Here is a 56,331-nt window from a genome sequence, read left to right on the forward strand (position 1 = left end):
CCAGCACGTCCGCGGCCTGGTCCTCGATCTGCTGGTTCTGGTGGATGAACGACAATCCCCCGACCTGTGCCAGTGCCACCGCCAGCGCCGGTGACGAGACCGCCTGCATGATGGCGCTCACCAGGGGTGTGGCGACCCGGATTCCCGGTTCCTCGCCGACCCGGTGACGCACCACCGGCGCCCCGAGATCCACGGTGTCCGGTGTGCAGTCTTCTGTGGTCAGGCCCGGGATGAGGAGGTATTCGCTGAGGGTACGAGAAATCTCGGGGAGGATTTTCACATGGTCTCCAGCAAGGAGCCTGCACCGGTCGACGACGGATCGGCGAGGCTCGTAAGGGCGGTTACGGGCAGTGCGGATCGATGCCGGCCGGTGGCGCGCTGGCGGAAGAATGCGCTCTGGAGATCCTCAGAGCGGGCGCGACCGGCGGAGCAGTGCTCGCACGCGCGGCCGAACCGGCGGCGAAGGCAGGGCGTACCCCCGGTCCTCCGCGCGGTGCTGCACAGGCGCTGAACTTCCATTGCGCCATGGGTGATCTTAACCCACGGCCGCTGCGCGCCCGTCGGCACACAGCGGCGGGCGCGGCAGCGACAGCCCCGAACTCGACTACCACTGACTGCACTTGGCCGTGGCTAGACCCGCTGGGCCAGCACCTGGCCCGGCCAGCTGCCGGAGAGGAACGGGTCGGTGCGGGTGAAGCCGTTCCGCTCGTAGTACGCGACCAGCTCGCCCGTGCCGCCCGCCCAGCAGTCGACCCGCAGCAGCTCCACGCCGGCCCGCCTGGTCTCCTCCACGGCCCGGGCCAGCAGCGCGGCACCGACGCCCAGGCCGGCGTACCGCCGGTCGGAGACCAGCAGCCGGACGTACCGTTCGGGTTCCCCGGCGGGTGCGATCATCGGCATCTTCGGGCTCGGCCCGGAGTCCAGCACCAGGGCTCCGACGGGCACCCCGGCCAACTCCGCGACGTACGGGGAGTTCTCGGTCGTGTACCGCTGGACCCGCTCCACCCCGCCGGGAATCAGCGAGTACGGGGTCGTGCCCCACTGCTCGGTGTTCCCGCGGGCGTTCATCCAGGCCACGGCCCCGTCGAGCATGTCCAGAATGGCCGGGACGTCCGCCGGGCCGCCCGGGCGGATCCGTATGCCGTGTGTCGTGTCGTTCATGGGACGAGCCTAGACTCCGTCCCCGTGCGGACCCCCGGCGCTCAGCGCACGGTACTCCGTGGGCGTGAGTCCGTACGCCTCGCGGAACGCCCTGCTGAAGACCACGGGTCCGCCGAAGCCCCAGCGGGCGGCGATGGACTGCACCCGGTGCGCGGCGAGTTCGGGACGACCCAGGTCGGTGCGGCAGCGTTCCAGGCGGCGCCTGCGGATCCTGGCCTGGACGGTCTCCCCCTGCCCCCGGAAGAGCTGGTGGAGGCCGCGCACCGAGATGTTGTGGCGGGCCGCGATCGCGGGCGGCCCCAGTTCCGGGTCGCCGAGGTTGTGCTCGATGAAGGCGTCGATCCGCCGCAGGAGGACTTCCGCCCGGGCTTCGGAGGGGATCCGGTCCTCGGCGTCCAGGTGCTGGGCCAGACATGCCGTGGCGAGGTCGACGGCGACCGTGCCCAGCCGGGCCAGTTCCTCGGGCTCGCATTCGGCGGCGTGGTCCTCCAGGGCGGCCATGAAGGAGGCCAGGATCGCCGCGACTCCGCGGTCGCCCGGTATCCGGCGGGCCAGCAGCCGTTCCAGCCGTTCGGGACGCAGCGGCAGGACGTCCCGGGGAAGCATCAGGATCGTCGCCCGTACCTGGCCGCCGTCCGCGTGCATCGTGTTGTCGGAGGGGAGCGAGGTGTCCCACAGCATGAGGTCCCCGGCCCCGACCGTGCACGTGTTGCGGTGCTGGGACATCGACGTGACGCCCGTGCGCAGCAGGGCCAGCTGGTACTGCTCCGGATCACCGCGCCGGATCAGTGCGGGCGTGCGCCGCGAACGCAGGGGCGACAGGGTGAACTTGGACGCGCGCAGGGACCCCAGGTCCACCACGGCGGCCTCGCCCTGGAAGTCGGCCGGCCGTTCGCTGCTGAGGGCGGCCGGCATCACCTCGCGCGAGATGATGTCGGCGTACCAGTCGAACCGCTCCCCCGCCGGGACCCCGCCCGACGACACCATTGACCACATCCCGCGCTCCCCCGTTCGCATGCTTCCGCAGGATCCAAGGATGCGGCCAACTGATCACCATCGGCGCATGGTTCGGGCATGTGTGCCGTCCCGTCCGCTCAGCGGCGGCCCGGTGAAGCCGTGGACGGCGGGGACGAGGGCGAGGCCGAGGGGGCGGAAGGGGTGGAACTCGGCTGCGGCGCCCCCGTACCGGACCGCGGAGCCCGCGAGGGGTTCGGGGTGGGCACGTACGAGTTCGAGGGCGCGGCCGAAGGCAGACGCGGCGGGGACGAAGACGACGGCGACGCAGACGGGGCGACGGACGGGGACGGGTGCGGGGACGGGCCGTCCTGAACCGGCCCCGGTGTCGAGCCGGTCGGCGAGGCCGACGGCGGCGCGGCGGGGGGTACGGGCGCCGGGCCGGGGCGGACCGGGGCGTCCGGCGCCAGTACGGCGTACCCCACCACCACCGCGGCGGCGGCCGCCAGCCCCGCCAGGGGCAGCGTGAACCCGCGCGGCCAGGCCCACGGCAGGCGCAGCCCGCCGGGCGCCGGCGGCTGCGCGGGGCGCAGGTCGCGCACGGTGATCCCGGCCGCGCGGGCGTCGAGGGCCTGGCGCAGCCGGCGCTCCACCGGCCGCTCGGCCTGCGCCCCGGAGGAGAAGTGTGCCCCGGAGGGAGTGTGCGCCCCGGAGGACCCGTACACGCCCGACGGCTCGCGGCCCGGTCCCGTGGGCGGCTCCTGTCCACGCGTCATGTCCGACCCTCCAGAATCCGTTCCATCGCGTCCAGCCCGCGGCTCGCGTTCGATTTGACCGCCCCCCGGCTGATTCCCAGCGTCTCGGCGATCTCCGCCTCGCTGAGGTCGGCCCAGTAGCGCAGCACCAGGACCTGCCGCCGCCTCGGCGTCAGCCGCCCCAGCGCGGCGAGGACCTCGCGGTGCGCCTCGTCGAGGACCACGGACGCTTCGGCGGAGGGTACGTCGGCGGGTGCCTGCGGGATCCACGCGCGGGCGGTCCGGCGGCGGCGGAGCACGGAGCGGGCCGTGTTGACGACGGCCGTGCGCAGGTAGCCCAGGGCGTTGTCCACTTCCGTGATCCGCTCGCCGTGGCGCCGGTACAGCGCCGTGAAGGCGTCCTGCACCACGTCCTCGGCGGTACCGAGGTCGTCGACCAGCAGCACCGCCAGCCGGACCATCGGCAGCCGGTGGGCGTGGTAGAGCTCGGTCACGGTGGGCGGCGGGCCGCCCGCCTCGGAAGGGTGGCCGTACGTGTACGCGTGCCGGTACGGCTCCGACGGCGCGGGCGGGGCCTGCGGTGGGGCGGAGCGCTCACGGCGCAGCAGGAACGACCACAAGCCCCGCCGCGGCCGGTCGGAACCGGACGCGACGGGGCCCGCGGGGAATGCGAGGTGGAGCACGGGGGTCCTCAGCCGTTGGCGCGGCGCCGCACGGTGTACAGGGTCGCGGCCCCGGCGGTGATCAGCACGGCGGCCCCGGCGCCGAGTGCGGCCGTGGTGGCGGAGGAGCCAGTATGCGCGAGCTCGGGCTCCGAGGTCGACGTCGGGGCGGCGCTCGGAACGGCACTCGGCATCCCGCCCGGGGCGGTGGTCGGCGGCTTGCTCGGGGCGGCGCTCGGGCTCGCGCTCGGCCGGGTACCCGGGGGCAGGCTCACCGAGGGCTGCGGCTTGGGCGCCGAGGGGACCACGCTCGGTGCGCTGGTCGGCGCGGTCGTCGCCGGGGCGGGGGCGGGTGCGGTCGGCAAGGCGGACGCCCCCTGTGCGGCGGAGGCCGGACCGGCCAGCGCGAGGGCCGCGCCGGCGGCGGCGACGGCGAGGGCCGCCGTCCTGCGGGCGGACAGCGGGGCGCGCTTCAGGTTCTTCACGGTGGTTCTCCACGGTCGGCTGCGGGGCGCGTGATCACGCCCTTCACCCCCGCACGACGCGCGAGTCCCCGGGAGGTTGCCGCCGTTCCCGAAAAACTTTTCGCAGCCGCGGAACGGTGTGGCCCCGCCACCCCGACCCGCTACCCCCGGAGCGCTCGCAGGGCCGTGCCGAGGGTGGCCACGCCCTCCTCGATCTCCCCCACCGGGCCCGCGGCGTAGCCGAGGACCAGGCCCGCGGGGCCCGGGGTCATCCGGTGCCAGGACAGGGGGTGGGCCTTGACCCCGAGGTCCAGGGCCGCGGCGGCGAGGGCGGTGTCGTCGAGGGCGGTGTCGTCGGGGCCCTCGGCGTCCTCCCCGTCGAAGGTGACCATCAGGTGCAGCCCGGCCGCCGCCCCGTGCACCCGGGCGCCGGGCAGTTCGGCGGCGATCGCGCGGAGCATCGCGTCCCGGCGGGCCCGGTGGCGCCTGCGGACGAAGCGCAGGTGGCGCTCCAGTTCCCCCGAGGCCATCAGCCTGGCCAGCACCAGCTGGGCGAGGACGGGATTGCCGAGGTCGGCGTAGCGCTTGGCCTCGATCACGGCGTCCAGCCTGCGCGGCGGGACCAGCAGCCAGCCCAGGCGCAGGGCCGGGGCGAGGAGTTTGGAGACGCTTCCGGTGTAGCAGACGGCCTCCGGGAGCAGGGCTCGCAGGGCGGGTACGGGGGCGCGGTCGTAGCGGTGTTCGGCGTCGTAGTCGTCCTCGATGACGACTCCCCCGGCCGCCGCCCAGCCGAGCAGCTCGCGTCGGCGTTCTCCGTCGAGGACGACCCCGGTCGGGAACTGGTGCGCCGGTGTCAGCACCACCGCCTGGGCCGGGCCGGCCGCCAGGGCGGCGGTGTCGATGCCGCCGCCGTCCACCGGTACGGGCAGGATCTCCATGCCGCCGTGCTCCAGCTGCTGCCGCGCCCCCAGCGAACCGGGGTCCTCGACGGCGACGCGCCGTACGCCTTCGGCGCGCAGCACCTGGGCCAGCAGCCCGAGCGCCTGGGCCACGCCCGCCACCACGACCACCTCGTCGGGGGTGGCCCGGATCCCGCGGTTCAGGGCGAGCCAGCCGACGACGGCCTCGCGCAGCGCGGGCGCGCCTTGCGGGTTCCCGTAGCCGAAGTCGGCGGGGGTGAGCCCGGCCAGGACCCGGCGCTCCGCCTGGAGCCAGGCCGTACGCGGGAACGCGGTCAGGTCGGGTGCCCCGGGTGAGAGGTCGATCCGGCAGGGGGCCGCGCGCAGTGCGTCGACGGGTCCGCCGCGGGGCCCGGGGGTGAAGGGGCCGGTCCGATCCGGAGCTGCTGACGGGGCGGGCCGGGCCGGGGGCTGCCGCTCGGTCACCGGGGCGGCCACCACGACGGTCCCCGCCCGGCCGCGGCCGGCCACCTGGCCGGTCTCCGCCAGCCGCTGGTACGCCTCGGTGACCAGTCCCCGGGAGACCCGGAGCTCGGCGGCGAGGACGCGGCTGGCCGGGAGCCGGCTGCCGACGGCGAGCGTGCCGTCGGCGATGGCGGCGCGCAGCCGGTCGGCGAGCCAGTCGGTACGGCCGCCGGCCGGGGCCCGGCCGATGTCGAGCTGGAGGAAGTCCGATCCGGCTGTTTCGGACCCCTGGATGGCGCTCTCTTTGGACCTGTCCACGGGTCCATTGTGGGTCCAGGCTCGACGGTATGAGCACCTCTCGCCCTTCTCCTTCTCGCCCTTCTCGCCCTTCTCCCCCGCACCCTTCGCCCCGGCAGGTGCGCGACCTCGTCCCCGGCATCGCGGGCATGGTCCTCGTCGGCAGCAGCGTCACCCTCTCCCGGTCCCTCGTGGACGCCCCGCTCTTCGGGGTGCAGGCCGTCCGTTACGCGGTGGCCGCGCTGCTCCTGTTCGCCCTGGCCCGCATCGCCCGGGTGCCGATCAGGGCGCCGCGCGGCCGGGAGTGGCTGTGGCTGGCCGGGGTCGCCGCGACCGGGCTGGTGCTGTTCAACGTGGCCGTCGTACGGGGCGTCGCGCACGCGGAGCCGGCCGTCATCGCCGTCGCCGTGGCCTGCGCACCGGTCCTGCTCGGGGTGATCGGGCCGCTCCTGGAGGGGCGCGGGCCCAGCCGCCGGGTGCTGCTGGCCGCGCCGGTGGTCGTCGCCGGGGCGGTGCTGGTGGAGGGAACGGGCCGGACGGACGCGGCCGGGGTCGGGTGGGCCGCGCTCGCGCTGGGCTGCGAGGCCGGTTTCACCCTGCTCGCGGTGCCGGTGCTGCGGCGCCACGGGGCGTGGGGGGTGTCGCTGCACGCGGTGTGGATGGGTGCGGTGATGCTGGCGGTGCTCACGGTGTGCGTCGAGGGGCCCGCGGAGCTCGTGTCCGTGAGCCCGCGCCAGTGGGCCGCCGCGGGGTACCTCGCGGTGATGGTGACGGCGGTGGCCTTCCTCCTCTGGTACCGCACGGTGGCCGCGGTGGGCTCCGGCCGGGCCGGGCTGCTGACCGGGGTGGCCCCGCTCGCTGCGGCGGGTGCGGGAGCCTTCACGGGCGGCGGGGTCCCGGGGCCGGCGGTGTGGCTGGGCCTGGCCGTGGTGGTCGCCGGCCTGGCGGCGGGGCTCCGGCCGGAGCGGGCATCCGGCACGGCGCCCGCAGGCGCGCGGCCCGCGCCGGTCGCGCCGGTCGCGCCGGTCGCGCCGGTCGCGCCGGTCGCGCCGGTCGCGCCGGTCGCGCGAAAGCCTCGTAACGCCCAGGAGTCCGCGGCCCCTTGAGCACGCCCCGCCTTGTGGATCACAATCCGCAGATGGCAACGCCTCCGTACAGCAGTTGGATGCGGTACTTCTCGCCGACCGCCAACCACCGCCGGCTCGGGCTGGTGTGCCTCGGAGTGGGGGTGCAGCAGGGCGAGCTGCCGGTGGTCGGGCCGCGCGTGCTCGACCACCACGTCGCGGTGGTGGTGTGCGCCGGCCGGGGCTGGTTCAGCCACGGCGGGCGGGCCCCGCAGCCGGTGACGGCCCCGGCGCTGCTGTGGCTCGTGCCCGGGGTGGAGCACCACTACGGCCCCGATCCGCAGACCGGGTGGGACGAGTGCTTCGTGGATTTCGCCGGCCACAGCGTGGAGGCGTACACCGACCTCGGGTACGTCACCCCCGACCGGCCGCTGGTCCCGCTCACCGGCACGGCCGGGGTGCGGCACGTGGTCGACGGGATCGTCCGGGCGGCCCGCCTCGGCGGCCCCCTGCTGGAGGTGGAGGCCGCCGCGGCCGTGCACGGGCTGCTCGTCGCGCTGCGCTACGCCCGGGCCGGGGTGTCGCGGCACGGGGACACCGTGATGGACACCCTGGCCCGGGACGCGCTGCTGCCGATCTCGGTGGCCGAGCACGCGGCCCGGCTCGGGATGAGCCTCCCGGAACTGCGCGGGGCGGTGCGGGGAAGTACCGGGGAGGGGGTCAAGGAGTACCTCCTCGGCATCCGCCTGAGCCGGGCGAAGGAGCTGCTGGCCCGGACCGACCTGCCGGTCGCCGGGGTCGCCCGGCGGGTCGGTTACGAGGACGCCGCCTACTTCAGCAGGCTGTTCAGCCGCCGGGTGGGCGTGGCGCCCGTCCGGTTCCGCCAACAGCAGTCGACACAGCAGCAGTCGGTGCAGCAGCAGTCGGCGCGATGGCTCCTCGCTCCCCCGGAGCCGTCACCGCGGGAAGGCCCCGTCACGGCAGGTAGCCGATGTTGAGTTCCGCGACCGCCGTCCACGGGTTACCCGAAACCTCCCTCGTGGCCTTGAGCTTGACGTAGCGGGCGGTGCGCGCCGTGAAGGTGACGTCCTGCTGGGCCGTGGCGTTGGGAAACGTACCGGAGGCTGCCGCCGTTCCCCAGGTGACTCCGTCCGCGGACGTGAGGACCTGGTAGTCGGCGATGCGTCCGTTGCTCTGCGTCTGCCGCGGCAGGTAGTGCAGGGCGGAGACGTTGTACGAGGCTCCGAGGTCGAGGGTGATCTCGTGCGGCATCGGCGCGGTGGCCTGGTACCACTGGGTGTGCCAGATGGTGGCACTATCGCCGTCGAGCACGTTGGCCGCGGCGCCGTTCTCGCCGGCGGTCTCCTGGCTGTCGACCGCCTTGACGCTCATCTGTGCCTGCGGGACGAGGAGTTCGCCGCCGCTCCCGGAGCCCAGGTCGTCGACGGCGAGGTCGTCGAGGATGAAGTCGGCCTCGTTGTGGGAGCCTTCGCCGGTGACCTTCCGTACGCCGATCCAGGCGTCGGTCCCCGCGGTGAAGGTCTTGGTGAAGGTGGTGGCGGTCCGGGCCTGGTCCAGCGCGGTGGCCGTCTCGGTGCTGCCGGAGCCGGTGATGAACTGGTAGTCGCCGCTGAAGCCGTTCTCGTAGCTGAAGGTGACCTTGTACGAGCGGCCGGGCGTCAGCCGCAGGGTCTGCGGGAGGGTGCGGTAGACCAGGCCCTGGCGTTCCTCGTGCGATTTGAGCGAGTTCTGCCCGCTGATCACGTCGTCGACCAGCTTCCCGTTCCAGCCTGCCTGGGTGTACGGGGCGTTGCGCTGGGCGATGTGGGTGCGCGGGTCGGTGGCGGAGCCGCCGGCGCCGCCGAAGGCGAAGGGGCCCCAGCCCGCGTCGACGTTCTCGAAGTCCTCGGTGAACCAGTGGCCGTTCAGCGGGGTGCGGGCCGAGCGGACGACCCGTACGTCGTCGAGGTAGACGGTGCCGGAGCCGGAGGCCGCGGACAGTTTGAGGGTGGCCGCCGACTGCCCCGCGGGGACGTCGAAGAGCACCTTCATGCGCTGCATCCTGGTGCCGTTCTTCTCGCTGCCGCCGAGGTTGTTGGTCAGCGTCGAGGAGTCGGCGTGGACGGAGGCGGCCGTGCCTCCGGCCGGGGTCACGGTGAGGGTGGTGGCGCGTCCGGCCGGGGTGGAGACCCAGACGGAGGCGGCGTAGGTGCCGGGGGTGAGTCCGGTGAGCTGCTGGGACACGGCGGGGGCGGTGCTCGGGGCCATCGTGAGCTCGTTCTGCCCCTGGGCGTTGCGGGTGACGGCGGCGCCGGAGCCGGCGACCGTCCAGGCGTTCAGGTTGCCGGAGAAGAAGGAGGGGTCCTTGACCGGGGTGGCCTCGCCCCAGTTCGGGTCGGCCTGGGCGGGGGCGGCGCCGTTGGTGACCACGTAGGCGGTCTTCGCGGCGGCGTTGATGGTGACCTGCCCGCCGGTGACGGCCAGGTCGCCGACCAGTTGGCGGCCGGTGTCGGTCAGCTTGTACAGCTTGGGCGAGGACCAGCCGGCCGGCAGGGTCCAGGTTGTGGAGGCCGCCTTGTCGTTCCAGTGGTAGAGCTTGCCGTCGCGCGGGAGCAGGTAGGCGGAGCCGTCGAGGACGGTGCGGCCGGCCGTGGTGATCTTGCGGGTGTTCCCGGAGGTGGTGACGGTGGTGCCGTTGGCGAGGGTGACCGTGTTGGCGGTCCACTTCACGATCGGTGATTCCTGGAGGTACTTGGTCGGCAGGTTGGTCGCGAAGGTGGTGGTGAGGAAGGCGGTGTAGTCCCGCTTGCCCTGCCAGCCTTCGTAGGCGGTGATCTCCGCGCCGCCGAGCAGCGGGTTGGCGGCGATCCAGTCGTCCTTGGTGTGGTTGGCGATGAAGCGGGCGATGGTGGAGTTGATGCCCTTGAGGTCAGTGCCGCCGTAGTTGACGTCGGTGGCCCAGTGGTGCCAGAGGGACTGTCCGGTCATGGAGTTGGGGAACTCCGTGGCGAGCTGGTAGCCGAGGCCGCCGATCTCGCGTTCGAGCCTGCGCGAGAGGTAGCCGTCGCCGTACCAGACGTCCACGTAGAGGAAGTCCAGGCCGGGGGCGGCCGCCTTGAGGTCCTGGAGCCGCTTCAGCCGCCCGCCGGACTGTCCGTCCTTTCGCGTGTCCACGTAGTACGACTGGTCGAGCCAGTCCCAGCCGAGGCCGCCGGTCTGGTGCGCCGGGTCGAAGGTGGCCGAGACCGGGTACTCCTCGGTGGCGTTGATGTGGACGCCGAAGTCGGCGTTGTAGGTGTGGCCGACGGTGGTGAGGGTGTTCAGGTCGGTGGCGCCGCCGAGCTTGGAGCCGATGTTCTTGTAGTCCATGTGCGCCGAGTCGTGGCCCTCGGAGGCGTACCCCTTGAGCAGGACGAACTGGCCGAGGCCGTCGGTGGCGAGGTTGACCCGCTTGGTCTCGTCGAGGGTCTCGGCGAAGGGGTGGGTGGCCGCGGAGGCGAAGTTGAAGGGGATGCGCTGCACGACCCGGTCGGCGGTCTGCTGCCAGCCGGTGGGAGCGGTCCAGATGTCCCGGTACGCGACCGCCGCGTCCTGCCAGTCCACGGTGGAGTCGGCGTTGCGGTCGGCCGTGATCGCGACCCGGACGTAGGGCAGCGGCTCGGTGTCGGTGTCGGCCGCGCCGGAGGCCCGGTAGAGCCAGGATCCGCTCCACAGGCCGGCCCGGCGGTAGCCGCCCTTGTCGGTGACCTGCTTGGCTATCCGGCCGTTCTCGTTGGCGGTGGCTCCCGAGGGGGCGTCGTAGTACGAGTTGGAGTCGATGGCCGCGGCCAGTCTGCCGGTGTTGGCCAGCCCGTACATCACGGTCGTCGCGGAGGCGTCCACCGGGGTGTTCGCGGTGATCGGGGTGAAGGTGTCCCCGGTGCCGGTGGTGGCGGTGTGCATCTTCGCGGTGGAGAGCGCGGCGCCCGCCTGGTTGCTGCGGACGCTGACGAGGTTGTGGTTGGGGACGGCGAAGCTGCGGACGCGCAGGGCCGGCGTGTCCTCGACCGCGGTGACCTTGAACTCCACCACCGAACCGGTCACCGAGATCCGCGACCTGATGGTCACTCCGGAGAAGGCCAGCGCGTAGTCGACGCCGGAGGCGGAGGGGGTGGCGGTGACGGTGGGGGTGTAGGTGGTTCCGTTGACGACGATCGCGCCGATGGCGTCCTCGTTGCCGTTCAGCACGTCCCCGGTGGCGGTGCGGGTGTAGCTGATGACGCGGGGGAAGGCGCTGTCCACGCTGACGGACAGCTCGGGCGAGGTGATCGTCACGGGGCCGGCCGCCACGGCGGGGGCGGCGGGCACGGCCACGACCAAGGTGGCCACGAGACCGGCCACCGCGGCTGCGGCCGGCCAGAGGGGGGTTCGCATCGGACCTCCGGGAGTCGGCGCTTCCTGGGCGGAAGACCGCACGCCCTGGAGGCCCGCGGTCCGCTCACTGACCTGACAGCCTGCGGACCGCGGCCCGGCAGGCCCATGGACAAAACCGCACCCCGTCCTGGACTTATGTGACGGGTGGTTCGGGTGAGCAGGACAGGCCTCAGGCCCGCTCGGCTCCCTCTGCCCCCAGGGGCGCGGCGTGCGAGGAAGCGGGCTCGGTGCGCCGGGTCCACAGCAGCGCGCCCGCGAGGAGCAGCGCGGCCCCCGTCAGCCAGGGCAGCGGGCCGCGGGGCAGCACGCCGGCGAGCAGGCCCGTGAGTGCTCCGGCCAGTTGGAGGGCGAGGGACTGGACGGAGAGGGCCGTGGCCCGTCCCGTGCTCGGCACCCGGCGGTGCAGGAGGTCGTTCTGGCTCGGCCCCGCCGCGCCGAGGCCGAGGTACACCAGGCCGTAGCCGAGGATCGCGAGGGCCAGTGCGACCGGGCCCGCCGCCGCGGCGGTGGCGCCGAGCAGGAGCAGTCCGGCCGCGCCGGCGCCCAGGCCCAGCAGGACCGCGCGCTCGCCGCTGCCCGCGAGCCGTGCGGTCAGGGGTGCGAGGTGGTTCCCGAGTCCGGAGCAGAGGAACCCGGCGCAGGCGAGCACGGCGAAGAGCATCGCCCCCGATTCCGGCGCCCCGGTGAACGACGCGGCGCGGCCCGGTGTCAGCAGTTCGAGGGTGGCGAGCGCGCCGCCCGCGGCCGCCGCGCTCAGCAGCACCCGGCGGATCAGCGGATCGCGGCCGCCCAGCCGTACGCCCTCGGCGATGGTGGCCGGGATGCCGTGGAGGACGGAGCGCAGGGTGCTCGGCGGGCGGGGCGGTTCGGGGAGCGCGGTGAGGACGTACAGCACGAAGGCCGTCACCACGACGGCGCCCAGCAGCGGTGGCGTGGAGAGCGGGAGCACCAGTCCGGAGGTTTCCCGGCTCAGCCACGCGGCTCCGTCGCCCCGGGCGAGCAGCCAGGGGAGCGCGCCCCCGAGCAGCGTGCCCGCCGCGAGGGCGGCGGAGACCGCGGTGCCTCCGCGGGCCAGCCCGGTGCGCAGTTCGGCGTCGGGGCCGGAGTGGGCCTGGACCGTGTCGACGTACCAGGCCTCGGCGGGTCCGCTGGACAGTGCGCGCCCCGCACCCATGAGGGCCATCCCGAGGGCGAGCACCCAGGGCTCGGTGCCCAGGCCCTGGAGGGTGAAGGCCGTCAGGTTGAGCAGGCCCGCCGCGGCCAGCACGGCGCGGCGGCCCAGCACGTCGGAGAGTCCGCCGGTGGGCAGTTCCAGTGCGGCGGCGGTGACGGAGTGCGCGACGAAGAACGTGGCGACGGTGGTCAGGGACATGCCGCGCTCGGTGAAGAGCAGGATCAGCGGGCTGACGGCCAGGCCCACGGGGAGCCAGTAGAGGACGCAGGCGGTCACGTAGCGGCGCCCCGCGGTGCGCGGGTCCAGGGGCCCGGTCACCGCGCGCCCCCGAGGGCCGTCGGGGCACCGGGTGCGGGGGTGCGTTCTGTGCTGCGTATGCGTTCTTCGTGGATCACCAAGGGAGGCTAGGGCCTCCCTTGGTGATCATCAAGAGCCCTTGTCACCTGCCCGGCGACACGACGTCCTGCAGTTCCCCGGCCATCGGGTAGACGCGCTCCGGGGGAAACAGCCGCCGCGTGCCGCGTCGGGTCCGGTCCCGGGGCGGCGCGTCAGGCGCTCGCCGGCACCAGGATGACCGCCGTCCCGTACGCGCACACCTCGGTGCCGACGTCGGCCGCGTCGGTGACGTCGAAGCGCATCATCAGCACGGCGTTCGCGCCGCGCGCCTTCGCCTGCTCGATGAGCCGTTCCATGGCCTGGTTGCGGGTCTCCACCAGGGTCTTGGTGAGGCCCTTCAGTTCGCCGCCGATCATCGATTTCAGGCCGGCGCCGATCTGGCTGCCCAGGTGGCGGGAGCGGACGGTGAGGCCGAAGACCTCTCCGATGACCTGCTCGACCCGGTAGCCGGGGACGTCGTTGGTGGTCACGACCATCACGCCGGTCTGCTGTGCTCCGGCGCCGCCGCCGTAGTCCTCGATACCCATGGCATCCACTCTGGCGGCGTCGTGCGGTGCCCGCATCCGGAGGAGGGGGCCGGGGCTTCGGAGCAGCCGGGTTGCGTCCCCGGGCGGACGCGCATATTGGGCATATCGGGCGAAGTCGCGGTGCGTCAACAGAACCTCCCGGTCCGCCGTCGCCATAGTCGTCCCTGGCAGCCGTCTGGTTGCCGCCCTGCGCCCCGCGCCGCGTGCCGCGGCCGGGCGGACGTCTTCTCGGAGGAGCCGGCTCATGCTGAAGCCCACCAGGACCATCCTCGCCCTCACCGCCGGAAGCATGGTGCTCGGCCTGGTCGGGGCGGGCACGGCCGTCGCGGCCGACCACTCGGTCCCGCGCGGACCGGTCCTGACCACCCCGGTGGACGACGAGGACGACTACGGCCGCGGCGACGAGGACGGCAACCGCAGGCACGCCCGCGGCGTCGTCGTCTCGCACGGCCCGCTGGCCGTGCGCAGCAGGCCGACCACCCACTCCCAGAAGGTGGGCCGCGTGCACCCGCACGAGAAGCTCGCCATCGAGTGCAAGACGCGCGGCGAGCGGGTCGACGGGAACAACATCTGGTACCTGCTGAAGGAGCGGGACCAGAAGGGTTCCATGGACGAGGACCGCACGCGCTCGATGGACCCGAAGGCCGCCAAGTACGACGACGACAACTGGGTCTCGGCCCGCTACGTCAAGAACCTCGGCAAGGTCGACTACTGCCGCTCGTAGGCACTCCCTACGCGTCCGGGCGTACGGTGCGCGGTCCCACGGACCGCGCACCGTACGCCCCTACCCGCATCCGCAGTTCCCGGTCCGCCGTGACCACCACGCAGCCGCCGCGGTCCGCGCAGGCGGCGGCGAGCTCCACGATCCGGTCGTCGCCGCTGCCCGGCGCCTCGTCCACCCGTACGCCGGGCACGGACGCGACGCCCCGGGCGGCGCCTTCGAGGACGAGGACGATCTCCTCGCCCTCGTCGCGCAGGGCCAGCCGGTCGCGCAGCCGCTCGGCGGCGCCGCGCCGGTCCCGCCACCAGCCGTCCGGCACGGAGCCGACGACGTTGGCACCGTCCACGATCAGTACGTTCGGCTCGTCCATCCCTCCAGTATGGCGAGGTGGCGGGAGACTGCCGGACCGGTCGCCATCCGGTCACCGGACCGGTCGCCGGATGGTCACCGGACTAGAAGTCGCCGTAGTTGACCTGCCAGGTCGCCAGGCCCATCCGGCGCCAGATCGCCACCACGCGGTCGCGGTCGTCCAGGGAGACCCGGACCGCGTACCGGTGGCGCACGTGCGCGTTGAACAGCTCCGCCTTGACGATGTCGTCGCGGCGCGTGTCGCCCGCCGCCCGCATCCACAGTTCGTCGTACGGGACTTCGTGCTCCCGCAGCCAGGCCTCGGTCGGCTCCCGGTGCTCCTCGCCGCGCCCCGACAGCAGGACGACGGTGTCGCCGTCGGCGCGCCGGAAGGAGTCCAGCGCGTCGCGCACCGGGGTGTTGAGCGTGTCGAGGCCGCAGCGCGAGAAGTCGTACGGATTGCGGTCACCGGTCATCGCGAGCGTGCCGTCGATGTCGCACATGACCGCCGTGGGCAGCGACGGGTCCGGGACGTACGGGGACACGTCCGGCTGGTCGTTGAGCCAGTCCGCGGTGAGCCGCCAGCCGCCCTTCCTGGCCTTCGCGTGCTTGTCCGCGAGTATCCGGATGATCTCCTCGCCGACCTGGCGTTCGCGCGCGGCGTCGCGCCGCAGGCACTCCTCGACGGGCACGTCGGTGAAGTCGTGCACGACGAAGGTGGCCCGTCCCGCCACGGCCGCCTTGAGCCGCTTGGGGATGTGCGAGGTCAGGTGGGTGTTGTCGACGACCACGTCGAAGCCGCCCTCGACGGCCGCGCCGACGGCCGCGTCCTGGATGTCCAGCACGGTCTGCTCGTGCTTGTACGAGCGCCCGCGCTCCGGGTCCGGCACGTCGAGCATGGCCCTCAGGTCGTCGAGGTTGACGCGGCGCATCCGGCCGCCGGACTCCGCCTGGAGGGCGCGCGCGGCGGTGGTCTTCCCGGAGGCCGGCAGACCCGTCATGACGTGGACCACCGGAAGCGCGGCGGGCGCGGGGATCGCGGGGGCCTCGGCCGGGGACGCGGTGGTCTCGGTTTCGGGTGCTTCGGACACGGGTTCAGTTCTCCTCGTCGTGCGTGAAGGGGTCGGACGCCTCGGGCCGCACCTGCCGCCAGGTGACCATCTCGGTCGTCCTGCCGTCGAGGCGCTGGAAGAGTGCGCTGCGGACCCTGCTGTCGCGGATCGTCGCCTTGGCTGCGCGGGCGAACGCGCCCCGGTCGCCCGCCAGGTGGGCCAGCGAGGCGTACGCCTCGTCGATGGCGCGTTCCAGGAGCGCGGCCTCGGCCTCCAGTCGTTCGATCACCGAGCGCACCCAGTGGTCGAACTCGTCGGGCACCTGCTCCAGCAGTGCGTCGAGCGGCTTGCCGCCCGAGGCCTCGATGTCGGCGACGGTGCAGTTCAGGCCCTGGGCGAGCTGTTTGACGGGCAGGCCGGCGAACCGCTGGATGCCGTGTCCGCGCCAGATGTCCCGCTCGGTCACGCCGGTGAGCACCTTGTGGAGGCGTACGTATTCGGCGATCTTGGCCTTGGCCCGGATCCCGGAGGCGAAGCGCAGGACGAAGCCCTCCGCGTCGGTACCGGTCGCGGCGGCGCCGCCCGGCAAGGTGTTGGAGCCGGTCAGTTCGAGCAGCTCGTCCAGCGGTATGGCGGGCCATACGCGGACCACGGAGCCGACGCCCTGCCAGTGAGCGGCGGCTTCGGTGAGCGGCACCTCGGCGCCGTCGGCTCCGTACGCGGCGAGCAGGACCAGGTCGCGGCGGTCCCCGTAGTCCACGACGATGCGGTTCTGCGGGTACAGGATCTCCGCGAGGTAGGTGGTGCCGGGGACCAGGGCGGAGGTGTCGCGGCCGTCGAGGCGGCGCTGCGCCCAGACGGCCTGGGTGCTGGTGAAGGAACCCCTGGAGGCGGCCCGCCACTTCCCCGCGTAGTGGAAGAGCACGCCGAGGCTGCCGTCGACCTTGTCGTACACCTCGAACGGCTCGTCCTGCGGCAGGGCGGGCGCGTACGGCCGGTTCGCCGCGTGCTCGCCGACGTTGAAGAACTTGGGCAGCGGCAGCGCGACGACCTCGCCGGTGACGTCGTCGGCGACGAGTCCGCGGCAGCGCGTGGTGACCTGGTCCCAGACCTGTTCGTACTGGGCGGTCCGGGTGTAGCTGTACAGGGACAGCGGCAGCTCGGGGTGGGCCTTCCGGGCCACGTATCCGGCGTCGATGGCCTCGGTCAGCGCCTGCGCGGGCATCAGGTCGTGCAGAGTCAGGCGGTCCTGGCTCATGGGGTTCCTCCCGGTTCGAGATGCCTCATTCTCGGGTCCGCGGGGCCCCGGCCGAAACCGAATTTCCGCTCGTTACCGCAGGTCCGCCGCCCCGTGCGGGTGTTGGCCGCCCAGTCGGTTGATGTCCCGCGGCCGCAGGATCCGCTGGGTGCCGGCGTCCCCCGGCCCGGCGGCGGCGACGGCGATCATGGCGCGGCCGAGTGCCCCGGTGGTGGTCACGAGGTGGGGTGCGAAGCGGCGCAGGACCGGGAAGAGCGGCGCGGTGGCGGCATAAGCCGCGCGGTAGAGCGGGGTCTTGGAGGGAATGCCGCGGTCCGGCTGGACGATCCCCGGCCGGAACATGTAGGCCTCGAAGGGGAGCTTCAGCAGGTCGTTCTCGGTCTTCCCCTTGACCCGGGCCCACATGGAGCGGCCGTTCTCGGTGCTGTCGGTGCCCTCGCCGGAGACGTAGGCGAAGGTGAGCCGCGGGTTGGCGGCCGCGAGGGGGCGGGCGGCGGCGAGCGTCAGGTCGTAGGTGATCCGCCGGTACGCCTCCTCCTTCATGCGGAAGGAGGAGACGCCGAGGCAGAAGAAGCACGCGTCGTACGAGGCCGGGTCCGGGCCGCCGGGCGCCGACAGGTCGGTCGGATCCGCCCGGACGAGCTCGCGCAGCTTGGGGTGGGTGACGGCCAGGGGGCTGCGGCCGACGGCGAGCACGCTGTCGACGGACTCGTCGCGCAGGCACTCGCGGAGCACGCCGCGCCCGATCATGCCGGTCGCGCCGAAGAGGATGACGTTCACGGTGCCAGCCTACGACCGGGCCGGGGCCGTCAGTGCGAGACGCACAGCTCGTTGCCCTCGGGGTCGGTGAGGGTGCTCCAGGTGAAAGGACCCTGGTTGCCTTCGTGCAGGTGCTTGGCCCCCTTTGCGATGAGCCGCTCGACCAGGGCCCGCGGGTCGTCCTCGCCGGTGCGGACGTCGAGGTGGAGGCGGTTCTTGACCGTCTTGGGCTCCTCGACGAACTGGAAGAGGATGCGGGGCGCCCGTTCGAGGCCCTCGGGGTGGCGGATCCCCTGGCCCGCCTTCCAGACGAGGACGCCGCGGTGGGTGGTGGTGTCCTCGTCGGTCGCCCGCCCGTCGGCGATCATCTTGCGGATGAACTCCTCGTCGCTGGGCTCGGCTTCCCATCCGAGGGCCTCGGCCCACCAGTCGGCGAGGGCGTGCGGGGTGGCGGAGTCGATGGTCAGCTGAAATGTGTAGGCCATGACCGGACCCTACTCCGGCTTCCAGGACGGCTTCTTGAACCGCTCCAGGATCAGCGGCGCCGAACTGAAGATCACGGCGCCGGCGGCGACCAGGCCCACGTACAGTCCCGGGCTGCCGATGGGCAGTTGGGACGGCGGGACGAAGGCCAGGACGAAGGCGAAGGCGACGGCGAGGAAGCCGAGGCCGCCCACCAGCCAGATGCCGGGCTTGCCGCCGGGGATGCGGAAGGCGCGCGGCAGGTCGGGCTGGGTGTAGCGCAGACGGATGGCCGATGCGTACAGCAGCATGTAGACGATGATGTACAGGCTGACGGCCATGGCCGAGATCAGGAAGAACACGGTCGACACGTTGTCCACGACCAGGTAGAGCGAGGACAGCAGGGCCACCACGACGACCTGGACAAGCAGGATGTTCTTCTGGACTCCGGCCTTGTTGGTCTTCTGCATGAACGGCGGCAGCAGCCCGTCGCGGGCCGTGGCCAGCACGCCGCGGCTGGGGCCGGTGATCCAGGCGAGCACCCCGCCGAGGGCCCCGTAACAGATCAGTACGGCGAGCACCTGCACCGGCCAGCCGACGTGCATCAGGCCGGTGGTGGCGTGCGTGAGGGCGTCGAAGACACCGGTGTCGATGTCGATGTCCCGGTACGGGAGGATGCCCGCCACCGCGAGCGCACCGAGGGTGAAGATCACGAAGGAGAGTCCGGCGGCGACCATGATGACGACCGGGTAGCCGCGCTTGGCGTCCTTCAGCTCGGTCGCGTGCACGGCCTGGGACTCGACGCCCGCGAAGTTCAGCAGGATCCCGGCCAGGAAGGACAGACTGGACAGGCCGGTCAGGTACGGCAGCCAGCGCGGGCCGGAGTGCCCGTGCGCGACGACGGCGACGGCGTGGTCCGTGGCGGTGGACCAGCCTGCGGCGTGGCCGGTGACCAGCCAGGCCAGACAGAGCGCGATGAGGACGACGCCGGGGACGACGGTGCCCAGGAGGAAGCCGTACTTGGTGACCTTGCTCGCGAAGTGCGTGCTCACCAGGGCGGCCCCGGTGCACAGGCAGAAGGCGACGACGATGAAGAGGCCGACGTAGACGTTGTTCGAGGCGAGGTCGGGGCGGCCGATGGCGAAGGCCGCGGCGGTCGCGGCGAAGGTGAGGCCGGTGGGGTACCAGACGATGTTCTGGACCCAGGTCAGGAAGATGGCGACGAATCCGGTGGGCTTCCCGAAGGCCTCGCCGACCCAGACGTAGAGTCCGCCGGCGCGGTGGCCGAAGGCGCCGCCGAGCTCGGCGGCGACCAGGCCGGCGGGAACGAGGAAGAGCAGGGTGGAGAAGCCGATGTACGCGAACATCGTCATCTCCTCCTTGGCCATCATCGGGAGTCCGCGCAGGCTGGTGACGACGGACGCCGCGGTCATCAGGCCGAGGGTGGAGACGGTCAGGTACTTCTTGCGCGGGCGGGCGGCACCGCCAAGGGGTGGGGCGGTGGATGAGGGGGCGGTGGGCGAGGGGCGCGTGGTCGGCACGGTGTCCTCCTCAGAAGATCGACAGGCCGCCGGTGGCCGCGAAGGTCTCCAGCGCGACGGTGGCGGAAACGGAGTTGCCCTTGACGTCGAGGCCGGGGCCCCAGGCGACGACGGCGCACCGGTCGGGGACGACGGCGAGGATGCCGCCGCCGACTCCGCTCTTGCAGGGCAGGCCGACGCGGTAGGCGAACTCGCCCGCTTCGTCGTAGGTGCCGCAGGTGAGCATGAGCGCGTTGATCCGCCGGGCTTCGGCCCGGCGGATCAGCCGGGTCCCGTCGGCGCGCTCGCCGTGCCGGGCGAACAGCAGCCCCGCGCGGGCGAGTTCGGATGCGGTGATCATGATCGAGCACTGCCGGACGTAGTGGCGGTGACGACGATGGCGCCGGGGTTGATGAACGGGTTCCGGGGGAGGCCGAGTTCCAGTTCGAGCTGGATCAGGGAGTTGAAGGGCTCCCCCGAGGGTTCGCGGTGGACCCTGTTCCAGATCGCCTTGTCGTCGTGGCCGAGGACGAGCGCGAGGGAGAAGAGCTTGGAGATGCTCTCCAGCGCGAAGGGCACGTCCGCGTCTCCGCCGGAATGGAAGTCCCCGTCCACCGTGGCGACGGCGAAGCCGAACCGGTGGGGGTCGGCCCTCCCCAGGTCCGGGATGTAGTCGGCCACCTTGCCCGCACCGATGTGCGGGGCCACCGCGCTCATGACCCGGCGGGTGACCTCCGCGTAGTCGGGGGTGTCGTGGGAGGTGCGGTCGCAGGCGGTCATCGCGCGACCTGCTCCGCCCGGGTGCCTGCCGGGCTGAGCTCGGCGACCGCGCGACGGATGTCGGCGAGCAGCAGGGAGGCCTTGTCGCGGCTGATCTCGCGGCGGACCAGGATCCGGTGGATCACGAGGGGTTCGCCGGCGCGGGGCAGCGGGTACGCGGCCACCTGCCAGCCCCGCCGGCGCAGCCGGTCGGAGAGCTCGTACAGGGTGAAGGGGCTCCCCTTCGGGTCGGCGAGGGTGTACGAGACTCCGGGCAGGGCGCCCTTCCCGTCGTACAGGATCCTGAACTGGCCCATCGCCGCTATCTGTTCGCCGAGGTGGACGGCGGTGTCGGCGCTCGCCTGCTGGATCCGGCGGTATCCCTCGCGGCCGAGGTGGACCAGCAGGTGGTACTGGGCGATGATCTCGCCCCCGGGCCGGGAGAAGTTCAGGGCGAAAGTGGGCATGTCCCCGCCGAGTTAGTCGACCCGGAAGATCAGCTCGGGCGGGAGCAGTTCGGGGGTGCGCCGGACGACCCGGCCGACCCCGAGCGGGGCGAGTCCGTACTTGTGGCCGGAGCTGCTGATCGAGCTGACGCGCGCGATCCCGAAGTCCCAGAGCAGATCGGGCTGGATGAAGGGGGCGACGAAGCCGCCGCTGGCGGCGTCCACGTGGACGGGGACGTCGATTCCGGTGTCGCGCTGGATGGCGTCGAGTTCGGCGGCGATCTCGGCGACGGGCTCGTAGTCGCAGGTGAAGGTGACGCCGAGGATCGCGACGACGCCGATCGTGTTCTCGTCCACGTGGGCGCGGAGCTGCTCGGGGCGCAGCCCCGTGGCTCCGGGCAGCAACTCGACCTGGCGCAGCTCCACATCGAAGTAGCGGGCGAACTTCTCCCAGCAGACCTGGACGGAGCCGCAGACCAGGTTGGGCCTGTCGGCGGGCAGTCCGGCGGCCCGGCGGGCCGTGCGCCAGCGGGTCTTGAGGGCGAGGCCGCCGAGCATGCAGGCCTCGCTGGAGCCGGTCGTGGAGCAGCCGAGCGCGGTGTCGGGCTCGGGCGCGTGCCACAGGTCGGCGAGCATCGTCACGCACCGCTCCTCGATGGCGGCGGTCTGCGGGTACTCGGCCTTGTCGATCATGTTCTTGGCGAGGTTCTCGTCCATCAGCTTGCGGACCTGGGGCTCGGCCCAGGTGCTGCAGAAGGTGGCGAGGTTCTGCTCGGCGTTGCCGTCGAGTTCGAGCTCGTCGCGGATGAGGGTGTACACGGCCTCCGGATCGGACGGTTCTTCGGGAATCCGGTGTCCGGGCAGGGAACGCCGGGCGAATTCCCCCGCGTAGACGTCCCTGAATCGCCGGGTGCCCTCGAGGGCGCTGGTGGCTGGGTCCGACATGGCATCTCCTTACGCGGGTCGCTCCTCCCATCGTCTGCCGGGGATGGCTAGCATTTCCGCGGGACAAAGCCACTTCTGCTCCGCTCCCTTTCGGGGTGTGCGGGTCGTTTCCCTGCCGCCGAAGGTCCCGTTTGCCCACCTGTCACGGACCCGCCGCTCGCGCCACGACCAGAGACACCCCTTGACCTCAACCCCACCGCGGCGACGCGGGATCCTGCCGCCGCTGGCCGACCTGCTGTTCCCGCCGGAGACGGACGGCGCCGAGCCTCCGCACGGGGTGCTGCCCCCGCTGCTGATCGCCCTCACTTTCGTGAGCGGCGTGGTGGACGCGGTGAGCTTCCTGGGCCTCGGCCACGTCTTCGTGGCCAATATGACGGGCAACGTGGTCTTCCTCGGCTTCGCCCTCGCCGGCGACCGGTCCCTGTCCGCCCCGGACTCCCTGCTCGCCGTCGGTGCCTTCCTGGCCGGGGCGGCGGCCGCCGGAAGGCTCCGGCGGGCCACCGGGGCGGCCAGGATGTTCGCGCCGCTGGTGGCGGTGCAGACGCTCCTGGTGGGCGGGGCGCTCGCCCTGACCGCGCTCGGCGCCGGGCCGCCGGGCGTCATCGCCCTGCTCGCCCTCGGCATGGGCCTGCAGAACGCCGTCGTCCACCGGCTCGCCGTCCCCGACCTCACCACCACCGTCGTCACCAGGGCCCTGACCGGGCTGGCTGCCGATCCGTGGGGGCCGGGTCCGCTCCGCCGCCTCGTGACGGTCGTGACCCTGCTCCTCGGAGCCCTCGTCGGCGGCGTGCTGACGCTCCGGCACGGTGCGGTGTGGGCACTGGCCTTGGCCGTGGGTCTGCTGGGCTGCGTGGCCCTCTCCCCCAGGTGGGACGGCACGGGGCGACGGCTGTAGGGCCGGACACCCGGTCGGTACGCGGGACTCCGGACACGGGCGCCGGCCCTGCCGGGTGCGTCGCGTACGTCTCACTCCGGCGGACGGTCCCGCCCGCGCTCCACGAGGAGGGCCGCGCAGGTCAGCGCACAGGACCCCACCGCCACCCAGAGCAGCACCGTACCGACGGGGCGCAGCCACGCCACCCCCGTCGGGGCGGCCGCCGAGAGGCAGGCGGTCGCGGTCATGCCGAGCGGGAAGACGCTCGACCAGCGCCGGATGTCGTAGCGGGGGCGGGGCCGGACCGCCTCGGCGGTGAGGAGCACGGCGTACCAGGCCAGGGAGAGGCCGAGGGCCCCCAGGGTGACGGTGCGCAGTCCCGTGTGCACCCATCCGGTCCACAGCCGTGACGCCGTGAGCCCGGATCCGGCGAGGGCGGTGATGGAGAGCGCTCCGCCGGCCACCCAGTGGTCGCCCGCGCCCGTGACCACCTGGCGGAAGTCGAAGCGTACGAGGGCCTCGGCGTAGAGGAGCACCCCGAGGCAGAAGGCGGCCAGCGCGGCCCTGTCGAGCCAGTCCTGCCCGGTGGTGACCACCAGGGCGTTCGCCAGAACGGCGAGGCCCTGGGTGGCCACGCAGACGAGGAAGGCCGCACCGGGCATCCGGCGCCCCCAGTGCCGTACGACGGCGATCAGCAGCCCCGGCCAGAGCGCGGCGGCCAGCACCAGCATCGAGACGGCGACCGGGGTCCATCCGAGGGTGGCGATCCGGGAGCCGAGCACGGCGGTCGCGGCCACGGCGGTGAGGGCCGCGGGGGTGTCGGCCTCGGCGCGGAAGCGGCGGCGGTCGCCCAGCAGCCGGGCACCGAAGTCGGCGGCGAGGACGAGCCACAGCACGACGGCCAGGGCCAGCGCGACGAGCGAGGGTCCGCTCAGGCCGATGAGGTTCAGCCCCGTCGAAAGGATGCCCGCGGCCATGACGGCGCCGCCCGCGGCCGGAGGCAACTCGGCCCACCAGCGGGCGCGCACGGAGACTCTCATCCACCCAGCCGACACCACCCGGCGGCGAGTTGCCGGTACGGCGCGCCACACCACGGGGGTGATGACCCCGCACGGACGGGAAATACCGTCACCGGCCCGCCACCCGCTTGCTGCGAACAGTTCGCAAGAGGCGGGCGGACACCGGGAAGACAGCACGCCCAGCCCCCGACACGCCCACTCCCCACCGGGATCCCCCTCGGTTGCCGCTACTGTCAGGAGTCAGTCAGTCACTGTCGGTGGCTGCGAGTGTGCTACCCCCGCACCCGCCGATCCGCCGGTCCAAGGGCCCTCCAGGGGCCTCTTTTTGCGCAGGGGAGAAGGAAATGCAGGCCGTGGCAACGGAGCCCGCCGCACGCCAGACTCCGGCTCAACCCGCCAGCTTCATCCAGGAGGTCCTGCGGGGCGTCGCCCAGGTCGATTTCATGCCGAACGCGATCACGGGCATCTTCTTCCTGGCCGCCCTTGCCGCCGCGGGCTGGCAGTACGCCCTCTACGGCCTCCTCGGCGCGGTCCTCGGCACCGGCACCGCCTACGCGTTCGGCATCGACCGCGAGATCGTCTCGGCCGGACTGCGCGGCTTCAACGGCACCCTCGTCTCCCTCTCGTTCGCCGTGTTCCTCGGGTGGGACCACCTGTCCACCCTGCTGCTGGCGATCGGCGGCAGCATCACCGTGGTGGTCGTCACCTCGGCGCTGGCCACCGTCCTCGGGACCTGGAACATCCCCACGTTCACCGCACCGTTCTGCATCATCGCCAGCGTCATGACCATCGCGGCGCCGAGCTTCTCCCGGGTGTGGCACACCGGCCCCGCACTGGCGGCGCTGCCCACGGCCACCAGCGGCACCACCCCACTCGGCTGGGGCCGGCTCTGGCGCGCCTTCTTCGCCAACGTCGGCCAGATCTTCTTCATGCCGCAGTGGTACGTGGGCCTGATCTTCCTCGCCGGCATCTTCGTCGCCAGCCGGGTCGCCGGGGCCATGGCCTGCGTCGGCAGCGTCACGGCCCTGTTCGTCGCCTGGGCGATGGGTTCGCCGTCCGAAGGCGTCGCGGAGGGGCTCATGGGCTACAGCAGCGTGCTCGTCGCGATGGCCCTGTGCGGTGTCTTCCTCGTCCGGTCCCGCTGGAGCTTCACGTTCGCCGTCCTGGGCGCCGCGGCCGCGACCGGGCTCACGTCCGCGATGACCGCCTTCTTCGCCCCCTTCGGCGGCCACACCTTCACCTGGCCGTTCGTCCTGACCACGGTCGTCTTCGTTGCCGCCGTCCCCCAGATCCCCCGGCTGCAACGGACTTGAGACACCCCGGAAGCAGAAGCACCCGAACCACCCCGAGAGCCGAAAGTGAGTGACCGATGAATCTCGCTCCCCGTGAGATGGACAAGCTCTGGATCTACGTCGTGGCCGATCTGGCGCGCAAGCGGCGGGACCGGGGCGTCAAGCTCAACTACAGCGAGGCCTGCGCCCTGATCAGCGAAGGCATCCTCGAAGGCGCCCGCGACGGCAGGACCGTCGCCGAGTGCATGGAGCTCGGCAAGCAGATGGTCTCCGCCGACGACGTCATGAAGGGCGTACGGGAGATGCTGCCGCTGCTCCAGGTCGAGGCCGCCTTCGTGGACGGCACCAAGCTCGTCTCCTGCCACGACCCCGTCGGCGCCTGAGCGGTGGCGTCCATCGCACCCGAACGGCCCGTCGGGGCAACGGAACCGGCGGCCCGCGTCATCCTGGCCGGCGGTCACGAGGGCGGCGCGGCGGCCGGCGCCGTGCACCCCGGCCGGCCGCTGGCCGAAGCCGTGCGCGCGGCGCTCGCCGCCTCGTCCGGACCGGTGTGCGTGGTCCCGATGACGCTGGGGCGCGACCCCGGGCTGATCGCGGACTGCGCCCGCGCGCTGCGCTGGCTGAGCCGGGAGGAGGAGCCCGGGCGGCTCGTACTGGCGCCCCCCTTCGCCACCGTGGACCACCTGACCGCGTTCCTGCGTACCGCCGCCCTCAAGGCGGTCCGCGAGGCTCCCGACACCTCCGCGGTCCTGGTCACCGCACCCGCCGCGGGGCCCTTCGAGGACGCCGATCTGTTCCGCGTGGCCCGGCTGGTGCGCCAGTACGGGCACCACCGCTGGGTCGAGGTGGCCTTCGACGGCGGCGACCCGGACCTGGCGGAGGGCGCGGAGCGGTGCCGTCGGCTCGGCGCCGGCCAGGTCTCCCTGGTCCGGGCCGCGTTCGCCCCGCCCGCCGAGCTCCCGGAGGGGGTCCTGGACACCGGTCCGCTGCTGTCCGACGCGGCGATCACCCAGGTCGTACGGGCCCGCTCGCAGGAGGCGCTGCACCGGCTGGCCCACGGGCAGGACGGCGTGGCCGAGGGGCTGGACGCCGAACACGGGCACGGGTACGCGCACTCCCACGGCCCGGGCGGCGGCCATCACCACCACGGCCACGCGGACCCGGACGCACACCACTCGCACGCGCATCCGCACGGCCGTTCCCCCCACTGATCCGAAGGAAGGGAAGTACCCCCATGTCAGGTGGCGCCACATACCTCTACGGCGAAGGCACCGTAGAGATCAACGCCGGCCGCCGCAAGGCGAAGGTCACCGTCTCCAACACCGGCGACCGCGCCGTCCAGGTCGGCTCGCACTACCACTTCTTCGAGGTCAACCGGGCCCTCGACTTCGACCGCAACGCCGCCTACGGCATGCACCTCGACCTCCCCGCCGGCACCGGCGTCCGCTTCGAACCGGGCGACACCCGCGAGGTCGAACTCACCGCGTACAGCGGCCACGGCCGGCTGGTCGGCTTCAGCTCCCTGGTCAACGGCGGCCTCGGCTCCACCGACACCCGCGTCCGCGCGATGAACCGGGCGGTCGAGCTCGGCTTCCTGGGGGCCCGGCCGGAGACGGCCCAGCAGGCCGCGGTGGCGCAGGCCGCGGCGCCGGCCGTGGAGGCGCCCTCGAAGCCGGTGACCAAGCCGGCTTCGAAGCCCGCCGCGAAGCCGGCGGCCAAGCCTGCTGCCAAGCCGGCGGCCAAGGCACCCGCCAAGACCGCGGCCGCCAAGAAGGCCAAGACCTCCAAGAAGGGCGACAAGTAGCGATGGCTGTCCTGAGCCGCAAGCAGTACACCGACCTGTTCGGGCCGACCGTCGGCGACCGCTTCCACCTGGCGGACACCAACCTGGTCGTCGAGGTCGAGAAGGACCACAACGAGGGCCACTACGGCGACGAGGCCGTCTACGGCGGCGGCAAGGGCATCCGCGACGGCATGGCGCAGGACCCCCAGGCCACGAACCTGCAGGGCGCCCTGGACCTGGTCATCACCAACGTGGTGGTCATGGACGCGATCCTGGGCGTGGTCAAGGGCGACCTCGGCGTCAAGGACGGGTTCATCGCGGGCCTCGGCAAGGCCGGCAACCCGCACACCCAGTCCGGGGTGCACCCCAAGCTGGTCATCGGGCCCGGCACCGAGGTGATCTCCGGGGAGCACCTGATCGCCACGGCCGGCGGCATCGACACCCACATCCACTTCATCGCCCCGCAGCAGGCCGAGCACGGCCTGTCCAACGGCATCACCACCCTCATCGGCGGCGGCACCGGCCCCTCCGACGGCACCAACGGCACCACCTGCACCCCGGGTCCGTGGAACATCGGGCGGATGTACCAGGCGGTCGAGGACATGCCGGTCAACGTCGGCCTGCTGGGCAAGGGCAACGGCTCGCTGCCGGAAGCGCTGATCGAGCAGGTCGAGGCGGGAGTCTGCGGCCTCAAGGTGCACGAGGACTGGGGCACCACCCCGGCCGCGCTGAGCAAGGCCCTGGACGTGGCCGACGCCTACGACGTGCAGGTCGCGGTGCACACGGACACCCTGAACGAGTCCGGCTTCTTCGAGGACACCCGTTCGGCCATCGACGGGCGCACCATCCACACCTTCCACACCGAGGGTGCGGGCGGTGGCCACGCCCCCGACATCATGCGGGTGGCGGGCGAGCCCAACGTCCTGCCGTCCTCGACCAACCCGACGCTGCCGTACACGGTGAACTCGGTCGACGAGCTCCTCGACATGGTGATGGTCTGTCACCACCTGTCGCACGACATCCCGGAGGACGTCTCCTTCGCGGACTCGCGCGTGCGTGCCGAGACGATCGCCGCCGAGACCGTGCTGCACGACGAGGGGGTCATCTCGATCTTCTCCTCCGACTCGCAGGCCATGGGCCGCATCGGCGAGTCCTGGACCCGGGCCTTCCAGACCGCGCACCACTGCAAGGACCAGCGCGGCAAGCTCGACGGCGACACCGAGCGCAACGACAACTTCCGCGCGCTGCGCTACCTCGCCAAGATCACGATCAACCCGGCGATCGCCTCGGGCACCGCCGAGCACATCGGCTCCCTGGAGACGGGCAAGATCGCCGACATCGTGCTGTGGCCGATCGGCTCCTTCGCCGCGAAGCCGAAGATGGTCATCAAGGGCGGCCTGATCAACTGGGCGCTGATGGGCGACCCGAACGCCTCTCTCCCGACCCCGCAACCGGTCTACTACCGGCCGATGTTCGGCGCCTACGGCAAGGCCAGGCAGGCCACCCGGGTCTCCTTCATGTCGCAGGCCGCGATCGACCTCGGCGTACCGGAGAAGCTGGGCCTCGACAGCAGGGTCCTGCCGGTCCGGCACTGCCGCTCGGTCGGCAAGCAGCACATGGTCCGCAACGACGCCCTCCCCGTCATCACGGTCGACCCGGAGACCTACAAGGTCACCCTCGACGGGGTGCCGGCCACCATCGAGCCGGCCCGCGAACTGCCCCTGAACCACCTGTTCTACCTGGCATGAGCACGGCCGCCGACGCCGCCGGGTTCGACCCCGCGGCCGTGACGCCGGTACAGGCCCTGCTGGTCAGCCTCCAACTCACCGACTCGGCCTTCCCCAGCGGCTTCTACACCCTCTCCCACGGCCTGGAGGGCTACGCCCAGGCCAAGGCTGTGACCCCGGAGGGCGTACCCGGACTGCTGGCCGACCTGCTGCGGCACGCGGTGGGGCCTTCCGACGCCACCGCGCTGGCGCTGGCCCACCGGGCGGCGCTGGCCGGTGACTGGGAGGCCCTGGCCGAGACCGACCGGCGACTGAACGCGGCCAAGCTGAACGAGGGGCTGCGCCGCGCCGCCACCCGTACCGGCCGCCAGCTCCTGGACCTCGCCCGCGAGTGCATCGGGGGCGAACCGCTGGAGCGGTACGCGGAGCTCGTGGCGGCCAAGCGGGCCCCCGGCTCGCAGGCCGTGGCCGCCGGGGTCGCGTACGCGGCTGCCGGCGTCCCGGCCGAACAGGCCGTCGTGAGCGACCTGTTCGCGTACGCGGCCAGCTTCACCGGGGCCGCGCTGCGGTTGCGGCTCACGGACCACCGCAGGGCGCAGGTGGTGCTGCGCGGGATCGCACCCGTCATCGAGGAGGTGACGGAGGCGGCCCTGCGCCGCGAACTCGCCGATCTGGGCGGCTGCGTTCCGATGGCCGATGTGATGTCGGGCCGTCACGAACGCTCTGAGGCACGCCTGTTCGCGACTTGATCCGTCAATCCAGCTCCCTTCCTCCTCGATCCCTTCCCTCAAGCTGTTCCTTCTCTAAGGTGTGTGACTTTGATGACCGAGGACAACGTCCTGCGCGTCGGCGTCGGCGGCCCCGTCGGTTCCGGCAAGACCGCGCTGATCGAAGCCCTGGTACCCGTACTGATCGCGCGGGGCCACCGGCCCGCCGTGATCACCAACGACATCTACACCCAGGAGGACGCCCGCCAGGTCCGCCGCACGCTGGCCGGGGTGCTCGACCCCGAGCGCGTCGTGGGCGTGGAGACCGGTGCGTGCCCGCACACCGCCGTGCGTGACGACCCGACGATGAACCTGGCCGCGGGCGCGGAGATGCTGGAGCGGTTTCCCGACGTCGACACCCTGCTCTACGAGTCGGGCGGCGACAACCTCACCCTCACCTTCAGCCCGGTCCTGGTCGACCTGTTCCTCTTCGTCCTGGACACCGCCGAGGGCGAGAAGATGCCCCGCAAGCGCGGTCCGGGCATCACCGAGTCCGACCTGCTCGTGATCAACAAGATCGACATCGCCCAGTACGTCCGCTGCGACCTCGGCGTCATGGAGTCCGACGCGCACCGCGTGCGCGAGGGGCGCCCCGTGGTCCTGACCAACTGCCTCACCGGGCAGGGCCTGGAGGACGTGGCCACCTTCGTCGAGTCCTTCCGCCGGGTGCCGGCGTGAGCGTCGTGGCAGATCCGCCCCACACCCCGCCGCACGCTCCGCCCCACACCCCGCCCCACACCCTCCTGCCCCCCGGCCGTCTGGAGGCCGCGCACTACGAACCGCCGCGCGTCCCCCTGGAGGTACTGCGGCACTCCTCGGTGCCCGACACCCTCGGTGTCGGGCGCCCCGGCAAGGTGGGGCTGCTGGAGCTGGGCTTCGAGCAGGTCGGCGGGCGCACGGAGCTGGTGCGGCACTACCAGAAGTCCCCGCTCCAGATCATGCGGCCGCTCTACTTCGACCCGCACCGCCCCGACCTGCCCATCACCTTCCTGATGTCCACGGGCGGCGGGGTCATCCAGGCCGACCGGCTGCGCACCGACCTGTCCTTCGGCCCCGGCACCTCGGGGCACGTCACCACGCAGGCGGCCACGAAGGTCTACCGGATGGAGCACGACTACGCCGTCGCCCAGACCTTCCTGACCGCCGGCCCGGACGCGTACGTCGAGTACCTGCCTGATCCGGTCATCCCCTACGTCGACTCCCGCTTCTACCAGCGCACGGTGATCACCGCCGACCCCACGGCCACCGTGCTGGCGAGCGAGACCGTCCTGGCCGGCCGGCTGGCCCACGGCGAGCGCAATGCGTACCAGGTCTTCACCTCCGACCTGGAACTGCGCCGCCCGGACGGCGAGTTGGTGGCACTGGACACCGTACGGCTGGAACCGGGCGGGGCCGGGGAGCACGGCGGCCGCTCCGTCGACGGGCCCGCCGTGCTGGCCGGCCATTCCGTGATGGCCTGCTTCTTCGCGGTCACCCCGCTCGCACCGGCCCGCGAGCTCGCCGACCTGCTGCACACGACCCTGGCCGGCCGCGGACTCCCGTACGGGGTCAGCGTGCTGCCGCAGGACTGCGGGGCCTGGGTGCGGGTGCTCGGGGAGCACACCGAGGGCGTCACCCGGGCGCTCGGGGCCGCCTGGGACGCGGTGCGGCGCAGGCTGATCGGCGTACCCGCACCGGACCTGCGCAAGACCTGAACCACCCGCTCCCTCCTGCCTGTTCACGACCAGAGAGAGTTCCACCAGATGCCCAGTGGCTACGATACGGGTAACACCGCCTGGATGATGGCGAGCACCGCCATGGTGCTGCTGATGACCCCCGGCCTCGCCTTCTTCTACGGGGGCATGGTCCAAACGAAGCACGTGCTGGTGATGCTCAAGATGAGCTTCGCCTGCCTGTCGCTGGTGACCATCCTGTGGGTGGCGGTCGGCTATTCCCTCGCCTTCGGCAAGGACGCCGGCGGCGGCATGATCGGCAATCTCGACCACGCCTTCTTCCGCGGCATCGGGATGGACTCCCTGCACGGCTCCATCCCGACGGTCATCTTCGCCTGCTTCCAGATGTCCTTCGCGATCATCACGGTGGCGCTGATCAGCGGCTCGATCGCGGGCCGCGCCACCATGAAGGGCTGGCTGGTCTTCGTCGTCGCCTGGACCATGCTGGTCTACGTGCCCACCGCGCACTGGGTGTTCGCCTCCGACGGCTGGATCAACAAGTCCCTGGGCGCGCTCGACTACGCGGGCGGCCTGCCGGTCGAGCTCAGCTCGGGGGCCTCGGGCCTCGCGGTGGCCATCGTGCTGCGCAAGCGCAAGGACTTCGAGCGCGAGACGATCCGCCCGCACAACCTGCCCCTGGTCATCATCGGTCTGGCGCTGCTGTGGTTCGGCTGGTTCGGCTTCAACGCGGGCTCCGCACTCCAGGTCGAGGGCAGTGCACCCACCACCTTCTTCAACACCCAACTGGCCGCCGCGGGCGCGATGATCGGCTGGCCGATCATCGAGAAGTGGCGCCTGGGGCACGTGGAGATGCTGGGCGTGGCCTCGGCGGCCGTCGCCGGCATGGTGGCCATCACCCCCGCCTGCGGCGAGGTCTCCCCGCTCGGCGCGCTGATCATCGGTTTCACCGCCGGTGTGGTCTGCTGCTTCGCCATCAACATGAAGTACAAGATCGGCGTCGACGACACCCTCGACGTGGTCGGCGTGCACGGCTGGGGCGGCATCGTCGGCGTCCTCTCCATCGGCTTCTTCGCCACGGCCGCGATGAGCGGCAAGAAGGGCCTCTTCTACGGGGGCGGCCTGGACCAGCTCTGGCGGCAGGCCGTCGGCGTCCTGGCGGTGGGGACCTTCGCCTTCGCGATGACCTGGCTCATCGCCAAGGCGATCGACAAGGCCGTCGGCTTCCGCACCTCGGAGGAGTACGAGAACGTACCCGGCCGGGACGAGGAGGTCGCCTACGACAACGCGACCCTGGACGAGATCCGCGACCGGATCGGCGGAGCCGGGACCGCGCCCCGCGAGACCGCCGCGGTGGGCTCGTCCAAGAGCGCGACGGAGCAGCAGGACGCCGCGCTGCTCGCCGAGATCGTGTCCGTGCTGGACCGACGGGAGCGTGACAAGTGACCGCGCACACGATGGCCGCCTCCGTGTCGGCGGTCGCCGCCGCACCCTCCGCCGCCGACTCCGGCAACGCGTCCTGGCTGATGATGGCCACGGCGCTGGTGCTGCTGATGGCTCCCGGAGTGGCCTTCTTCTACGGCGGCATGGTCCGCACCGGCCAGATCGTCGCCATGCTGAAGATGATCTTCTTCTGCATGGTGATCGTCACCGTGCTCTGGTTCGCGATCGGCTACTCCCTGGCCTTCGGCCCGGACGCCGGCGGGCTCGGGGTCATCGGCACGCTCGACCACGCCTTCCTGCGCGGGATCGACGCCGGGTCGCTGACCGGCTCCGTGCCCACGGTCACCTTCGTGGTCTTCCACCTGTCCTTCGCGGTCGTCACCGTGGCCCTGATCGCGGGCTCCATCGCGGGCCGCGCGAAGATGGGCGGCTGGATCGCCTTCGTCATCGCGTGGACCCTGCTGGTCTACATCCCCATGGCCCACTGGGTGTTCGACCCGCAGGGCTGGGTCGCCAAGCAGCTGGGCGCCGTCGACTTCTCCGGCGGCACGGTCGTGGAGATCGGATCGGGGGCCGCCGGCCTCGCCCTCGCCATCGTCGCGGGCAAGCGCGCGGACTTCGACCGCCAGGGCATCCGGCCGCACAACCTGCCGCTCGTGGTCATCGGGCTGTCCCTCATGTGGTTCGGCTGGTTCGGCTTCAACACCGGCTCCTCCCTGGAGACCCCGGGCGGCGCGGCGATGGCCTTCCTCAACAGCCAGCTCGCGGCGGGCGCGGCGATGGCCGGCTGGGCGGCGACCAGCTGGTGGCGCACCCGTCAGGTCGGCCTGCTCGACATGTGCATGGGCGCCGTCACCGGACTGGTCGCCATGACCCCGCTGGCCGGCGGGGTGAGCCCGGTATGGGCCACCATCATCGGCTTCCTCGCCGGCCTGACCTGCGCGTTCGCGATCAGCTGGAAGTACCGGCTGGGCGTGGACGACACCCTGGACGTGGTGGGCATCCACGGCTGGGGCGGCATCGTCGGCATGGTCATGGCCGGCCTCTGCGCGACGGGAACGCTGACGGGCCACAAGGGCCTCTTCTACGGCGGCTCCTGGGACCTGCTGAGCAAGCAGCTCACCGCCACGGTGGTGCTCGGGCTGTTCTCGTTCGTGATGACCGCACTGATCGGCAAGGCCATCGAGGTCACCATCGGGCTGCGCCAGCCCGGCGGCATGGTGGAGAAGGAGCAGGCCTACGCCGACGTCCTCTCCGACGGCCTCGACCAGCTGTCGGGCGGCGCCCCCCGCGCCGAGGGGGCCGGTGTCGAGCCGGAGAGCGCCTCCGCGCTGGTCGCCCGGCTGCGCGAGGTCCTGCTGACCGCCCCGCAGGGCGGCGGTGACCGGCCGGGCGGCGAAGACCGCGGCTGAACACGCCGCACACGGGCCCGGACCCGGTCGCGTCATGCGGCCGGGTCCGGGCGTGACCGGGCTCCGGGCACGCGGCGGAGCAGGGCGTCCGGGCCGGCGCCCGTAAGGTCAGGGGGCGGCGGTCAACCGGTGAAGCCGAGGCCGCCCAGCGCCTTCTCGATGCGCGCGCGGTGCTGCTCCTCCCAGGCGTCCAGGGACTCCCCCGCCTCCTTGGCCAGCTTGTCCTGAGCAGCCCGCAGGATCTCCTCCTGCCGGGCGGCCGGGGTGACGACGATGCCCTCCTCGTCGGCGACCACGATGTCACCGGGGTGCACGCTCACTCCGCCGACCCGCACGGCTCCGCCGAGGGCGCCGAGCTTCTTCTTGCCGCCCGGGATGGGGATGACACCGCGGGCGAAGACCGGGAAGCCCGCCGCGCGCACCTCCGCGAGGTCGCGCAGGAGCCCGTCGAGCACGAACGCGGCGATGCCGCGGCGCTGGGCGACGGCGCACACGTTGCCGCCGGCGAGCGCGTAGTCCAGGTCACCCGATTCCACGACGATGACCGAGCCGGGCTCGGCGCGGTAGATGGCCGCGTGCAGCATCAGGTTGTCCCCGGGCTCGCACCGCACGGTGTACGCGGGTCCCGCGACGCGCGGCGCGTCCCACAGCGGCCGGATGCCGATGTCCATGACCTGCTCGCGGCCCAGGAAGTCGGCCAGGGTGGTGGGCGGGACGCCCTCGAATCCGTCGTGCATGTCCGTCCTTGCTCTCAGTGGCGCCCGCCCGTGCGGCGGACCCGCCCGGGGCACCAAGATCGTAGGTCACCGCGGACCGGGAGGGAGCGAAGGGGGTCACCGCGGGGCGGACGGACGGTGTCGGCAGGTGGGAGCCCTGCGCTGTCGGTGAACGGCCTCGGAATCCGGCGGGCTCAGTGCTTGGCTGGAGCGATGGAGATCCTCATTCTGGGCGGAACGGCTTGGCTGGGGCGCGAGCTGTCCCGGCAGGCGATCGGACGGGGTCACCGGGTGACCTGCCTGGCGCGCGGCGAGAGCGGCGCGGTCGCGGACGGGGCCGGGCTCGTGGTGGCCGACCGGCAGAGCCCTTCGGCGTACGAAGCCCTGCTGGACCGCGCGTGGGACGCGGTCGTAGAGGTGTCCTGGCAGCCGGGGTTCGTGCGCGGGGCGCTGGCCGCGCTCGCGGACCGGGCCGGGCACTGGACCTACGTCTCCTCCATCAGCGCCTACGCCTCGCACGCGGCCCCGGACGCCGACGAGTCCGCGGCCCTGCTGGCCCCGGCCGGGGCGGACGAGGCCGACCGCTCGGTGTACGGGGAGGCCAAGGTCGCCTGTGAGCAGGCCTCCGCGGCCGCCGTCGGCGACCGGCTCCTGATCGCCCGCGCCGGCCTGATCGGCGGCCCGGGCGATCACAGCGACCGCTCCGGCTACTGGGCGGCCCGCGCCGCGGCCGATCCGGTGGGGCCGATGCTGGTACCCGACGAACCGGACCTCGCCACCCAGGCCGTCGACGTACGGGACCTCGCGGGCTGGCTCCTCGACTGCGCGGCGAACGGAACCACCGGTACCTACGACGCCGTCGGCCCGGTGGTTCCGCTCGCGCGGTGGATCGAACTGTCCCGCGCCGCCGGGGGGCACACCGGTCCGGTGGTCCCCGCCGGTTCCGAGTGGCTGCTCGCCCAGGGCGTGGCCGAGTACATGGGCCCCGGTTCGCTGCCGATGTGGGTCGTCGAGAAGGGCTGGGAGGGCTGGGCGGCACGGAGCGGGGCGGCGGCGCGCGCGGTGGGCCTGCGCCACCGCCCCCGGGCCGAGCTGCTGGCCGACACCCTGCGCTGGGAGCGCGAACGGGGTCTGGACCGGCCCCGGCGCGCGGGCCTCGGCCCCGACCGCGAACGCGAACTGCTCGCCGCGCTCGCGGCCGTGGCGACCGTGCCCGAGGGACCGGCCGTGGACGCGCCCCGCCGTGGCGCCTGGTTGCGGGCCGGCATCAGCCGCGACGGCGGACCGCTCCGGGAGACCGAGCACGTCGTGTGGCTGCAGACCGGCAGTCTGTACGCGGACAGCCGCGGGTTCGCGGGGAGCACCTCGTACGACGGCCGGCAGGTCACCTTCCACCACCACGTCGGCACGCCCGGCCACGACGTCGGAGTCCTGCGCCCCGACGGCGAGTCCCTGGTCGAGACGGGCACCAACCTCGACGGCAGCACCTTCCTGGAGGTGTGGACCCCGCTGCCGCACGCCCAGGGACCCACCGGCTGCTGGCTCGCCGCGGGCACCCAGACCGTGCGGGTGGGCAGCCACGTGGTGCACGTGGACGCCGCCGGGCACGGCACCCACCACGTCCTGCCCCACGGCGATGCCGAGCCGGCGCCGCCGGATCAGAAGGGCTGACCCGCCCCGGCCTCCGCGCCCCCGGCCGTACGGGCCTGCCCGCGGCCGAGCAGTTCCGCCAGGCCGCGCCGGGTGGCGGCCACGACCACGCGGTCCTCGGGCCGCAGCACGTGGCCGGGCCGCAGGTCCCACACCAGGGCGGGCCGCCTGGCCGTGTCGTAGCCGGGCTCCGTGGCGAGGCCGGGGCGGCGGTTCGCCGCGGCGGCACGGTCCAGGGCGACGATCCGCCAGGCGCCGGGCCGGAACGATTCCGCGATGGTCCGGCCCTCCAACTGGGGATGGCCGGCCACCTCCAGCACCGCGAACACCAGCACCCTGCGCTCCACCGGGATCGCGCCGAGCACCTGGCGGCCCATCATCGCCCCGGCGAACGCGGGCGCCGCCAGATGGGAGACGCTGCGGCTCCGGGTCAGGGCCGCCGGGTGGGCCTCGCGCAGGGTGCGGTAGACGGCGGTGGCGAACTCGTTGTCGTACAGCCGCATCACCACCCGTACGTCGGGTTTCACCGAGCGGGCGTAGAGCGCGGCCTCCAGATTGGTGGTGTCCGAGCTGGTCACCGCCAGCAGCGCGGCGGCGCGGTGGATCCGGGCGGCCTCCAGGACGCCTTCGTCGGTGACGTCGCCGAGCACGACGGGCACGTGCAGGCGGCGCGCGAGGGCGACCCCCCGGGCCCCGGGCTCGGACTCCACGCACACCACGGGGATCCCCAGCTCCCGCAGCCGCGCGAGCACCCGGGCGCCGACCTTGCCGAGACCGAGCAGCACGACGTGCCCGGAGAGCCCGCGCGGCGGCCTGCGCAGGGCCGTGGCGGTACGGAACGCGCCCAGCGCCTCGAGCGCGGCCGCGACCAGGACGGGCAGCAGGAGCAGCCCGACGAACCCGGCCAGGATCTGCAGGAGCTGACGCTCGGTGGGCTGGTCCAGCGCGGGGTCGTTGATCGCGAAGACGTCGAGCAGGGTCAGGTAGACGGCGTGCAGCGGGGTGTCGCCCGTGACCAGCGAGGAGGCGACGGCCAGGGCGCCCACTGCGGCCGTGATCCCGGCCAGCGACCAGCGGAGCCTGCGGGAGAACAGCGAACCCACCGGCAGGGAGACCTGGTTCAGCCGTCGCCCCTCCGCTGCGGACGCGGCGTGGGAGACCGCTTCCAGTGCGACGATCCCGCGCCCGGTCGCGGCCGCCACGGACCCTGCGTCCGGGAGGAGTTGCGGGCCGCGGTCCCCGCCGAGCTCCGATCCGTCGGCGCCTGCCGGGTCCCCGGCGGTGGCGGAGAGCAGGGCCAGCGTGCACAGGCCCGGGTCGGCCACCTCGCCTGGGCCGGGCGGCGTGCGTTCCACCGCGCGCAGGAGCAGCCCGTCGGCCTGGATCACCTTGCTGGTGCCGGCGACGGCGGAGGCGACGAGTGCGGGGGCGGCCGTATCGGCGTCGGAGAGCACGGTCGTGGCGGAGTCGAGCCCCCTCCGGTCGAGCCCCGGTTCCGCGACGCGCGCCGCCTGGTCGAGCAACTCCTCCAGGTGCTGGCCGAGTTTGCGGTTGTAGAGGCGGATGACGAGCCGCAGCCTGGGGTTCAGCCGCCGGGCCGTCAGGGCGGCTCGTACGTTCGTCTCGTCGTCTTCGTACACGAGCGCCAGCGCGGCCGCCCCGGCCACCCCGGCGGCGGCGAGGGCCTCTTCGTCGGGGGCGGGAGCCTCCAGCACCCGCATGTCGGGTACGGGCGCCTCCCCCGCGCCGGCCCGGTCCGCGGCGGCCGTACGGATCCGCGCGGCCGGAAACCGTCCCAGCAGCGCGCGCCCGGCCCCCACCCGGGTCCGCGTCCGGCCCTCTCCGACGCCGGCCCCGGGGCGCACCTCGCGGGCTGCCGGCACGACCAGCGTCACCCGCTCCTCGTACACGTCACGGAGCTCCGCGGCCAGCCGGTGGGCGAGCCCGTCGTCCCCGCACACGACCATCAGGTCGGCGGATTCGGGCTGTTGAGGATGCGTGGAAGGAGAGGACACCGCCCCAGCATGCCGTGTCGGCCGGTTCGTCCGGGCGGCGGCCGCGGCGAGCGTGCGTCAGTGGATGGCGTGCGTCAGTGGATGACGGTGAAGCTGCGCCAGGGCAGGGCTTCGGGGGCCGTGACGTTCGAGAGGGTCGTGGCCACGTAGGTGCCGTCGCCCTTGGTGAGCTTGCGGCAGTCTTCCGTCTGGTAGAGGACGACGTCCACGAGGGTGTTGTTCTCCACGTGGGTCGCCCCCTTCGGCAGGGCGATCTTGTGGCAGCCCTTGACGGAGGTGTTGCTGTAGCTCACCTCGACCGGCGAGTCGTGTCCGCGGAACTCGAGCATTCCGACGGTGCTCCGGCCCAGGCCCGAGCAGGCGGTGGCCGTCAGCAGCAGCGCTGCCGTTCCCGCGATGATGCTGATACGCCTGCTGTGGGACATGGCGCGGTCCTCGTCTGTGCGGTGGTGGCGGTCCTACGCACAGACTGCCCCGGCACGGCGCGCGCGGCCCCCGCTGCTCCGCCGTCCGGGTGAACGCGGCACCGCGGCCCCGGCAGGTGCCGGGGCCGCGGTCGCCGGGATCAGACGAGGTCGAACCGGTCCAGGTCCATGACCTTGCCCCAGGCGGCGACGAAGTCCTTGACGAACTTCCCCTTCGCGTCGTCGCTCGCGTAGACCTCCGCGAGCGCGCGCAGCTCGGAGTTCGAGCCGAAGACGAGGTCGGCCCGGCTGCCGGTCCAGCGGACCTTGCCCGAGTCGTCGCGGGCCTCGAAGGCGTGGGCGTCCTCGGAGGTCGCCTTCCACGTCGTGCCCGGGTCGAGCAGGTTGGCGAAGAAGTCGTTGGTCAGGGTGCCCGGGCGGTCGGTGAGGACACCGGCCGTGGACTGCTGGTGGTTCGCCCCGAGCACGCGCAGGCCGCCGACGAGGACCGTCATCTCGGGGGCACTGAGAGTGAGCAGGTTCGCCCTGTCGAGCAGCAGGTACTCGGCCGGGAGCCGGTTGCCCTTGCCCACGTAGTTGCGGAACCCGTCGGAGGAGGGCTCCAGCGCGGAGAAGGACTCGACGTCCGTCTGCTCCTCCGTGGCGTCCACGCGGCCCGGGGTGAACGGAACCTCGACCCGGACACCGCCGTCCGCGGCGGCCTTCTCCACGGCCGCGGAGCCCGCGAGCACGACGAGGTCGGCCAGCGAGATCTGCTTGGCACCGGCGTTGAAGGAGCTCTGGACGGACTCGAGCGTGCGGAGCACCTGCGCGAGGTCGTCCGGGTTGTTGACCTCCCAGTTGCGCTGCGGCTCCAGGCGGATGCGGCCGCCGTTGGCGCCGCCTCGCTTGTCGCTGCCGCGGAAGGAGGAGGCGGACGCCCAGGCGGCCGAGACCAGCTGGGAGACGGTGAGGCCCGAGCCGAGGATCTGCTCCTTGAGGGAGGCGATGTCCGCGGCGCCGACCGGCTCGCCGGAAGGCGCCGGGAGCGGGTCCTGCCACAGCAGGGTCTCGGAGGGGACCTCGGGGCCGAGGTAGCGGACGACCGGGCCCATGTCGCGGTGCGTCAGCTTGTACCAGGCGCGGGCGAAGGCGTCCGCGAACTGGTCCGGGTTCTCGTAGAAGCGCCGGGAGATCGGCTCGTAGACCGGGTCGAAGCGCAGCGACAGGTCGGTGGTGAGCATGGTCGGGAGGTGCTTCTTCGACGCGTCGTAGGCGTCGGGGATGATCGCCTCGGCGTTCTTCGCCACCCACTGGTTCGCACCGGCCGGGCTCTGGGTGAGCTCGTACTCGTACTCGAAGAGGTTGCGGAAGAACTCGTTGCCCCAGCGGGTCGGGGTGCTGGTCCAGGTGACCTCGAGCCCGCTGGTGATCGCGTCGGCGCCCTTGCCGCTGCGGTAGGTGCTGGCCCAGCCGAAGCCCTGCGCCTCGATCGGGGCGGCCTCGGGGTCGTCACCGACGTGGTCCGCCGGGCCCGCGCCGTGGGTCTTGCCGAAGGTGTGGCCGCCCGCGATGAGGGCGACGGTCTCCTCGTCGTTCATCGCCATGCGGCGGAAGGTCTCGCGGATGTCGCGGGCCGCGGCGATCGGGTCCGGGTTGCCGTTGGGGCCCTCGGGGTTGACGTAGATGAGGCCCATCTGGACCGCGCCGAGGGGGCTCTCCAGATCGCGGTCGCCGGTGTAGCGCTGGTCGTCGAGCCAGGTGGTCTCGGGACCCCAGTACACGTCCTCGTCGGCCTCCCAGACGTCCGGGCGGCCGCCGGCGAAGCCGAAGGTCTCGAAGCCCATCGACTCCAGGGCGACGTTGCCCGTGAGGATCATGAGGTCGGCCCAGGAGATGCTCTGGCCGTACTTCTTCTTGACCGGCCACAGCAGGCGGCGGGCCTTGTCGAGGTTGCCGTTGTCCGGCCAGCTGTTGAGGGGGGCGAACCGCTGCTGGCCGGCTCCGGCGCCGCCGCGGCCGTCGCTGATGCGGTAGGTGCCCGCGCTGTGCCAGGCCATGCGGATCATGAGCGGGCCGTAGTGGCCGAAGTCGGCGGGCCACCACTCCTGCGAGGTGGTCAGCACCTCCGCGATGTCCCGCTTGACCGCCGGGAGGTCGAGCGCGTTGAACGCGGCGGCGTAGTCGAACCCCTCGCCGAGGGGGTTGGCCACGGCGGGGTTCTTGGCGAGGATCTTCAGGTTGAGGCGCTCCGGCCACCACTGGCGGTTTCCGCCGCCCTGGGTCGGGTGCGCGGCCCGCTCGTGCGCGACCGGGCAGCCACCGCCGCCCTCCGACTTCGCATCGGTGACGATTGCGTCATGGTTCTCAGACATGGGAATCCTTCCGGACCGGACCGGGGGTCACGGTGATCAGGAACTGCATGCGATGGAACATTTCTGGGGCACGGGGCCCGCGGGGGGCCTCGGTTTCACGGTCGTCCTGACGCCGGGGCGGTCACCGTCGCGGACGGTCTCACGTCCAGTCTCGCGCTGCTCCGGACCGTTCCTGTCCCTTGGCTATCAACACGACCGATCCTACGATGGACGCAATCCAAGTCAAGAACGACACCAAGCCCGCATCCAGTCGGATCCCGGACCGTGGCGGTACGTTTCCGGAGCGTCCCGCCGACCTGCCCCGCCGAACTCGAAAACGGTGAGCCAATATGAGTGACCTGCTGGAGCGGCTGCGCGAACGCGGCTGGCGGATGACCTCGCAGCGGCGTGTGGTCGCCGAGGTGCTCGACGGTGACCACGTGCACCTCACGGCCGACGAGGTGCACGCCCGCGCGGTGGCGCGGTTGCCCGAGATCTCCCGCGCCACCGTCTACAACGCCCTGGGCGAGCTGGTCTCCCTCGGCGAGGTCATGGAGGTCACCACCGACGGCCGGGCCAAACGGTACGACCCCAACGCGCACCATCCGCACCAGCACCTCGTGTGCTCGGGCTGCGGCCTGATCCGCGACGTGCACCCCACCGGCGACCCGCTGGCCGGCCTCCCGGCCGAGGAGCGGTTCGGTTTCACGGTGTCCGGGGTCGAGGTCACCTACCGGGGGCTCTGCGCCTCCTGCGCATGAGGAACGGGCCGGGCCCGCCGCACGGAGCGGCGGGCCCGGCCCGGATTCGCCCGTACGGGTTTGCGCGCACGGTGCACGAGGTGGACGCGCCGTCCCGTCCGGGCTCCGACCTGCCCGGACGTCGACCTGCCCCGATGCCGGCAGGCCCGGACGCCGGCCCGGCCGGAGGTCAGCCCAGCCGGATGTCGGATTCGGGCTGGGCGACCTTGAACAGCGCGCGGGCGATCACCGCGGCGTCCTCGTCGGTGAGGTGCGCGGAGAAGTGCTTCTGGATGCTGCGCATGTAGACCGGGGCGGTCGCCCGGTGGGCCTCGGCCCCCGCCGGGGTGATGACGGCCCAGGAGGCCCGCTTGTCGTGGGGGTCGGGCAGCTTGTCCACGAGGCCGGCGCGCACCATCTCGTCGATCAGGCGGCTGACCCGGGTGCGGCTGAGGACGACCCGGTTGGCCACTTCCTGCATGCGCAGCCCGTGCTTCCCGGCCGCCTTGAGTTCGAGCAGTACGTCGTACCACGTCAAAGGGATCCGGCCGTCGCGCTGCACATCGTTCTCGATGGCGCGGACGGCGGTGTTGTGCGCGAGGAGCATCGCCCGCCACGCCTCGAGTCGATCATCCTGTCCGGTCACACCGCGATCCTACTCCCATTGCGTGCGCCCGCACATACTTGTTAAGGTGCGTGCGTACGCACTTATTGATCCTTGATTTTCGGAGGCTGGCTACATGGCGGTTCAGAACCTCTCCCGCGACGAGGTCAAGCAGAAGCTCGACGGCGGCAAGGCCGCGGTCGTCGAGGCCCTGCCCGAGCAGTACTACAAGGAGGCGCACCTGCCGGGCGCGCTGCTCCTCCCCGTCGACGACGTCGACGCGCTGGCCCCCGGTCTGCTCCCCGACAAGGACGCCGAGGTCATCGTCTACTGCACCGGTACGACCTGCTCCAACTCGGGAATCGCGGCCGAGCGGCTCGCGGAGCTCGGCTACTCGAAGGTCTTCACGTACAAGGACGGCAAGGAGGACTGGATCGGGGGCGGCCTCCCGACCGAGTCCGGCGTCTGAGCGCAGCGTCCACACACGAGCAGGAGGAACGGACGATGACCAGTAGCGCGACATCCCCGACCCGCACCGTAGACGGGGTCGAACTCCCCGCCGTGGGCGACTGGAAGGTCGACCCGGGGCACGCCGAGGTCGGGTTCCTCGGCCGGCACTTCATGCTCACGAAGGTGCGCGGCCGGTTCACCGGTGTCGACGCCACCGTCTACATCGGCGAGCGGCCCGAGGACAGCAAGGTCACCGCGGTGATCGACATGGCGAGCGTCAACAGCGGGGACACCGCCCGGGACGACCACCTGCGGTCCGCCGAGTTCTTCGACGTGGCCGAGCACCCCCGGGCGACGTTCACCTCGACGTCGGTGAGCTGGAACGGTACGAGCGGCACGCTCGCCGGAGATCTCACGATCAAGGGCTTCACCCGGCGCGTCGAGCTCGACGTCGACTACCTGGGCCACGCCAAGGACCCGTGGGGCAACGACCGTACGGTCTTCTCGGCGCGCGGCAAGATCAACCGCGAGGACTGGGGCCTGACCTGGAACATGGCCCTGGAAACCGGCGGGTTCCTGGTCTCCAAGGAGATCGAGCTCTCGCTGGAGATCGAGGCGGTCAGGGAGGTCTGACGCCCTGCGCGTCGCCCTGCCGGTCCCGGTACGGCCCCTGCCGTACCGGGACCACCCCTGCCCGCGTCCTGACCGCGTCGCCGACGACGTGACCGTCAGGTTTCCAGGACCCGCCGCACCATCTCGCCCAGTGCTCCGCGGATCCGGCTGTGGGTGAACTCACTGTCCCGCAGGGCCTGTTGGAGGTCGGCGTCGACCATGGCGAGCAGCAGGTGCGAGGTGGCCTGGGCGTCCAGCTCCGGCCGCGCCTCGGCCAGCAGGATGGCCAGGTGGCGCTGCCACAGGCAGTAGGAGCCGATCTGGTACCGGACGCCGGGCGCGGTGGTCTCGGAAAGCCGGACCAGCTCCAGGTTCGCGTCGAGGAGGTCCAGGTACGTATCGAAGAAGGCGGTGATCCGCGTGCTCGCGTCGGCTCCGGGCCCCAGGGGCGGCGGCCCGAACAGCATCCTGCTCTGGAGCTCGCGCTCCTGGGCGTCGAGCAGGGCCACGGCGAGCCCGGACTTGCTTCCGAACCGGCGGAACAGCGTGCCCTTGCCGACGCCCGCGCGCGCCGCGATGGCATCGAGGGACACGTTCTCGACCCCGTGCTCCCCGAAGAGCTCGGCGGCGACCACCAGGATGCGGTCGCGGTTGCGCGCCGCGTCCGCCCGCTCGCGGACCGGCTTCCGGATGAGCTCGGTCACTTCAGGCGACCCTCTGGTCATGCTGTGTCTTCGTCCGTGACGTCGTAGCCGTCCTGGTCGTCGTACTCGTCGCAGGTATGTGGGTTGTCGCGAGTGTACCCATCTCGGACATCATGTGCGCCTGGTGGGCCACGACCACACCTAACCCCCAACTGCCGTTCATCGCCGTTTGTTTGCTTGCCCCCGTGAACACGATGTGTCAGGGTCGTTGCCGAAACGGACCGCAGTCCGGTTACTCGGACACCATGACACAGCTCAAGGGCCGCCGCACTGCCTTCCCTTCAGAAGCCGGCCGCCCACGGGAGAGTTCCGTCAGCCCGACCGGCAGCTGATCCCGCCCACCGCGAACGCGCCGCGCCCCGAGCGCACACCACTCCCCCTGGCACGCCCGCCCTCGACCGGAGGAAGCATGACCACGCACATCAGCCCGGCCAGCCCGGACAACCAGCTCCTGGACCTGACCCAGCACGAGATCCAGGCGCTGCGCACCAGGTTCAACCTCGCCGACGCCCACACCCACCAGCAGCAGTCGGACAGCCAGCGCGAGATCGTCGCCCGGCTGCCCGAGCTCTGGTACGAGGCGGAGCGCGGGCTGCAGGCGACGGCCGAGGAGCGCTTCATCGAGGCCTTCTTCACCCTCCACCGCCAGGACACCGCCCTGGCCAGGAAGAAGACCCTGCTCTCCTACGCCGCGTCGATCTCGACGATGGTCGCCGGCATGTACCTCAAGCAGCAGCGCAAGTCGGTCACGCTGGTCGAGCCCTGCTTCGACAACCTCTACGACGTCCTGAACAACATGGGCGTGCCGATGTACCCGATCGAGGAGTCGGCGCTGCACGATCCGGACCGGATCTACTCGGAGCTCAAGCGCCTGGTCCGCACCGACGCCCTGTTCCTCGTCGACCCGAACAACCCCACCGGCTTCACGCTGCTCCAGCACGGCCGCAAGGGCTTCGAGGAGGTGGTCCGCTTCTGCAAGGACCACAACAAGCTGCTGGTCATCGACTTCTGCTTCGCCTCGTTCACGCTCTACGACGAGAAGCTCGCCCGCTTCGACATCTACGAGCTCCTGGAGAGCTCCGGCATCTCGTACCTGGCCATCGAGGACACGGGCAAGACCTGGCCCGTCCAGGACGCCAAGGCGGCCATGATCACGGCCAGCGACGACATCCGCGAGGACGTCTACAACCTGCACACCAGCGTGCTGCTCAACGTCTCGCCCTTCGTGCTCAACATGCTGACCCAGTACGTCCAGGACTCCACGCGCGACCAGCTCGCCTCCGTCCGCGAGGTCCTCACGCAGAACCGCGAGGCGATACGCAAGGCGATCGACGGCACGATCCTGGAGTACCAGGAGCCCGTCGCCGGGGTGAGCGTCGCCTGGGCGCGCATCAACCACCCGGAGCTGACCGCGACCGAACTGCAGCGCCTCCTGGCCGAGGCCGAGGTGTACGTCCTGCCGGGCCGGTTCTTCTACTGGAGCCAGCCCGACCGCGGCGAGGCCTTCGTCCGCTTCGCCCTCGCGCGCGACCCGCAGGTGTTCTCCGACGCCATGGCCCGGATGCGCGAGGTGCTCGACCGCCATGCCGTCTGACCCGACCGCCCCCGGCACGTACGGCGACGAGTACGCCGACGCCGCGCTCTTCCTCGGCATGAACAGCGAGGACGAGGACGTACGCCGCGCCTGCAAGGCCTTCTTCGTGGACCGGCTCGACGGCACCATTGTCATGAGCCTGGAGCAGGTGGGCCGCTGCGACGACATCATCTGGGGCTTCTCCCGCGAACTCCAGGACGCCTACTACCCGTTCATGGACAATCTGCACACCGTCATGGACATCCGGCGGCTCGGCTACGAGGAGGCCGACGTCCTGCGCGGCACCGGTGCGGAGCTGCCCCGGTCCCTTCCCGTGCACGAGCGGCTGCTCCTGGGCATGGTCCAGGGCCGCGAGGGGCTGCTGCACACGGCCAGCCCGCGCCTCGCCGCCACGACCGGGTTCGCGCTGCGCGCCGTGGCCGGCGCCGACGGGCCGGAAGCCCGCTTCCCCGAGCCGCTGGAGGGCCTCTACCAGCAGTCCCTCGCCCTGCGCGTGCCGGCCGAAGCCCTGTGACGGAGGACCGATGATCACCGGAATGACCACCGCGCTCGTCACCCCGGTCGACGCGGCGGGCGAGATCGACGAGAAGAGCACGGCCCGCCTGATCGCGACCGTACGGCCTTACGCGGACGCCCTGTTGCCCGCGCTGAGCACCGGCGAGGGGGGATCCCTCTCGGACCGGCAGTGGCGGGACACCGTGACCTCCGCCGTGCGGTACGCCGACGGGTTACCCGTCCTGGCCGGCATCCTGCGGCCCACCACCGCCGAGGCCCTCGCCCTCGCCCGCGGTGCGGGCGGACTCGGCGCCGCCGCGGTCGTGGTCACCACCCCGTACGGGGCGGACGTGACGCAGGAGGAGATGTACCGCCACTTCGAGGCCGTGGCCGGAGCGGGACTGCCCGTGATCGTCTACCACGAGTCGGCCGTCTCCGGGAACGGCATCGAACTCGGGACCCTGCTGCGCATCTGCGCGCTGCCGGGGGTGGCCGGGGTCAAGGACTCCGCAGGGGACCCCGATTTCACCCGGGCACTGCTCGCCGCCGGCCCGGGCGTACCCGTGGTCCAGGGGCTCGAACACCTCCTGCTGGACTCCGGGCCCGTCGACGGCTGGGTCGTGGCTCTCGGCAACGTCGAACCGGAGCTCTGCAAGGCCCTGTTGACCGACCGGAGCGAGGAGCGGGCGGCACAACTGCACGCCGCCTACGCCCGGTACGGCCTGGACCGGGACGACTGGTACCGCTCGCTGAAGACCGAACTGCTGCGGCGCGCCGTGATCGAGACCGACCGGGAGGTCCCGTGCTCAACGTGACACCGAAGCCCACCGACAGCCCCCTCAAGCGGCTGTTCCTCCTCAACCGCGCCCTCCACAACTCCACGGACCTCGCCCTGATCGAGGACCTGGAGGCGGCCTGGATCGAGCCCCTGGTCGAGGAGCTCGCCGAGCGCACGCCGCCGCTCGCCGACCGCGCGGAGTGGAAGGAGCGCCTCGCCGGGCTGCTGGCCCTCGAACGCGAGGGCAGCGCGGCCGGAAGCTTCCTCGCCGAGAAGGCCACCCGGGAGCAGTTCGCCCACGTCGTGCGGGAGTTCGCCCTCGACGGACTGACCGAGGCGCAGAACTTCTTCCCTGCGATACCCCGACTCCCCCTCCGCGCACAGATGGCCGTGATGCGGGTGCTCATCGACGAGTTCGGCTGCGGCAACCTCCAGCAGACCCACTCCAAGCTCTACCTCGACCTGCTCGCCGAACTGGGGCTCCCCCAGGAGCTGGAGAGCTTCCTCGACACCACCTCCGACGAGACGTACGCCTTCCTCAACGTCTTCTACTGGCTCACCCAGCGCGCCGCCGACGTCGAGTACTTCCTCGGCGCCCTCGCCTACCTGGAGGCGAGCATCCCCGACGCCTTCACCGTGCAGGCCCGCGCCTGTACCCGGCTCGGGATCGCGCAGGGCCGGTACTACACCGAACACCTGCACATCGACACCTTCCACATGCGGGAGATGCAGACCGCGATCAAGGAGTACGAGGCGGTGCGCGGGCTCGACGCGACGAAGCTCTGGGTCGGTGCGCAGCTGCTGTCCGGGCTGATCGGGGGCGCCTTCGAGGCCGCCGTGGCGCGTGCGCGGGAGGAGGCATGAGCGACGCCGTCCTGGAAGAGCTGCCGGGCGACCGGGTGCGGGTCCGCGTCGCGGGCCGGGAGTTCGTGATCGACGCCGCCTGTACGCACCGGCTCGGCCGGCTCGTGCACGGGCAGGTCAATCCGCGGACCCTGCGCATCACCTGCCCGCTGCACGGCACCGGCTTCGACCTCGCCACCGGCTGCCCGGCGTCCGGCGCGGCGGCGGAGCCGCTGACGGTGCACCACGCGGGCGTGCTCGGGCAGTTGTACGCGCCGCAGGACGTCTGGCTGCCGGCCTCCGAGCGGCTCCTCGAATGGGACGACGGCTTCCACGACCTCATGCTGGGCGACCGGCTGCGCATGGCCGCATACAAGGCGGCCGTCACCGAGGCGGTGCGGCCGGGCGCCACCGTCCTCGACCTGGGCACCGGTACCGGCATCCTGGCCCAGTGGGCGCTGGAGGCGGGAGCGGCCCGGGTCTACGGCATCGACCTCAACGAGAAGATCCTGCAGACCGCGACGCGCCGGCTCACCGAGGCGGGGTTCGGGGACCGTTTCCATCCGCTGCGCGGGTTCTCCTTCGACATCGAGCTGCCCGAGCGGGTGGACCTGATCATCTCCGAGATCATGGGCAACCTCGCCGACAACGAGAACTGCGTCGCGATCCTCGACGACGCCCGCAGCCGCTTCCTGCGGCCGGGCGGCGCGATGCTCCCGGTGGCCGTGGAGAGCTATCTCGTACCGGTCACCGCGGAGGTGGCGCACACCACGGTGCGCGACGGCTCGCCGCAGGACGCCGGAAGCCCGGCGGAGTTCGCCGAGCTGCTGAAGGGGCGCGGCGCGCGGGACGCCTTCGACCTCTACTACGACGCGATCATCCCGGTCGGCGGCCAGCTCTCGGCGCCGCGGCTCCTGCGCCGGTACGTCTTCGAGGGGGCGCACGGCGCGCAGGAGACCTCGTACGAGGTCCCGCTCGTGTACACCGTCCAGCGGGCGGGGCTGTTCACCGGCTTCAAGGGGTACTTCGTGGCCACCCTCTCGGACACCGTGGCGCTGGACATCTCCGGCGACGAGGTGGCGGCGGAGGATCCGCAGGCCCGTACGACCTCGGACAGCTGGAAGCACGCCTACCTGCCGGTCCGGGACGCCGTGCCGGTGCGGCCGGGCGACCGGATCGCGCTCACCTTCTCCAGGCGGCACCCGGCGGACACCGGATCCGGATCCTTCGGACAGGTCTACGGATGGGAGGGCTCGGTCGTCTCCGGGGACGTCACCGTGGCCCGCTTCTCCCACAGCACCCGGCCCGGACAGGAAGGCTGACCCCTGTGACAACGACGACCGCGACAGGAACGCCCGGAGCGACGAGCAGCGGGGGCGTGGACCCGCGGTTGCCGGCGACGCCCGACACGATCAGCGTCTACACCGATCTGAACTGCTCCTTCGCCCATGTGGCCGTCCACCGGCTGCACGAGACCCGGCGCAAGCTGGGTCTCGAGGGCCGGATCTGGTTCGACTTCCGGGCCTTCCCCCTGGAGTTGTTCAACCGGGAGGTCAACGCCCGTCCCGGCGTCGACTCCGAGATCTCGGTGCTCGGCGCGCTCGAACCGGAGGCGGGCTGGCAGTTGTGGCAGGGGCCGGACTGGGCCTACCCGGTCACCACCCTGCCGGCGCTCGAAGCGGTGCACGCGGCCAAGTCCCAGTCCCTGGAGGCCAGTGAACGGCTCGACCGGGCACTGCGGCGTGCCTTCTGGGCGGAGGGCCGCTGCATCTCGATGCGCCACGTCATCCTGGAGGTGGCCGCCGCGACGGGCGCCGTCGAGGTGGATGAGCTCGCGGGCGCCCTGGACACGGGCTCGGCGCGGGCCGCCGTGACGGCCCAGTACGAGTCGGCGCGCGAGGGACGGGTCAACTGCAGCCCCCACGTGTTCCTCCACGACGGCACCGACATGGCCAACCCCGGCATCGAGGCGCGCTGGGTGAACGGCGACTTCGGACGGGGCTTCCCCGTGATCGACCAGGACCGCCCGGAGGTCTACGAGGAACTCCTCGCGCGTGCGGCCCGGTTGCTCTGAGCCTCGTCCCGTGGCCGGGCCCGTCCGTACGACGGGCCCGGCCGCGGGCGTTCGTCAGATGCGGTCGGCCGCGATCAGGACGTACTGGAAGGAGCCGTCCTTGTAGGACTCGATGAACGCCTCCTCGATGCCGGTGACCAGCGAGGACGTGGCCCGCAGCTCCCAGTAGGGCAGGGTCGCGGGGGTCAGGTCGATGACGGCCTGCGGTACGAGGCGGTTGTCCGCCATGGCCTTCAGGTACTCGCGGCGGGAGTGGATGTTGCACTCGAAGTGCGCGTTGATCTGGGAGACCCACTTCGAGGGCTGGCCGTACCGCGGGTTCCAGCAGCCGGTGATGGTCACGTACCGGCCGCCGACCTTGAGGACGCGGGAGTGCTCGGCGAAGAGGTCGTCCAGGTCGACGTACATGCTCGACTCGTTGTTCCAGGACGCCGTGATCCGGCCGGTCTCGAAGGGCGTGCCGAGCATGTTGCAGACGCGGGCCCGGACGTGGTCCTCGATGCCGAGCTCACGGGCGCGCTGGTTGGCGAAGTCGGCCTGCTTGGCGGACAGGGTGACGCCCTCGACCTTGGCTCCGAAGCGCTGGTGGGCCATCACCATCGAACCGCCGCGGCCGCAGCCGGCGTCGACGAGCGTGTCCTCGCGGGTGACGGGGCCGAGGTGGTCCAGGAGGACTTCGGCCTGCGCCGACTCCAGCCGGTGGAGCTCGGCGACCAGCTTCTTCTCGTAGGCGCTGTCGCCGGTGTCGCCGAGGGCGGAGTGGTCGACGTCGCCGATGCCGTAGTGGTGGTGGTAGAGGCCGTCCACGTCGCCGAGGCGCAGGTTCACGGGCCTGGCTTCGTTGTTCCAGTAGCGGGCGATGTCCCCTTGGTACGGGGTGGCCGGCCCGGGGATGATCACGGGGGCCGGGGTGGTGGCGTTGGCGGTGGTGTTCAGGTCAATGCTGGTCACGAATAGGTCCGTCCTTTACCAGAAGTCGGGCAGGCTGTAGCGATAGGTGTTGGTCTGATGCCAGTAGTGGTTGCCGTCGACCCAGACGGCGACTCCCCGCAGGAAGCGCAGCACGCTGGGGACGGGGCAGGCCGCGGCCAGGGCGGCGGCCTCCGCTTCGAAGGCGTGCATGAGGTCGTTGTGGACCTCGACCGCCTTCAGGTAGCCCTCCTTGTCGGAGGTCCCCTCCCGGTCGGCGATCACCACGGGAAGGTTCATGTGCCTTACGGGGGCGGCCAGTTCCTTGGTGTAGGAGTACAGGTCGTTGACGATCGTGGTGGCGTTCCCGGCGAGCGCGATGACCCGTTGCATGGCTGCCTGGGCGTGCAGATCGGCCGGGAGCTCGTACCCGCCGACGGTGTCGGTGATGGTGGGGCAGGGGCGGAAGTTGTTGAACTGCCGCATGGCCAGGTACTCCCACACCTCGGGGACGTACTCCGTCTGGCTCCAGGCCGCCTCGGCGAGGTACCCCAGGTGCAGCCGGGCCATGTCGTGCCGGTAGCGGTCCGCCTGCGAGGGGGTGGCCTGCCGGACGAAGTACTCCATGGCGGAGGTGTAGGCGCGCCGGGGCGCGTCCGACCGGAGCGACTCCGCCCACTGCGGTTCGTACTCCTTCGTCGTGTGGAGGGGGTCGATGGCGGTGTGCGCCAGCAGGAGGCGTCCGCCGAGGCCGATGGGCGAGCCTCCGTGGTCCTCGCAGTAGCAGTCGTCGACCGCGTTCTCGGCGACCATCAGCCGGGTGGCGACCATCAGGTGCTCGATGGTGGGAGCGTCCGGGTGGCAGGCCACCATGTAGCGCCCGACGTGGAAGCCGTCGAACTGGTTCTCCCAGGCATCGGGGAACAGGTCGACCTCCTCCACCGCCCAGGCCTTGATCCGCCGGCTGACCTCTTCCACCCGCACCGGGTCGGGCTCCGGGACGGGGTGGTAGTAGAGGCCGGGGATCGGGTTCCCGGCGGCCGGGGCCGCTGGTTCCGCAACCGCCGCGGGTGCGGGGAGCTCCTCCCGGCGGGCCGGGTGCAGGCCCTCCGTGCCCAGGCCGCTGGGTCCGCTCAGCAGCCTTCGCAGGGCGGCGCTCGGGGCGGGTAAGACGGCCGGGTCGACCGTGGTGGACGGCGCCGCCGTGGTGGACGGCGCCGCCGATGGCGACGGGAAGGGCAGGCCGGGTCCTGTGGGCAGGCCCGGCAGTACGGGCGCACCCGGCAGGCCGCCGGTCGCGCGGGTCTGGGCGCTGCCGAGGACGTGCGCCCCGAACGCGGCGGCGGCACCGGGCAGGCTCGACTGCACGGGGGAAAGCCCGGGCTCGGGCATCCGTGACTCCTTGGTGAGATGGGTGGTCCGTCCCGGATCCCGGGCGCGCTCGGCCGGCCCGGGAGGGTCCGGGCTGTGGTCGTACGGGGCCTGCCGGCCGGTCAGTCGCTCCGGCGGGCGATCTGGACGTTCTCCATGACGCCGAGGGCGTCGGGCACCAGGATCGCGGCGGAGTAGTAGGTGGTGACCAGGTAGGAGATGATCGACTTCTCGTCGATGCCCATGAAGCGGACCGACAGGCCCGGCTCGTACTCCTCCGGCAGGCCGGTCTGGCGCAGGCCGATGACGCCCTGGTTGTCCTCGCCGGTGCGCATGGCGAGGATCGAGCTGGTGTTCTCCTTGCTGATGGGGATCTTGTTGCACGGCAGGATCGGGACCCCGCGCCAGGCCGGGACCTGCTGTCCGCCCACGTCCACGTGGTCCGGGTAGAGCCCGCGGGCGTTCATCTCTCGGCCGATCGCCGCGATCGTGCGGGGGTGGGCGAGGAAGAGCTTGGTGCCGCGGCGGCGGCAGAGCAGTTCGTCCATGTCGTCCGGGGTGGGCGGGCCGGAGTGGGTCTGGATCCGCTGCTTGAAGGCGGCGTTGTGGAGCAGGCCGAACTCCCGGTTGTTCACCAGCTCGTGTTCCTGGCGCTCGCGCAAGGCCTCGATGGTGAGGCGGAGTTGCTCCTCGGTCTGGTTCATCGGGCCGTTGTAGAGGTCGGCGACCCTCGTGTGGACCCGCAGGACGGTCTGGGCGATGGAGAGCTCGTACTCGCGCGGCTTCGACTCGTAGTCCACGAAGGTGCCGGGCAGTTCGGCCTCGCCGGTGTGGCCGGCCGACATCGCGATCTCGGCCTCGCCGTGCTTGTTCTGCCGCTGCAGGGGCAGCGAGCTGAACCGCTGGATGTGCTCCTGGAGGTGCGGAGCCGAGTTCACGATGCCCGCGAAGTCGGCGCGGGAGAGCGTGAGGAGCGTTCCGGGGGTCTCGGCGGTGGCGGTGTAGTCCCACCGGGCGTCCGCGTCCAACAGGGCGTTCTCGCCGAACCGGTCGCCGTCGGCGAGCACCGCGACGGAGATCTCGTCGCCGTACTTGCCCGCGGAGGTCTGGCTGATCCGGCCGTGGGCGATCAAGTGGATCTGCTCGGCGGGGGCACCCCGCTCGACCAGCACCTCCCCGGCACGGAAATCGCGCTGGACGCAGCGGCCGGCGATCGCCGTCAGCACTTCTTCGTCGTCGAAGCCGCGCAGCAGGGCCAGTTCGCCCAGTTCGCGCGGGATCACCTGGACACGGGCACCGTCCTGGACGAACTCGATGCTCCCGTCGCCGACGGTGTAGCTCAGTCGGCGGTTCACCCGGTAGGCGCCGCCCTTGGTCTCCACCCACGGCAGCATCCTCAGCAGCCAGCGGGAGGTGATCTCCTGCATCTGCGGGGCGGACTTGGTCGTGGTGGCAAGGTTGCGGGCGGCCGACGTGCCCAGGCTGGACTGCTTGGGCGGATCCAGCTGTGCTTCCGGGCTGGTGTCAACGGTCATCGGTCGAGCTCTCCTTCATCACCGGGGTAAGGCAGGGAGACGTCTGGGCGTCCGCCCAGATCCCGGGGAACCGTAACCGCGGAGATCCCCGGCCGACCGTGCAAAAACGTTGTCGTTGCTTCCTTCCGGTGATCCTGCGCCGCGGGTGGTTTATTCGGCGGACCAACGATTTTCGGCCGGGACCGCAGCCGCCCGGCCACGCCCTCGGCGCCGCATGCCGAAGCCCGGCCGGACGGGAATCGACTCATAGGTCATTTACAAGGAGAACTGGATCAAGAGAGCCGCAGATGCGAGCCCAGGTGGCATATATGCCTCTTGGATGATTCACTGTGTCCGGACCGGCCGCACCAGCCGGTTTCCGTGTCCGGGACCAGTCGACCCATCGGGTCGGCCCTTGGTTCACTGGCTGCGGACACCCGCTCCCCGGGCTGCTTGCGGCTCTCGCTGTCACGGGAAGCGCGGTGAAGGAAGCCCCCTGCTCGCCGATCGCGGTGTTCGCCGAGCAGGGGGCTCCGTCTGATCCGTTCGCATCCGGTCAGATGTACATGTTCTTCTCGTCGTACGAGGGCCCGTAGTAGCGCTCCAGCTCCTCCAGGGACTCGTGCGTGCGCTCCAGCCCCTTGGAGATCCTCGCCCGGGAAGGGGCTGCTTCGGGGTTCCAGGTTCCCGGCTTCCACAGGGCCGAGCGCACGAAGGCCCGGGAGCAGTGGAAGTAGACCTGCTCGACCTCCACGAGGAGGGCGAGGGTGGGCCGGTGCCCCTGGACGGTCAGGTCGTCGAAGAAGGGCGCGTCGCGCAGCAGCCGGGCCCGGCCGTTGATCCGGAGCGAGTCCCCGCGGCCCGGTATCAGGAAGAGCAGACCGACGTGGGGGTTGGTGAGGACGTTGCGGAAGCCGTCCGCTCGGCGGTTTCCGGGACGGTCCGGGATCACGAGGGTGGTGTCGTCCAGGACCTTGGCGAAGCCGGCCGGGTCGCCCTTGGGCGAGACGTCGCAGGTGCCGTCGGCGGCGGAGGTGGAGATCAGGCAGAGCGGAGAGTGCTCCAGCCACTGCACGTGGTACTCGTGGAGGGTCCGCCGTTCCTTCCCGCGGGCCACCGCGGTCGGCTCACCGAGGAGCTCGCGCAGTTCCCCCTCGGTGGTGATCTCGTCGAACGCCCCTGATTCCGCAGCCACTTTTCCCGCTCCCGCCTGCTCGCGCGCAGCCCTCCGTGGCCGCCCTGCGGCTACTGTGCCACTGGTCGCACGTACGAAGGAGCACCCCCTACGAGCGGCGGCGTTCATGGAATCGTCCGAATTGGTCCTTGACCGATCAACCTTCGGCACGTAACTTCGACCGCACCAACTCGAGAGCCCCCCTGGAAGGAGGCGAAGCCGGATGTCCACCCTCTCCGTATCGCTTCGCCTCGCCCACCAGACCGCTTGGGCTCCGGGTCGGGTTGCACACGGCTGCTGAACGGCTCCCGCTACCGAACAGCCCCCTGCCCGGCGTGCCCGATCGCGGCCCCGGAATTCTTCCTTCACTCTGTCACCACTTGCGGCGCCTCCTTGCGCGCCGATCCGTCGCGAACCGGATCCATCGAGCCGCGACCACTGAACGAGAAAGCTCCTGCCATGGCGACCAGTACAGTCCGACCGACCGCGCCCCGAAACGAGGTCGCACCGTGGTAGCGGCGCGGATCACGGTCAACGGGAAAGAAACACCGATCGCCCCGGCCGCAGCCCACACCACGGTGCTGGACTTCCTGCGCGACCGCGGCCTCACCGGCACCAAGGAGGGCTGCGCCGAAGGCGAATGCGGCGCCTGTTCGGTGCTCGTGGCCCGCCCGGGCGTGCACAAGCCCACCGACTGGGTGGCGGTCAACGCCTGCCTGGTTCCGGCCCTGGCGCTCGACGGCCAGGAGGTCATCACCTCCGAAGGCCTCGCCACCGTCGACGAAGCCGGCGCAGCCACCGCGCTGCACCCCGTACAGGAGGAGATGGCCGTCCGCGGCGGCTCCCAATGCGGTTACTGCACACCGGGGTTCATCTGCAGCATGGCCTCCGAGTACTACCGGCCCGACCGCTGCGCACACGCCGAACCGGCCGCCGAGCCGGCCGCGGATTCCGCCGACGGCGCCGACTCCGAGCACGGCCCGAACGGTTTCGATCTGCACGCGCTGAGCGGAAACCTGTGCCGCTGCACCGGCTACCGCCCCATCCGCGATGCCGCGTTCGCCGTCGGCTCGCCCGCCGAGGACGACGTACTGGCGCAGCGTCGCGAGCAGTCCCCGCCGCAGGCCGCCGCCACCGAATACACCCGGGACGACAGCGCGTTCATCCGTCCCGGCACCCTCGCGGAGACGGTGCGACTGCTGGGCGAGCGGCCCGAGGCGGTGGTGGTCGCCGGTAGCACCGACTGGGGCGTGGAGGTGAACATCCGCTCCCGCCGCGCAAGTTGCGTGGTCGCGGTCGACCGGCTGCCCGAACTGCGGGAACTGCGCGTCGAGTCCGACCACATCGAGATCGGAGCGGCGCAGACGCTCACCGAGATCGAACGCCGTCTCGACGGCAGTGTCCCGCTCCTGGCCGAGCTGTTCCCGCAGTTCGCCTCCCGGCTCATCCGCAACAGCGCCACCCTCGGCGGCAACCTGGGTACCGGCTCCCCCATCGGTGACAGCCCGCCGGTACTGCTCGCGCTGGAGGCCTCGCTGCTGCTGGCGGGCGCCGACGGTGAGCGCGAGGTCCCCCTGGCCGACTACTTCACCGGCTACCGGCAGAGCGTGCGCCGTCCCGGCGAGCTGATCCGCGCGGTGCGCATCCCGCTGCCGCTGTCGCCCGTCACGGCCTTCCACAAGATCGCCAAGCGGCGCTTCGACGACATCTCCAGCGTGGCGGTCGCCTTCGCGCTCGACATCGAGGACGGGACCGTCCGCAAGGCGCGCATCGGCCTGGGCGGCGTGGCCGCCACCCCGATCCGCGCCCTCTCCACCGAGGCTGCCCTGGAGGGCAGGCCGT

Annotated in this window: 51 protein-coding genes and 3 pseudogenes (2 of these 54 cut by a window edge); 25 read left to right on the plus strand and 29 right to left on the minus strand. The window is 72.0% G+C overall.

From position 1 onward, the window contains the following. The 7 genes from ACZ60J_RS08660 to pdxR form a co-directional block, all read right to left on the minus strand. Positions 1-280, minus strand: partial view of an IMP dehydrogenase gene (locus ACZ60J_RS08660; protein WP_469679864.1) — the start only. Its footprint begins 890 nt before the window's first position; the window shows 280 of its 1,170 coding nt (coding positions 1-280); its start codon is at positions 278-280; its stop codon lies off the left edge, out of view. A gap of 350 nt (positions 281-630) precedes the next feature. After that, positions 631-1,161 (minus strand): GNAT family N-acetyltransferase, encoded by a 531-nt coding sequence (locus tag ACZ60J_RS08665; protein ID WP_469679865.1) that lies wholly within the window; start codon positions 1,159-1,161, stop codon positions 631-633. A gap of 9 nt (positions 1,162-1,170) precedes the next feature. Then, positions 1,171-2,157 (minus strand): AraC-like ligand-binding domain-containing protein, encoded by a 987-nt coding sequence (locus tag ACZ60J_RS08670; protein ID WP_469679866.1) that lies wholly within the window; start codon positions 2,155-2,157, stop codon positions 1,171-1,173. A 98-nt stretch (positions 2,158-2,255) separates the two neighbouring features. Next, complete coding sequence (locus tag ACZ60J_RS08675) at positions 2,256-2,891, minus strand: hypothetical protein (protein WP_469679868.1); 636 nt, start codon at positions 2,889-2,891, stop codon at positions 2,256-2,258. After that, positions 2,888-3,553: an RNA polymerase sigma factor gene (locus ACZ60J_RS08680; RefSeq protein WP_469679869.1), complete on the minus strand. Its 666-nt coding sequence runs from the start codon at positions 3,551-3,553 to the stop codon at positions 2,888-2,890. The genes ACZ60J_RS08675 and ACZ60J_RS08680 overlap by 4 nt, the downstream gene beginning before the upstream one ends. Before the next feature lie 8 nt (positions 3,554-3,561). Next, a complete protein-coding gene (locus tag ACZ60J_RS08685; protein ID WP_469679871.1) occupies positions 3,562-4,017 on the minus strand; it encodes an LPXTG cell wall anchor domain-containing protein in 456 nt (151 codons plus the stop codon). Between the two features lie 140 nt (positions 4,018-4,157). Beyond that, positions 4,158-5,678 carry a MocR-like pyridoxine biosynthesis transcription factor PdxR gene (gene pdxR, locus ACZ60J_RS08690; protein ID WP_469679873.1) on the minus strand — a complete coding sequence of 507 codons (1,521 nt, stop codon included), beginning with the start codon at positions 5,676-5,678 and terminating at the stop codon, positions 4,158-4,160. A 98-nt stretch (positions 5,679-5,776) separates the two neighbouring features. Between pdxR and ACZ60J_RS08695 the strand changes: the two genes are divergently transcribed. Both ACZ60J_RS08695 and ACZ60J_RS08700 read left to right on the plus strand, forming a co-directional pair. Continuing rightward, complete coding sequence (locus tag ACZ60J_RS08695) at positions 5,777-6,763, plus strand: DMT family transporter (protein WP_469679875.1); 987 nt, start codon at positions 5,777-5,779, stop codon at positions 6,761-6,763. A gap of 32 nt (positions 6,764-6,795) precedes the next feature. Then, positions 6,796-7,719 carry a helix-turn-helix domain-containing protein gene (locus tag ACZ60J_RS08700; RefSeq protein ID WP_469679877.1) on the plus strand — a complete coding sequence of 308 codons (924 nt, stop codon included), beginning with the start codon at positions 6,796-6,798 and terminating at the stop codon, positions 7,717-7,719. Here the strand turns inward: ACZ60J_RS08700 and ACZ60J_RS08705 are convergent. The 3 genes from ACZ60J_RS08705 to ACZ60J_RS08715 form a co-directional block, all read right to left on the minus strand. After that, complete coding sequence (locus tag ACZ60J_RS08705) at positions 7,697-11,134, minus strand: endo-alpha-N-acetylgalactosaminidase family protein (RefSeq protein ID WP_469679879.1); 3,438 nt, start codon at positions 11,132-11,134, stop codon at positions 7,697-7,699. The two genes, ACZ60J_RS08700 and ACZ60J_RS08705, sit on opposite strands and share 23 nt — an antisense overlap. 169 nt (positions 11,135-11,303) lie before the next feature. Further along, positions 11,304-12,626: an MFS transporter gene (locus tag ACZ60J_RS08710; RefSeq protein WP_469679881.1), complete on the minus strand. Its 1,323-nt coding sequence runs from the start codon at positions 12,624-12,626 to the stop codon at positions 11,304-11,306. A gap of 230 nt (positions 12,627-12,856) precedes the next feature. Next, a complete protein-coding gene (locus ACZ60J_RS08715; protein ID WP_469679883.1) occupies positions 12,857-13,231 on the minus strand; it encodes a YbjQ family protein in 375 nt (124 codons plus the stop codon). A gap of 244 nt (positions 13,232-13,475) precedes the next feature. Between ACZ60J_RS08715 and ACZ60J_RS08720 the strand changes: the two genes are divergently transcribed. Further along, on the plus strand, positions 13,476-13,955 hold the full coding sequence (locus tag ACZ60J_RS08720) for a hypothetical protein (RefSeq protein ID WP_469679884.1): 480 nt from the start codon (positions 13,476-13,478) through the stop codon (positions 13,953-13,955). A gap of 7 nt (positions 13,956-13,962) precedes the next feature. Here the strand turns inward: ACZ60J_RS08720 and ACZ60J_RS08725 are convergent, their stop codons facing one another. From ACZ60J_RS08725 to ACZ60J_RS08760, 8 genes and pseudogenes are all read right to left on the minus strand, one after another. Then, the gene (locus ACZ60J_RS08725; RefSeq protein ID WP_469679886.1) at positions 13,963-14,322 is read right to left on the minus strand and encodes a PIN domain-containing protein; all 360 of its coding nucleotides are present in this window, start codon (positions 14,320-14,322) and stop codon (positions 13,963-13,965) included. A gap of 82 nt (positions 14,323-14,404) precedes the next feature. Continuing rightward, on the minus strand, positions 14,405-15,391 hold the full coding sequence (locus tag ACZ60J_RS08730; protein WP_469679887.1) for a phosphatase domain-containing protein: 987 nt from the start codon (positions 15,389-15,391) through the stop codon (positions 14,405-14,407). A gap of 4 nt (positions 15,392-15,395) precedes the next feature. Then, entirely contained in the window at positions 15,396-16,610 is a 1,215-nt protein-coding gene (locus ACZ60J_RS08735; RefSeq protein ID WP_469679888.1) for an RNA ligase, read from the minus strand. A 72-nt stretch (positions 16,611-16,682) separates the two neighbouring features. Further along, positions 16,683-17,390 carry a Rossmann-fold NAD(P)-binding domain-containing protein gene (locus ACZ60J_RS08740; RefSeq protein WP_469679890.1) on the minus strand — a complete coding sequence of 236 codons (708 nt, stop codon included), beginning with the start codon at positions 17,388-17,390 and terminating at the stop codon, positions 16,683-16,685. Between the two features lie 29 nt (positions 17,391-17,419). Beyond that, positions 17,420-17,854, minus strand: coding sequence for a VOC family protein (locus ACZ60J_RS08745; RefSeq protein WP_469679891.1), 435 nt, complete (start codon positions 17,852-17,854; stop codon positions 17,420-17,422). 9 nt (positions 17,855-17,863) lie between these two features. After that, positions 17,864-19,372 (minus strand): amino acid permease, encoded by a 1,509-nt coding sequence (locus ACZ60J_RS08750; RefSeq protein ID WP_469679892.1) that lies wholly within the window; start codon positions 19,370-19,372, stop codon positions 17,864-17,866. 10 nt (positions 19,373-19,382) lie between these two features. Continuing rightward, positions 19,383-20,131, minus strand: a pseudogene (locus ACZ60J_RS08755) (glutaminase). After that, a pseudogene (locus ACZ60J_RS08760) lies at positions 20,128-21,501 on the minus strand (glutamate decarboxylase). The pseudogenes ACZ60J_RS08755 and ACZ60J_RS08760 overlap by 4 nt, the downstream one beginning before the upstream one ends. Positions 21,502-21,682: 181 nt before the next feature. Here ACZ60J_RS08760 and ACZ60J_RS08765 point away from each other — a divergent pair. Further along, the gene (locus ACZ60J_RS08765; protein ID WP_469679894.1) at positions 21,683-22,396 is read left to right on the plus strand and encodes a YoaK family protein; all 714 of its coding nucleotides are present in this window, start codon (positions 21,683-21,685) and stop codon (positions 22,394-22,396) included. Between the two features lie 71 nt (positions 22,397-22,467). Here the strand turns inward: ACZ60J_RS08765 and ACZ60J_RS08770 are convergent, their stop codons facing one another. Further along, entirely contained in the window at positions 22,468-23,415 is a 948-nt protein-coding gene (locus ACZ60J_RS08770; RefSeq protein WP_469679895.1) for a tellurite resistance/C4-dicarboxylate transporter family protein, read from the minus strand. Positions 23,416-23,747: 332 nt separating this feature from the next. Between ACZ60J_RS08770 and ACZ60J_RS08775 the strand changes: the two genes are divergently transcribed. The 10 genes from ACZ60J_RS08775 (at position 23,748) to ACZ60J_RS08820 (ending at position 33,488) form a co-directional block, all read left to right on the plus strand. After that, a complete protein-coding gene (locus tag ACZ60J_RS08775; protein ID WP_469679897.1) occupies positions 23,748-24,707 on the plus strand; it encodes an urea transporter in 960 nt (319 codons plus the stop codon). A 56-nt stretch (positions 24,708-24,763) separates the two neighbouring features. After that, positions 24,764-25,069, plus strand: coding sequence for an urease subunit gamma (locus tag ACZ60J_RS08780; protein WP_469679898.1), 306 nt, complete (start codon positions 24,764-24,766; stop codon positions 25,067-25,069). A 3-nt stretch (positions 25,070-25,072) separates the two neighbouring features. Continuing rightward, the gene (locus tag ACZ60J_RS08785; RefSeq protein ID WP_469679899.1) at positions 25,073-25,897 is read left to right on the plus strand and encodes a sirohydrochlorin chelatase; all 825 of its coding nucleotides are present in this window, start codon (positions 25,073-25,075) and stop codon (positions 25,895-25,897) included. Between the two features lie 23 nt (positions 25,898-25,920). After that, a complete protein-coding gene (locus tag ACZ60J_RS08790) occupies positions 25,921-26,490 on the plus strand; it encodes an urease subunit beta (RefSeq protein ID WP_469679900.1) in 570 nt (189 codons plus the stop codon). A 2-nt stretch (positions 26,491-26,492) separates the two neighbouring features. Next, positions 26,493-28,217 carry an urease subunit alpha gene (gene ureC, locus ACZ60J_RS08795; RefSeq protein WP_469679901.1) on the plus strand — a complete coding sequence of 575 codons (1,725 nt, stop codon included), beginning with the start codon at positions 26,493-26,495 and terminating at the stop codon, positions 28,215-28,217. Then, a complete protein-coding gene (locus tag ACZ60J_RS08800) occupies positions 28,214-28,945 on the plus strand; it encodes an urease accessory protein UreF (RefSeq protein WP_469679903.1) in 732 nt (243 codons plus the stop codon). The genes ureC and ACZ60J_RS08800 overlap by 4 nt, the downstream gene beginning before the upstream one ends. Positions 28,946-29,017: 72 nt before the next feature. After that, positions 29,018-29,641 carry an urease accessory protein UreG gene (gene ureG, locus ACZ60J_RS08805; protein WP_469679905.1) on the plus strand — a complete coding sequence of 208 codons (624 nt, stop codon included), beginning with the start codon at positions 29,018-29,020 and terminating at the stop codon, positions 29,639-29,641. Positions 29,642-29,721: 80 nt separating this feature from the next. Beyond that, on the plus strand, positions 29,722-30,657 hold the full coding sequence (locus ACZ60J_RS08810) for an urease accessory protein UreD (protein WP_469680270.1): 936 nt from the start codon (positions 29,722-29,724) through the stop codon (positions 30,655-30,657). 48 nt (positions 30,658-30,705) lie between these two features. After that, positions 30,706-32,079: an ammonium transporter gene (locus tag ACZ60J_RS08815; RefSeq protein ID WP_469679907.1), complete on the plus strand. Its 1,374-nt coding sequence runs from the start codon at positions 30,706-30,708 to the stop codon at positions 32,077-32,079. After that, complete coding sequence (locus tag ACZ60J_RS08820) at positions 32,076-33,488, plus strand: ammonium transporter (RefSeq protein ID WP_469679909.1); 1,413 nt, start codon at positions 32,076-32,078, stop codon at positions 33,486-33,488. Before ACZ60J_RS08815 ends, ACZ60J_RS08820 begins: the two co-directional genes overlap by 4 nt. 122 nt (positions 33,489-33,610) lie before the next feature. On the opposite strand, the gene ACZ60J_RS08825 is transcribed toward ACZ60J_RS08820, so the two are convergent. Then, positions 33,611-34,225 carry an RraA family protein gene (locus ACZ60J_RS08825; protein ID WP_469679911.1) on the minus strand — a complete coding sequence of 205 codons (615 nt, stop codon included), beginning with the start codon at positions 34,223-34,225 and terminating at the stop codon, positions 33,611-33,613. Positions 34,226-34,417: 192 nt separating this feature from the next. Between ACZ60J_RS08825 and ACZ60J_RS08830 the strand changes: the two are divergent. After that, positions 34,418-35,398 (plus strand): annotated as a pseudogene (locus ACZ60J_RS08830) (NAD-dependent epimerase/dehydratase family protein); the annotation flags it as partial. Between the two features lie 464 nt (positions 35,399-35,862). Here ACZ60J_RS08830 and ACZ60J_RS08835 read toward each other — a convergent pair. The 3 genes from ACZ60J_RS08835 to katG form a co-directional block, all read right to left on the minus strand. Continuing rightward, positions 35,863-37,821 carry an NAD-binding protein gene (locus ACZ60J_RS08835; protein WP_469680272.1) on the minus strand — a complete coding sequence of 653 codons (1,959 nt, stop codon included), beginning with the start codon at positions 37,819-37,821 and terminating at the stop codon, positions 35,863-35,865. 122 nt (positions 37,822-37,943) lie between these two features. After that, positions 37,944-38,294: a hypothetical protein gene (locus ACZ60J_RS08840; protein WP_469679913.1), complete on the minus strand. Its 351-nt coding sequence runs from the start codon at positions 38,292-38,294 to the stop codon at positions 37,944-37,946. A 140-nt stretch (positions 38,295-38,434) separates the two neighbouring features. Continuing rightward, on the minus strand, positions 38,435-40,648 hold the full coding sequence (katG, locus tag ACZ60J_RS08845; RefSeq protein ID WP_469679915.1) for a catalase/peroxidase HPI: 2,214 nt from the start codon (positions 40,646-40,648) through the stop codon (positions 38,435-38,437). Between the two features lie 329 nt (positions 40,649-40,977). Between katG and ACZ60J_RS08850 the strand changes: the two genes are divergently transcribed. After that, positions 40,978-41,388, plus strand: coding sequence for a Fur family transcriptional regulator (locus ACZ60J_RS08850; RefSeq protein ID WP_250738278.1), 411 nt, complete (start codon positions 40,978-40,980; stop codon positions 41,386-41,388). A 169-nt stretch (positions 41,389-41,557) separates the two neighbouring features. Here the strand turns inward: ACZ60J_RS08850 and ACZ60J_RS08855 are convergent, their stop codons facing one another. Beyond that, the gene (locus tag ACZ60J_RS08855; protein ID WP_382966422.1) at positions 41,558-42,013 is read right to left on the minus strand and encodes a MarR family winged helix-turn-helix transcriptional regulator; all 456 of its coding nucleotides are present in this window, start codon (positions 42,011-42,013) and stop codon (positions 41,558-41,560) included. Positions 42,014-42,107: 94 nt separating this feature from the next. Between ACZ60J_RS08855 and ACZ60J_RS08860 the strand changes: the two genes are divergently transcribed. Next, complete coding sequence (locus ACZ60J_RS08860; RefSeq protein WP_469679917.1) at positions 42,108-42,440, plus strand: rhodanese-like domain-containing protein; 333 nt, start codon at positions 42,108-42,110, stop codon at positions 42,438-42,440. A gap of 35 nt (positions 42,441-42,475) precedes the next feature. Then, positions 42,476-43,054, plus strand: coding sequence for a YceI family protein (locus ACZ60J_RS08865; RefSeq protein WP_274550934.1), 579 nt, complete (start codon positions 42,476-42,478; stop codon positions 43,052-43,054). A gap of 95 nt (positions 43,055-43,149) precedes the next feature. Here the strand turns inward: ACZ60J_RS08865 and ACZ60J_RS08870 are convergent, their stop codons facing one another. Further along, positions 43,150-43,737: a TetR/AcrR family transcriptional regulator gene (locus ACZ60J_RS08870; protein ID WP_469679919.1), complete on the minus strand. Its 588-nt coding sequence runs from the start codon at positions 43,735-43,737 to the stop codon at positions 43,150-43,152. Between the two features lie 409 nt (positions 43,738-44,146). Between ACZ60J_RS08870 and ACZ60J_RS08875 the strand changes: the two genes are divergently transcribed. The 6 genes from ACZ60J_RS08875 to ACZ60J_RS08900 are packed head-to-tail and all read left to right on the plus strand — an operon-like array spanning position 44,147 to position 49,521. Beyond that, entirely contained in the window at positions 44,147-45,331 is a 1,185-nt protein-coding gene (locus ACZ60J_RS08875; RefSeq protein ID WP_469679921.1) for an aminotransferase class I/II-fold pyridoxal phosphate-dependent enzyme, read from the plus strand. Further along, positions 45,321-45,845 carry a DUF6190 family protein gene (locus tag ACZ60J_RS08880; protein WP_469679923.1) on the plus strand — a complete coding sequence of 175 codons (525 nt, stop codon included), beginning with the start codon at positions 45,321-45,323 and terminating at the stop codon, positions 45,843-45,845. The genes ACZ60J_RS08875 and ACZ60J_RS08880 overlap by 11 nt, the downstream gene beginning before the upstream one ends. A 10-nt stretch (positions 45,846-45,855) precedes the next feature. Then, entirely contained in the window at positions 45,856-46,641 is a 786-nt protein-coding gene (locus ACZ60J_RS08885; protein WP_469679925.1) for a dihydrodipicolinate synthase family protein, read from the plus strand. Next, entirely contained in the window at positions 46,629-47,468 is an 840-nt protein-coding gene (locus ACZ60J_RS08890) for an iron-containing redox enzyme family protein (RefSeq protein WP_469679926.1), read from the plus strand. Before ACZ60J_RS08885 ends, ACZ60J_RS08890 begins: the two co-directional genes overlap by 13 nt. Further along, positions 47,465-48,769 carry a methyltransferase domain-containing protein gene (locus tag ACZ60J_RS08895; protein WP_469679927.1) on the plus strand — a complete coding sequence of 435 codons (1,305 nt, stop codon included), beginning with the start codon at positions 47,465-47,467 and terminating at the stop codon, positions 48,767-48,769. Before ACZ60J_RS08890 ends, ACZ60J_RS08895 begins: the two co-directional genes overlap by 4 nt. 5 nt (positions 48,770-48,774) lie before the next feature. Then, positions 48,775-49,521, plus strand: coding sequence for a DsbA family oxidoreductase (locus tag ACZ60J_RS08900; RefSeq protein WP_469679929.1), 747 nt, complete (start codon positions 48,775-48,777; stop codon positions 49,519-49,521). Between the two features lie 54 nt (positions 49,522-49,575). On the opposite strand, the gene ACZ60J_RS08905 is transcribed toward ACZ60J_RS08900, so the two are convergent. The 4 genes from ACZ60J_RS08905 to ACZ60J_RS08920 form a co-directional block, all read right to left on the minus strand. Continuing rightward, on the minus strand, positions 49,576-50,472 hold the full coding sequence (locus ACZ60J_RS08905; RefSeq protein ID WP_469679930.1) for a geranyl diphosphate 2-C-methyltransferase: 897 nt from the start codon (positions 50,470-50,472) through the stop codon (positions 49,576-49,578). Between the two features lie 15 nt (positions 50,473-50,487). After that, positions 50,488-51,822, minus strand: coding sequence for a family 2 encapsulin nanocompartment cargo protein terpene cyclase (locus ACZ60J_RS08910; protein ID WP_469679932.1), 1,335 nt, complete (start codon positions 51,820-51,822; stop codon positions 50,488-50,490). A 101-nt stretch (positions 51,823-51,923) separates the two neighbouring features. Then, the gene (locus ACZ60J_RS08915; RefSeq protein WP_469679934.1) at positions 51,924-53,336 is read right to left on the minus strand and encodes a family 2B encapsulin nanocompartment shell protein; all 1,413 of its coding nucleotides are present in this window, start codon (positions 53,334-53,336) and stop codon (positions 51,924-51,926) included. A 535-nt stretch (positions 53,337-53,871) separates the two neighbouring features. Continuing rightward, positions 53,872-54,510 carry a pyridoxamine 5'-phosphate oxidase family protein gene (locus ACZ60J_RS08920; RefSeq protein WP_469679936.1) on the minus strand — a complete coding sequence of 213 codons (639 nt, stop codon included), beginning with the start codon at positions 54,508-54,510 and terminating at the stop codon, positions 53,872-53,874. A gap of 488 nt (positions 54,511-54,998) precedes the next feature. On the opposite strand from ACZ60J_RS08920, the gene ACZ60J_RS08925 reads away from it, so the two are divergent. Then, positions 54,999-56,331 carry the 5' portion of a xanthine dehydrogenase small subunit gene (locus tag ACZ60J_RS08925; protein WP_469679937.1) on the plus strand. It continues 155 nt past the right edge of the window, so only the first 1,333 of its 1,488 coding nucleotides appear in the window; the start codon lies at positions 54,999-55,001; the stop codon falls past the right edge of the window.

The organism is Streptomyces sp. NPDC104226 (genome assembly GCF_055584085.1).

Bases quoted from the DNA above. Each gene is read 5' to 3' on its own strand.
- ACZ60J_RS08665 (WP_469679865.1), bottom strand. From the start codon at position 1,161: ATGAACGACACGACACACGGCATACGGATCCGCCCGGGCGGCCCGGCG.
- ACZ60J_RS08670 (WP_469679866.1), bottom strand. From the start codon at position 2,157: ATGTGGTCAATGGTGTCGTCGGGCGGGGTCCCGGCGGGGGAGCGGTTC.
- ACZ60J_RS08675 (WP_469679868.1), bottom strand. From the start codon at position 2,891: ATGACGCGTGGACAGGAGCCGCCCACGGGACCGGGCCGCGAGCCGTCG.
- ACZ60J_RS08700 (WP_469679877.1), top strand. From the start codon at position 6,796: ATGGCAACGCCTCCGTACAGCAGTTGGATGCGGTACTTCTCGCCGACC.
- ACZ60J_RS08705 (WP_469679879.1), bottom strand. From the start codon at position 11,134: ATGCGAACCCCCCTCTGGCCGGCCGCAGCCGCGGTGGCCGGTCTCGTG.
- ACZ60J_RS08715 (WP_469679883.1), bottom strand. From the start codon at position 13,231: ATGGGTATCGAGGACTACGGCGGCGGCGCCGGAGCACAGCAGACCGGC.
- ACZ60J_RS08720 (WP_469679884.1), top strand. From the start codon at position 13,476: ATGCTGAAGCCCACCAGGACCATCCTCGCCCTCACCGCCGGAAGCATG.
- ACZ60J_RS08725 (WP_469679886.1), bottom strand. From the start codon at position 14,322: ATGGACGAGCCGAACGTACTGATCGTGGACGGTGCCAACGTCGTCGGC.
- ACZ60J_RS08735 (WP_469679888.1), bottom strand. From the start codon at position 16,610: ATGAGCCAGGACCGCCTGACTCTGCACGACCTGATGCCCGCGCAGGCG.
- ACZ60J_RS08745 (WP_469679891.1), bottom strand. From the start codon at position 17,854: ATGGCCTACACATTTCAGCTGACCATCGACTCCGCCACCCCGCACGCC.
- ACZ60J_RS08770 (WP_469679895.1), bottom strand. From the start codon at position 23,415: ATGAGAGTCTCCGTGCGCGCCCGCTGGTGGGCCGAGTTGCCTCCGGCC.
- ACZ60J_RS08780 (WP_469679898.1), top strand. From the start codon at position 24,764: ATGAATCTCGCTCCCCGTGAGATGGACAAGCTCTGGATCTACGTCGTG.
- ACZ60J_RS08790 (WP_469679900.1), top strand. From the start codon at position 25,921: ATGTCAGGTGGCGCCACATACCTCTACGGCGAAGGCACCGTAGAGATC.
- ureC (WP_469679901.1), top strand. From the start codon at position 26,493: ATGGCTGTCCTGAGCCGCAAGCAGTACACCGACCTGTTCGGGCCGACC.
- ACZ60J_RS08800 (WP_469679903.1), top strand. From the start codon at position 28,214: ATGAGCACGGCCGCCGACGCCGCCGGGTTCGACCCCGCGGCCGTGACG.
- ureG (WP_469679905.1), top strand. From the start codon at position 29,018: ATGACCGAGGACAACGTCCTGCGCGTCGGCGTCGGCGGCCCCGTCGGT.
- ACZ60J_RS08815 (WP_469679907.1), top strand. From the start codon at position 30,706: ATGCCCAGTGGCTACGATACGGGTAACACCGCCTGGATGATGGCGAGC.
- ACZ60J_RS08825 (WP_469679911.1), bottom strand. From the start codon at position 34,225: ATGCACGACGGATTCGAGGGCGTCCCGCCCACCACCCTGGCCGACTTC.
- ACZ60J_RS08835 (WP_469680272.1), bottom strand. From the start codon at position 37,821: ATGGTCGTGTGCGGGGACGACGGGCTCGCCCACCGGCTGGCCGCGGAG.
- ACZ60J_RS08840 (WP_469679913.1), bottom strand. From the start codon at position 38,294: ATGTCCCACAGCAGGCGTATCAGCATCATCGCGGGAACGGCAGCGCTG.
- katG (WP_469679915.1), bottom strand. From the start codon at position 40,648: ATGTCTGAGAACCATGACGCAATCGTCACCGATGCGAAGTCGGAGGGC.
- ACZ60J_RS08850 (WP_250738278.1), top strand. From the start codon at position 40,978: ATGAGTGACCTGCTGGAGCGGCTGCGCGAACGCGGCTGGCGGATGACC.
- ACZ60J_RS08860 (WP_469679917.1), top strand. From the start codon at position 42,108: ATGGCGGTTCAGAACCTCTCCCGCGACGAGGTCAAGCAGAAGCTCGAC.
- ACZ60J_RS08865 (WP_274550934.1), top strand. From the start codon at position 42,476: ATGACCAGTAGCGCGACATCCCCGACCCGCACCGTAGACGGGGTCGAA.
- ACZ60J_RS08875 (WP_469679921.1), top strand. From the start codon at position 44,147: ATGACCACGCACATCAGCCCGGCCAGCCCGGACAACCAGCTCCTGGAC.
- ACZ60J_RS08880 (WP_469679923.1), top strand. From the start codon at position 45,321: ATGCCGTCTGACCCGACCGCCCCCGGCACGTACGGCGACGAGTACGCC.
- ACZ60J_RS08885 (WP_469679925.1), top strand. From the start codon at position 45,856: ATGATCACCGGAATGACCACCGCGCTCGTCACCCCGGTCGACGCGGCG.
- ACZ60J_RS08895 (WP_469679927.1), top strand. From the start codon at position 47,465: ATGAGCGACGCCGTCCTGGAAGAGCTGCCGGGCGACCGGGTGCGGGTC.
- ACZ60J_RS08910 (WP_469679932.1), bottom strand. From the start codon at position 51,822: ATGCCCGAGCCCGGGCTTTCCCCCGTGCAGTCGAGCCTGCCCGGTGCC.
- ACZ60J_RS08915 (WP_469679934.1), bottom strand. From the start codon at position 53,336: ATGACCGTTGACACCAGCCCGGAAGCACAGCTGGATCCGCCCAAGCAG.